This is a genomic window from Bradyrhizobium sp. SZCCHNR3119 (genome assembly GCF_032487775.1).
Taxonomy (GTDB): Bacteria; Pseudomonadota; Alphaproteobacteria; order Rhizobiales; family Xanthobacteraceae; genus Bradyrhizobium.
Window position 1 is genome coordinate 2999697 of sequence record NZ_JAUEUV010000001.1, and the last position, 57671, is coordinate 3057367.

The 57671-nt window shown below is 63.2% G+C and carries 53 protein-coding genes (2 of these 53 cut by a window edge); 31 read left to right on the top strand and 22 right to left on the bottom strand.

The window, feature by feature from the left end:
* Together QX034_RS14005 and QX034_RS14010 are read left to right on the top strand one after the other, a co-directional pair.
* Positions 1-12, top strand: partial view of an acyltransferase gene (locus QX034_RS14005; protein ID WP_315702018.1) — the 3' end only. 1026 nt of this gene lie to the left of the window's left edge; 12 of the gene's 1038 nt are visible here — the last part of the coding sequence; the start codon falls outside the window, past its left edge; its stop codon occupies positions 10-12.
* Positions 13-205: 193 nt separating this feature from the next.
* Positions 206-1321 (top strand): acyltransferase, encoded by a 1116-nt coding sequence (locus QX034_RS14010; RefSeq protein ID WP_315702017.1) that lies wholly within the window; start codon positions 206-208, stop codon positions 1319-1321.
* A 124-nt stretch (positions 1322-1445) separates the two neighbouring features.
* On the opposite strand, the gene QX034_RS14015 is transcribed toward QX034_RS14010, so the two are convergent.
* The gene (locus QX034_RS14015) at positions 1446-2210 is read right to left on the bottom strand and encodes a metallophosphoesterase family protein (RefSeq protein WP_315702016.1); all 765 of its coding nucleotides are present in this window, start codon (positions 2208-2210) and stop codon (positions 1446-1448) included.
* 642 nt (positions 2211-2852) lie between these two features.
* Here QX034_RS14015 and QX034_RS14020 point away from each other — a divergent pair.
* From QX034_RS14020 to QX034_RS14045, 6 genes are all read left to right on the top strand, one after another.
* Positions 2853-3389, top strand: coding sequence for a hypothetical protein (locus tag QX034_RS14020; protein WP_315702015.1), 537 nt, complete (start codon positions 2853-2855; stop codon positions 3387-3389).
* A 64-nt stretch (positions 3390-3453) separates the two neighbouring features.
* Complete coding sequence (locus QX034_RS14025; RefSeq protein WP_315702014.1) at positions 3454-5730, top strand: polysaccharide biosynthesis tyrosine autokinase; 2277 nt, start codon at positions 3454-3456, stop codon at positions 5728-5730.
* Between the two features lie 8 nt (positions 5731-5738).
* Positions 5739-6461: a hypothetical protein gene (locus tag QX034_RS14030; protein WP_315728039.1), complete on the top strand. Its 723-nt coding sequence runs from the start codon at positions 5739-5741 to the stop codon at positions 6459-6461.
* A gap of 904 nt (positions 6462-7365) precedes the next feature.
* Positions 7366-7971 carry a sugar transferase gene (locus QX034_RS14035; protein ID WP_315702012.1) on the top strand — a complete coding sequence of 202 codons (606 nt, stop codon included), beginning with the start codon at positions 7366-7368 and terminating at the stop codon, positions 7969-7971.
* Between the two features lie 216 nt (positions 7972-8187).
* Complete coding sequence (locus tag QX034_RS14040; RefSeq protein WP_315742645.1) at positions 8188-8406, top strand: hypothetical protein; 219 nt, start codon at positions 8188-8190, stop codon at positions 8404-8406.
* 269 nt (positions 8407-8675) lie between these two features.
* A complete protein-coding gene (locus QX034_RS14045) occupies positions 8676-9395 on the top strand; it encodes a transglutaminase-like cysteine peptidase (protein WP_315702010.1) in 720 nt (239 codons plus the stop codon).
* Positions 9396-9712: 317 nt separating this feature from the next.
* Here the strand turns inward: QX034_RS14045 and QX034_RS14050 are convergent, their stop codons facing one another.
* Both QX034_RS14050 and QX034_RS14055 read right to left on the bottom strand, forming a co-directional pair.
* Entirely contained in the window at positions 9713-11104 is a 1392-nt protein-coding gene (locus tag QX034_RS14050) for an O-antigen ligase family protein (RefSeq protein WP_315702009.1), read from the bottom strand.
* 54 nt (positions 11105-11158) lie between these two features.
* Positions 11159-12268, bottom strand: coding sequence for a polysaccharide biosynthesis/export family protein (locus tag QX034_RS14055; RefSeq protein ID WP_315702008.1), 1110 nt, complete (start codon positions 12266-12268; stop codon positions 11159-11161).
* 770 nt (positions 12269-13038) lie between these two features.
* Here QX034_RS14055 and QX034_RS14060 point away from each other — a divergent pair.
* Entirely contained in the window at positions 13039-13410 is a 372-nt protein-coding gene (locus QX034_RS14060) for a hypothetical protein (protein WP_316195488.1), read from the top strand.
* Here the strand turns inward: QX034_RS14060 and QX034_RS14065 are convergent.
* Entirely contained in the window at positions 13322-14575 is a 1254-nt protein-coding gene (locus QX034_RS14065) for a hypothetical protein (protein ID WP_315742648.1), read from the bottom strand. The genes QX034_RS14060 and QX034_RS14065 overlap by 89 nt on opposite strands.
* Before the next feature lie 226 nt (positions 14576-14801).
* On the opposite strand from QX034_RS14065, the gene QX034_RS14070 reads away from it, so the two are divergent.
* The 3 genes from QX034_RS14070 (at position 14802) to QX034_RS14080 (ending at position 16578) form a co-directional block, all read left to right on the top strand.
* Positions 14802-15080, top strand: a complete 279-nt coding sequence (locus tag QX034_RS14070) for a hypothetical protein (protein ID WP_315702005.1) — start codon at positions 14802-14804, stop codon at positions 15078-15080.
* 355 nt (positions 15081-15435) lie between these two features.
* Entirely contained in the window at positions 15436-15642 is a 207-nt protein-coding gene (locus QX034_RS14075) for a hypothetical protein (RefSeq protein ID WP_315702004.1), read from the top strand.
* 111 nt (positions 15643-15753) lie between these two features.
* Complete coding sequence (locus tag QX034_RS14080; RefSeq protein WP_315702003.1) at positions 15754-16578, top strand: NAD-dependent protein deacetylase; 825 nt, start codon at positions 15754-15756, stop codon at positions 16576-16578.
* Between the two features lie 15 nt (positions 16579-16593).
* Here the strand turns inward: QX034_RS14080 and QX034_RS14085 are convergent, their stop codons facing one another.
* Entirely contained in the window at positions 16594-16767 is a 174-nt protein-coding gene (locus QX034_RS14085; protein ID WP_315702002.1) for a hypothetical protein, read from the bottom strand.
* A gap of 103 nt (positions 16768-16870) precedes the next feature.
* Here QX034_RS14085 and QX034_RS14090 point away from each other — a divergent pair, with 103 nt between their 5' ends.
* From QX034_RS14090 to ipdC, 3 genes are all read left to right on the top strand, one after another.
* Entirely contained in the window at positions 16871-17563 is a 693-nt protein-coding gene (locus QX034_RS14090; protein WP_315702001.1) for a DUF2848 domain-containing protein, read from the top strand.
* A 648-nt stretch (positions 17564-18211) separates the two neighbouring features.
* Entirely contained in the window at positions 18212-18316 is a 105-nt protein-coding gene (locus tag QX034_RS34030; protein WP_409977483.1) for a BA14K family protein, read from the top strand.
* Positions 18317-18698: 382 nt separating this feature from the next.
* Positions 18699-20336: an indolepyruvate/phenylpyruvate decarboxylase gene (gene ipdC / locus QX034_RS14095; RefSeq protein WP_315702000.1), complete on the top strand. Its 1638-nt coding sequence runs from the start codon at positions 18699-18701 to the stop codon at positions 20334-20336.
* 59 nt (positions 20337-20395) lie between these two features.
* On the opposite strand, the gene QX034_RS14100 is transcribed toward ipdC, so the two are convergent.
* The 3 genes from QX034_RS14100 to QX034_RS14110 form a co-directional block, all read right to left on the bottom strand.
* Positions 20396-20785 (bottom strand): VOC family protein, encoded by a 390-nt coding sequence (locus QX034_RS14100; RefSeq protein WP_409977473.1) that lies wholly within the window; start codon positions 20783-20785, stop codon positions 20396-20398.
* 35 nt (positions 20786-20820) lie between these two features.
* Positions 20821-21240, bottom strand: a complete 420-nt coding sequence (locus QX034_RS14105) for a hypothetical protein (RefSeq protein WP_315701998.1) — start codon at positions 21238-21240, stop codon at positions 20821-20823.
* A gap of 341 nt (positions 21241-21581) precedes the next feature.
* Positions 21582-22748 (bottom strand): hypothetical protein, encoded by a 1167-nt coding sequence (locus QX034_RS14110; RefSeq protein WP_315701997.1) that lies wholly within the window; start codon positions 22746-22748, stop codon positions 21582-21584.
* A gap of 367 nt (positions 22749-23115) precedes the next feature.
* On the opposite strand from QX034_RS14110, the gene QX034_RS14115 reads away from it, so the two are divergent.
* Positions 23116-23736 carry a LuxR C-terminal-related transcriptional regulator gene (locus tag QX034_RS14115; protein WP_315703122.1) on the top strand — a complete coding sequence of 207 codons (621 nt, stop codon included), beginning with the start codon at positions 23116-23118 and terminating at the stop codon, positions 23734-23736.
* Between the two features lie 103 nt (positions 23737-23839).
* On the opposite strand, the gene QX034_RS14120 is transcribed toward QX034_RS14115, so the two are convergent.
* From QX034_RS14120 to QX034_RS14130, 3 genes are all read right to left on the bottom strand, one after another.
* On the bottom strand, positions 23840-24085 hold the full coding sequence (locus QX034_RS14120) for a hypothetical protein (protein WP_315701996.1): 246 nt from the start codon (positions 24083-24085) through the stop codon (positions 23840-23842).
* A gap of 329 nt (positions 24086-24414) precedes the next feature.
* On the bottom strand, positions 24415-24804 hold the full coding sequence (locus QX034_RS14125) for a response regulator (RefSeq protein ID WP_315701995.1): 390 nt from the start codon (positions 24802-24804) through the stop codon (positions 24415-24417).
* A 443-nt stretch (positions 24805-25247) separates the two neighbouring features.
* Positions 25248-25967: a Crp/Fnr family transcriptional regulator gene (locus QX034_RS14130; RefSeq protein WP_315701994.1), complete on the bottom strand. Its 720-nt coding sequence runs from the start codon at positions 25965-25967 to the stop codon at positions 25248-25250.
* Positions 25968-26774: 807 nt separating this feature from the next.
* Between QX034_RS14130 and QX034_RS14135 the strand changes: the two genes are divergently transcribed.
* The 8 genes from QX034_RS14135 to QX034_RS14170 all read left to right on the top strand — a co-directional run bounded on the left by QX034_RS14135 (position 26775) and on the right by QX034_RS14170 (position 35831).
* Entirely contained in the window at positions 26775-27419 is a 645-nt protein-coding gene (locus QX034_RS14135) for a histidine kinase (RefSeq protein ID WP_315701993.1), read from the top strand.
* Positions 27420-27686: 267 nt separating this feature from the next.
* Entirely contained in the window at positions 27687-29219 is a 1533-nt protein-coding gene (locus tag QX034_RS14140; protein ID WP_315701992.1) for a flagellin, read from the top strand.
* A gap of 477 nt (positions 29220-29696) precedes the next feature.
* Positions 29697-32462 carry a hybrid sensor histidine kinase/response regulator gene (locus QX034_RS14145; RefSeq protein WP_315701266.1) on the top strand — a complete coding sequence of 922 codons (2766 nt, stop codon included), beginning with the start codon at positions 29697-29699 and terminating at the stop codon, positions 32460-32462.
* A gap of 28 nt (positions 32463-32490) precedes the next feature.
* On the top strand, positions 32491-32964 hold the full coding sequence (locus tag QX034_RS14150; protein ID WP_315732664.1) for a chemotaxis protein CheW: 474 nt from the start codon (positions 32491-32493) through the stop codon (positions 32962-32964).
* 40 nt (positions 32965-33004) lie between these two features.
* Positions 33005-33385 (top strand): response regulator, encoded by a 381-nt coding sequence (locus tag QX034_RS14155; RefSeq protein WP_315701990.1) that lies wholly within the window; start codon positions 33005-33007, stop codon positions 33383-33385.
* Positions 33386-33489: 104 nt separating this feature from the next.
* Positions 33490-34365 carry a protein-glutamate O-methyltransferase CheR gene (locus tag QX034_RS14160; RefSeq protein WP_315701989.1) on the top strand — a complete coding sequence of 292 codons (876 nt, stop codon included), beginning with the start codon at positions 33490-33492 and terminating at the stop codon, positions 34363-34365.
* A 17-nt stretch (positions 34366-34382) separates the two neighbouring features.
* The gene (locus tag QX034_RS14165; RefSeq protein WP_315701988.1) at positions 34383-34706 is read left to right on the top strand and encodes a PilZ domain-containing protein; all 324 of its coding nucleotides are present in this window, start codon (positions 34383-34385) and stop codon (positions 34704-34706) included.
* Between the two features lie 489 nt (positions 34707-35195).
* The gene (locus QX034_RS14170; RefSeq protein ID WP_315701987.1) at positions 35196-35831 is read left to right on the top strand and encodes a response regulator transcription factor; all 636 of its coding nucleotides are present in this window, start codon (positions 35196-35198) and stop codon (positions 35829-35831) included.
* A gap of 54 nt (positions 35832-35885) precedes the next feature.
* Here QX034_RS14170 and QX034_RS14175 read toward each other — a convergent pair whose 3' ends face one another.
* The 3 genes from QX034_RS14175 to QX034_RS14185 form a co-directional block, all read right to left on the bottom strand.
* Complete coding sequence (locus tag QX034_RS14175) at positions 35886-39512, bottom strand: PAS domain S-box protein (RefSeq protein WP_316195490.1); 3627 nt, start codon at positions 39510-39512, stop codon at positions 35886-35888.
* Complete coding sequence (locus tag QX034_RS14180) at positions 39493-39906, bottom strand: response regulator (RefSeq protein WP_315765762.1); 414 nt, start codon at positions 39904-39906, stop codon at positions 39493-39495. Before QX034_RS14180 ends, QX034_RS14175 begins: the two co-directional genes overlap by 20 nt.
* 101 nt (positions 39907-40007) lie before the next feature.
* Entirely contained in the window at positions 40008-40778 is a 771-nt protein-coding gene (locus QX034_RS14185; protein ID WP_315701984.1) for a GntR family transcriptional regulator, read from the bottom strand.
* A gap of 106 nt (positions 40779-40884) precedes the next feature.
* On the opposite strand from QX034_RS14185, the gene araD reads away from it, so the two are divergent.
* Together araD and QX034_RS14195 are read left to right on the top strand one after the other, a co-directional pair.
* Positions 40885-42624, top strand: coding sequence for an L-arabinonate dehydratase (gene araD, locus QX034_RS14190; protein WP_315701983.1), 1740 nt, complete (start codon positions 40885-40887; stop codon positions 42622-42624).
* A 216-nt stretch (positions 42625-42840) separates the two neighbouring features.
* Positions 42841-43560, top strand: a complete 720-nt coding sequence (locus tag QX034_RS14195; RefSeq protein WP_315701982.1) for a ribonuclease activity regulator RraA — start codon at positions 42841-42843, stop codon at positions 43558-43560.
* A 190-nt stretch (positions 43561-43750) separates the two neighbouring features.
* Here QX034_RS14195 and QX034_RS14200 read toward each other — a convergent pair whose 3' ends face one another.
* The 6 genes from QX034_RS14200 to QX034_RS14225 form a co-directional block, all read right to left on the bottom strand.
* Positions 43751-44311, bottom strand: coding sequence for a flavin reductase family protein (locus QX034_RS14200; RefSeq protein ID WP_315701981.1), 561 nt, complete (start codon positions 44309-44311; stop codon positions 43751-43753).
* Between the two features lie 44 nt (positions 44312-44355).
* Complete coding sequence (locus QX034_RS14205; RefSeq protein WP_315732666.1) at positions 44356-45072, bottom strand: 2-phosphosulfolactate phosphatase; 717 nt, start codon at positions 45070-45072, stop codon at positions 44356-44358.
* Positions 45072-47171 (bottom strand): S9 family peptidase, encoded by a 2100-nt coding sequence (locus tag QX034_RS14210; protein ID WP_315701979.1) that lies wholly within the window; start codon positions 47169-47171, stop codon positions 45072-45074. Before QX034_RS14210 ends, QX034_RS14205 begins: the two co-directional genes overlap by 1 nt.
* Positions 47172-47180: 9 nt before the next feature.
* Entirely contained in the window at positions 47181-48386 is a 1206-nt protein-coding gene (locus tag QX034_RS14215; RefSeq protein WP_315701978.1) for a pyridoxal-phosphate-dependent aminotransferase family protein, read from the bottom strand.
* Positions 48387-48525: 139 nt separating this feature from the next.
* Complete coding sequence (locus tag QX034_RS14220; RefSeq protein WP_315701977.1) at positions 48526-49251, bottom strand: thermonuclease family protein; 726 nt, start codon at positions 49249-49251, stop codon at positions 48526-48528.
* A 150-nt stretch (positions 49252-49401) separates the two neighbouring features.
* On the bottom strand, positions 49402-51126 hold the full coding sequence (locus tag QX034_RS14225; RefSeq protein WP_316195492.1) for a hypothetical protein: 1725 nt from the start codon (positions 51124-51126) through the stop codon (positions 49402-49404).
* 438 nt (positions 51127-51564) lie between these two features.
* Between QX034_RS14225 and QX034_RS14230 the strand changes: the two genes are divergently transcribed.
* A complete protein-coding gene (locus tag QX034_RS14230; RefSeq protein WP_316189080.1) occupies positions 51565-52428 on the top strand; it encodes a caspase family protein in 864 nt (287 codons plus the stop codon).
* Between the two features lie 85 nt (positions 52429-52513).
* Here the strand turns inward: QX034_RS14230 and QX034_RS14235 are convergent, their stop codons facing one another.
* Positions 52514-53428 carry an efflux RND transporter periplasmic adaptor subunit gene (locus QX034_RS14235; protein WP_316195494.1) on the bottom strand — a complete coding sequence of 305 codons (915 nt, stop codon included), beginning with the start codon at positions 53426-53428 and terminating at the stop codon, positions 52514-52516.
* Between the two features lie 790 nt (positions 53429-54218).
* On the opposite strand from QX034_RS14235, the gene QX034_RS14240 reads away from it, so the two are divergent.
* Together QX034_RS14240 and QX034_RS14245 are read left to right on the top strand one after the other, a co-directional pair.
* The gene (locus QX034_RS14240; protein WP_316195495.1) at positions 54219-54497 is read left to right on the top strand and encodes a hypothetical protein; all 279 of its coding nucleotides are present in this window, start codon (positions 54219-54221) and stop codon (positions 54495-54497) included.
* Positions 54498-54670: 173 nt separating this feature from the next.
* Positions 54671-54904 carry a hypothetical protein gene (locus QX034_RS14245; protein WP_315701973.1) on the top strand — a complete coding sequence of 78 codons (234 nt, stop codon included), beginning with the start codon at positions 54671-54673 and terminating at the stop codon, positions 54902-54904.
* Between the two features lie 223 nt (positions 54905-55127).
* Here QX034_RS14245 and QX034_RS14250 read toward each other — a convergent pair whose 3' ends face one another.
* Positions 55128-55433, bottom strand: a complete 306-nt coding sequence (locus tag QX034_RS14250; protein WP_315765748.1) for a hypothetical protein — start codon at positions 55431-55433, stop codon at positions 55128-55130.
* 663 nt (positions 55434-56096) lie between these two features.
* Between QX034_RS14250 and QX034_RS14255 the strand changes: the two genes are divergently transcribed.
* Together QX034_RS14255 and QX034_RS14260 are read left to right on the top strand one after the other, a co-directional pair.
* Positions 56097-57074: a L,D-transpeptidase gene (locus tag QX034_RS14255; protein ID WP_316195496.1), complete on the top strand. Its 978-nt coding sequence runs from the start codon at positions 56097-56099 to the stop codon at positions 57072-57074.
* 447 nt (positions 57075-57521) lie between these two features.
* A protein-coding gene (locus tag QX034_RS14260; RefSeq protein WP_315701970.1) for a type II toxin-antitoxin system RelE/ParE family toxin crosses the window boundary here: on the top strand, positions 57522-57671 show its 5' portion. 132 nt of this gene lie beyond the right edge of the window; only the first 150 of its 282 coding nucleotides appear in the window; it begins with the start codon at positions 57522-57524; its stop codon lies off the right edge, out of view.

Sequence of the window (57671 nt, forward strand, 5' to 3'; positions counted from 1 at the left end):
CAGATTTCCTGACGATTATTTCGTCGTGACCTGTCCGTGGTCACGCCGGTGCGCGCTGCCTCCCGGGAGTTTGGCGGCGCGCTCCCTCGCCGGATCGAGAAGGCGAAGCGACCTCGAACCGGCATTACCGAGCGCCAAGTCAGAATTCGCTACATCATTTTGTCGCATTCGCGATCCGGAAATATCAAGACACAAACAATGCTAGATGCTAGGTTTCGCACCTAGCGTGATTGTTTCTGACGCCCTGCAATTTGAGGGAGCGACGAACACGCGAGCGTACGAGTTCGGGAAGCGTTGTTTGGCAAGCAAAGAAATCTATACAATCCAATATCTCCGCGCGGTTGCTGCACTTTTCGTGCTTTACTATCATTTGGCGCTCCGTTATGGCGGCCCGATCCCCATTGGCACGTTTCCCCTGGATCTCTTCTTCGTCATCAGCGGGTTCATCACCTGGGTGATCTCGGTCGATCGTCCGATCGGTCCCTCGGCTTTCATGCTCCGCCGCATCGTTCGGCTCGTGCCGAATTATTGGCTGGCGACCTTTGCCACCGCGGTCCTGATCCTGGTCAAGCCCAATTTCACTTACGGGCACGAGCTTGACCTCTCTCGCTTCGTGGGCTCGCTGTTTTTCTGGCCGACCCTCTCGGGTGATCGCATCCTGCCCATCGTTCTGCAGGGCTGGACCCTGATCTACGAGATGATGTTTTACATTCTTGTCGCCGTATCGCTGCTCGTCGCGCAGCGCTATCGCCCTCTCTTCCTTGCTGCGGCGGTCGGCACATTGGCCGTTCTTCACGAGTGGATTCCCGATGCTCATTTTGTCTCGCTGACCAGCCCGAACATCCTGCTCGAATTTCTGGCCGGGGTGCTGCTCGGTGTCGTCTGGAAGAATGTGAGCCTCAGCATCGGCTGGGCACTGCTGTTTCTTGCTGCGGGCCCGATCGGCCTTGCTCTATCCGAATATTATCGCCCGGATGGTCTCTCCCTGCTGGCGCTGGTGGTCCCGCCGGTGCTGGTCGTCGCAGGGGCAGCCTATTACGAGAAGAGCAGGGGGCTGCCCGATATCCGTCTCCTGCGTTTTCTTGGCGATGCCTCATATTCGATCTTTATCTGGCATGTTTTCGTTTCGATCATTTTGGAGGGGCTGCTGCTCCACCTGAAGCTCCCGGTCAATTTGCACTTCGCGCTGGTGGTCTTGGCCACGGTCGGACTGACCTGCCTGATCTATCTCTGGGTGGAGCGGCCCATGACGGATTATGTGCGGGGTCTCGTCGCCCGTAAGCCGCTGCGGCCGCTGCCTGTACAGCGGCAGGCCTGCTGATGCCGCGGATGCTCCGTTCTCGTCCGCTTGCTTGGTATCGTTGATGCAGGCGTCAAGCGCCGTTGGCACGTATCGCAGCTGACGAGGCCTCGGAGAGGTGGGAGCGACTGCGATCGCCCGACCGTCAAGCCTGTCCGGTGTCGATCAGGGACAGCGAGCAGCCCTCGATGACGAGACATGTCAGGCAGCCGGTCGCGAATGCCCCGGTGTCGATATCGATCCGATTGGATTCCACCTGCACGGCCCGTGCGGGCGTATGACCATGAACCACGACCTTCCCGAAATCCTCGGCGGAGGCCAGGAATTCCTGCCGGATCCAGAGCAGGTCGCTTTCCTTCTGATTGGACAGGTCAATGCCCGGCCTGACCCCAGCATGGGCGAAGAAGAAATCGCCACAGTCAAAGCTCGGCCGCAGCTCCCGGAAAAAGCGCAGATGAGAGGGCGACAGCGCGGCGTGGAAAGCCGCCTGCAATTCTGCGATCGCCCGCGGCTGTTGCGCGTTCGGCGCGATCCCGAATGAGACCAGCGTCTGAAGGCCGCCCAGGCGCATCCACTGCTCGAACAGGTTGGGATCCGTCAGGCAACGGATCGCGACCTGCTCGTGATTTCCCTTGAGAAAAATCGACTCGCTCGTTTGTCCGTGCTCGATCAGCCGGTCGATCGTTTCCCGGGAGGAAGGCCCCCGATCGATGTAGTCGCCGAGAAAGACATGGAGCGGGCGATCGACTGGACGCTGCCGCGTGTCGGCGCTTGTTTGCGCCAGCAGGTCCTCGAGGAGGTCGAGCCGGCCGTGGATGTCGCCGATCGCATAGATCCTGGTGCCGTCGGGAAGCGCAGGTGTCCGCCCTGACAGCCGCAAGCGCTCAATACCGGGCAAGGATGACAGCACGCATTCCCCTGATACCGCCACGCGTCGCTGGATCAGGACGATGCCCAGTCCGCGCGCAGTGACGTCATTGATATCGCAACAGGTTAAGGCCGCGCCAATCAGCGGCGCTCTGACCGGAGTGGACCCATACTCACTCCTCCATAGGATCGGAATGGTATAAGCCTAGGAATGGTAAAGGGCCGCAAGTCGCCTAATGTTATTTAGTCGCACCCCCTAAAATTGCAAAGCGTTAACTTGCTAAACTGATAGTAAGTCTTATTTAACGTTTCGCCGCCCGCCTGTCGGAACGCCGAGCTGCGAATCTCAATTCCAAAGCTGCACTGCCGGCAATGAGTTAGCCAGTGGTCCTTTTGCCGCCAAGATTTACGAGCGTACTTCTGGGCGGGATGCGACGGGGTCCAGATGTCAGCGCCGGCACGCGGAGCTGCAGTTTCATACCGGCGAGCCGGAAACCATAGCGCGCGAGCGTGGTTGATGGGCTCTTAAGGGTGATGTATCTTAGAAGATATATTTTTTTACCACTCGCAAGGGGTTGGAGTCGTATCGATGCGTATCGGTTTGATCGTAAAGTCGCTATGCGCACAAATTTTTCTTGCACTCCTTATTACTCCCGTCCTCGCCAAATCTTGCATTGCGCCGCCGGTGTCCGAGTCGGACATCAATCGGTTCAAGTCGAATCCCGAGGATCTGCTGGCGCCCACCGCGGATACCCGCGCCATCGAAACCTCGGTGCGCGATCTCGCCGGGACCGATGCGTCGCTTGCGGCGGAGTTCGTGCGTCTGGCTCTGGCCGCTTCTCCGCGCTTCCGGACTGCAATCGCTGCGGGTCTCGCGCAAGCAGCTGTTGCTTGCGAGACGGCCGATCAGCAAGCCGCGCTCCTGATCCAGCAGGCGGTCGCAGGCTTCGAGGATGGCGAATTCCAGAACGCTTTCGCCGCTGTTGCAGGCGATCTCTCGACTGCAGCGGCGGAGGCCGCGACCACCGCCGCGACCGGCTCGGTCGGCAGTGTCATCGTGACCAATCCCAATCGCGGGACGCCGCTCAGCACGGCGCCCGGCGGCGGTGGGACCACCACGATATTTCAAATTTCTTCTACCGGGGTAGCTACCCGCCCCTCGACCACCAGCAACAGCAGCGGCACAGCCACCGCGGCAAGCCCGGTGAGCGCAACACGCTGATTTCTTCGGTCGTCGCGCCGGCCCAACAGGACCGCGGTCGTCAGGCCGATGTCGAGGATGTGATATGAATATTGCTGGTCCATTTCCGCCATATCGCGCGACAGAGGAACTCGATCGCGCCGCTGCGGTGGCCCCGCTGCTACAGGCGCGCGATTTCCTTCTGAGACAGTGGCGTCTGATCGCACTGGTCACCGCGCTCGCGATTACGGTCGGTGTCGCGAACCTCGCGATCATGCCGTCCAAATATACCGCCAGCACCGACATGATCATCGACACGAAGAAGATCGTGTGGATGCAGTCCGAGATGGCGACGGAAAATCGCGTGGTCGACGACGCTTCGGTGGAAAGCGAAATCGAGACCACCATGTCCGAGAACGTTGCAGGCTCCGTGGCGCGCCGGCTTCATTTGGACGAAGATCCTGAATTCATCGGCACTGGAGCGAGCCTGAGGTCGCGGTTGTTCGCGCTGTTCAAGAGCAAGGCCGCGCCTGCCCAGGAGATTACGCAGGAAGAGCGGATGCAGGGCGTTCTCGCCGTGCTTCGTGGAAACCTGCGTGTCGCTCGTGTCGGACGCAGCTATATCGAGCGGATTTCCTATACGTCGCTTGATCCCGTGAAGGCCGCGACGATCGCGAATGCGTTTGCGGATGCCTATATCGAGGACCAGCTGAACGCAAAATTCGAAGCGACTCACCGCGCCAGCGTCTGGCTGGAAGAGCGGATCGGGGAATTGCGCAAGCAGGCCACCGAAGCCTACAAAGCGGTCCAAGATTTCAAGTCGCAGAACAGCATCATCATCGGCGTCGACGGCAAGCTGGCGAGCGAGGTTGAACTCGATCAACTGGGCGTGTCTCTCGCCAAGGCGCGCGCCGACACCAGCCAGGCCAAAGCCAAGCTCGAGCGCATCGAGCGCGTTCTGGAGCAGCGGCCCGCGGCCAACTCCCCTGACAAGGAAACCTTCGATATTCCTGATCCCATCGTGACCGACGCGCTCAACAATCCGGTCATCACCAAGCTTCGGCAGCAGTTTCTGGACGACCAGAGCAAGGAGTCGGAGTGGAGCACGCGCTACGGTCACGATCACCAGGCGGCGCGAAACCTGCGCGCCGAAATGGCGGCGCTCCAGCGCGCCATCTGGGACGAGATCACGCGGATCGCGGAGAGCTACAAGAGCGAATTGCAGATCGCCAAGGCGCAGGAAGAGTCGATCGACAAGCGCATGACCGAAGTCTTCCAGCAGTCCGCCTCGACCCGTCAGGCCCAGGTCCGGCTGCGCGATCTTGAGACGGCGGCCAACACCTATCGAAACGTCTACGAGACGTTCCTGTCGCGCTTCACGCAATCGGTGCAGCAGCAGTCGTTCCCGTCGACGGAGGCGCGGGTCGTCACCCCGGCGACGCCGCCGCATGGGCGCAGCTCGCCCAAGACCAGCCTGACCCTGGCGCTCGCAGGACTTTGCGGAATCGGTATCGGCGTGATGCTGGCGTTTGCCCGCGAGCAGATGAACCGCCAAATTCACACCCGCGCCCAGATCGAGAGCCTTCTCGGCATAAACTGTCTGGCCGTGCTGCCTGCCCTCGCCGAGCGGAAGGGGCGGCGGCGGCGCCGCGCGGGCAGTGCCGAATCCGGGGTCATCCACCAGATCAGCGAGGTCGCCCCGTTTTCGGCGACAGCCGAAGCGCTGCGCTACATCAAGGTCGCAATCGACCTTCATCCCTCCGGCGGCAAGGTGGTGGGAATCGTTTCGGCTCTCCCCGGTGAGGGCAAGACGACGCTCACGACCGGCTTCGCTGCTTTTCTCGCCAAGAACGGCAGCCGCACGCTGGTCATCGATGCCGACCTGCGCAATCCCTCGATGACCACCAAGCTCGGTCATGCCGATTCCCCGGGCCTGCTCGACATGGTCGCCGACAAGTCGCCATTCAACGAGCTGCTGATCAAGGATTCCAACTTCAAGTTCGATTTCCTGCCGGCGGCTTCGACCCGGATCAAGCCATCCAACAGTTCCGATATCCTGAACTCGTCGGCGGTGAAGCAGGCCCTGAAGACGGCCAAGAGCGAGTACGATTATGTGCTGATCGATCTGCCGCCAATCCTGCCGGTGGTGGACGTCAAGGCGGTCGCGCATCTCTTCGATGCATTCGTACTGGTCGTCGAGTGGGGCTCAACCAAGCGGGATGAAATCCTCAAGGCGGTCGCGGCCTCGCCCATTCTCTCCGAACGACTGCTCGGCACCGTTCTTAACAAGGCCGACGAGAACGTGATGCGTCGCTTCGAGGGCTATTCGGACCGTCACTACGGCTATTACAACAACGACAAGATTCCTGCTCAAATCGTCTAGCCAGGTTCGTGCAACTGAAGCCAACAGCTGCTTCGCAGCACCAAGCCCTGCGCGTCCTGACCATCGTTGTCGGTTGTCTGGGCATGGCGTGGGGAATCGCCGGCTTCGCGCGTAGCGCGGCGGTGGATTATTTCGAGGACGTCGAGGCCCGCCTGCTGCGGTTCGGATCGTACAGCACCCAATCGGTGACCGGGATGCTCGATAGCTCGACCGCGCAGGACCTGAGCGATTGCGATAATCACGCCCAGAGATCGCTGCTGCTGCTGGAATTGCCCCTCGCCGACGCCGCGCTCCGGACAGGCGCAACGCGTGATTTCGACCGTCACGTCGAATCGATCGAGGCGCGCGCCAAACGAGTTCTCGCCTGTGCGCCGCGCGATCCGCTGTTCTGGCTCGTGTTGTTCGGACTTGAGGTCGAGCACGGACGGCGTGACCGTCACGCCTTCGACTTGCTCGCGACCTCCTACGAAATCTCACCCCATGAAGGTTGGCTCGGGCTGCGCCGAATGATGGTGACGATTCCCATCATCCAGACCGTTCCTGAGCCACTACGGGAGCAGGTTCTGACCGAATTCCAGAACCTGATCCGCGACAAGCTCCCCGAGATTCCTGCGCGCCTGTATCTGGGCGTATCGGGCTCCACGCGAGCCCTGCTCCAGGTGCGGATCGACCAGCTCGATGTGAAGAGCAGAGAAGCCTTCGCCGCGATGCTCCAGCAGCTTCAGCGCTGACAGGACAGCTGACGGGTCACTTGCCGCGCTGCCGATGGCAAGCTCCACCCGTGAAGCAATTCGAACCTTCGGCCAGGGATGACGTGGCGACGGATGATGTGGCGACAGCAGCCGGGTGTCATCGTCCTCACCAGTCGCAACGCCCCGCACGCGCCATGCCGTGCGCTGCAGTCCTCAGAATGAAGCCGCCGATTCCGGGCGTGCCGCATTGGAGCGGCCGGCGGATTACAGCGGGCCATGACCGATATCGATGCCCTCGCGCGGCGGACCATCGTCGCTTCCTTCTGCGACCGGTCGGACGGTATCAGCATGCTTTTCGTTGCCGAGCTCGCGCGGCGGACCTGACCTTCGTTCAGAGGGACCCCGCGTGCTCCACAACCAATAACAGGTCCAAAGCTGTACTAGACTACTGATTCCGCTAGTGCATTCGACCCGACTTTCGCAAACGGGGCTAACCGCAACTGATACGAATGTGCAACCCCGGGACCGTACGAGGTGTTCGTCGCGCCTCAGTTGCGAGATATGGTTAAAAGATTCCGAAAGCGAAAACTTTTTGGTCGGCCTTATGACATATTTGAAAGCTGAGAATGCACGGCAACGTGATTTGCGACCGTATCAGGGAGGCAAGATGGGATCCGCTCGATAGCCAAAAGCATCGTACGGTTAGCTGTTTAGCTTAACAGCATTCGGTATTTGGGTCGCATCTCTGCTGATTGTGCGTTGCCAGAGGTTTTGATAAACAATCAGTAAAAGAAGATGAAAAAGAAAATCTAAATTGCGATCCGGAGGATGTGTGTTCGAATCGTACCGGAGTACCGGAATGGATATATTTGCCGATACACGAAATGCTTTTGATATTACTCGTACGAAGACTCGCCGGCCGCAGGGTAAGCAGCCGGTAGGGATGGCCTACAAGAGGGTGCTGGACGTCGTCATTGCCCTGTCCGGCATCGTCCTGCTTGCGCCGCTTCTGCTGCTTTGTTTCGTTCTGACGATCGCCACCTCGCCTGGGCCGGCCCTGTTTCGGCATCGGCGTGTGGGGTTCGGCGGCAAGACGTTCGAATGCTTGAAATTCCGCACCATGGCGGTCGATGCCTCGGAGCGGCTACGCCACCTATTGGCGACTGATCCTCGGGCCGCAGCGGAATGGGCGTCGACACGCAAGTTGCGCAACGACCCGCGGGTCACCGTCTTCGGAGCGATCATGCGCAAGTCGAGCCTCGACGAGCTGCCGCAGCTGTTCAATGTGCTGAAGGGCGAAATGAGCATCGTCGGTCCGCGACCGGTGACCGAGGAAGAGCTCGAGCGCTATGCGAGCTCGATCGGTGCGTATCTCGCCTGTCGGCCCGGAATTACCGGACTATGGCAGGTGAGTGGCCGCAGCTCGACCACTTACGACAAACGCGTCGCCTACGACACGTTCTATGCGCAGAACTGGTCGGTCGCACTCGATGCCAAGATCATCATCGTGACCATTCCCGCCGTTCTGTTTGCCGAAAATGCCTGCTGATCCGATCCGGCCGTGATCTTTGATTGCCGCCGGATCATGTTTGCTGAGCCCCGAGACCACCAATATGCGGTGACGTCGGGGTGCGGGATCAAGCCCCGTCCAGACTCGAAGCTTCCTACTTCCGACGACCGGAGATGCCGGCTTGAAGCCCTCGCTGGCTTCCAGCCTGTGCGCCGTCCTGTGATGCTTTTTGGCCGAATGTCTTGAGCACCGCCAATGACACCCATGATCGATTTCGATCCGATCGGCACGGAGAATGAGGACAAGCCGTTCTTCCCGGATGTTCCGCCCGGCCGACGCGTCGCTGTCGTACTGACCATTCTGCTCATCATCGCGACGATCGGCGCGTGGTTCATATTTCTGGGATGGGGCGTCGTCGAGATCACTCACTCTGCATTTCTGGGTATCAAAACGCTTTGGAGTGAGATCCTCTAGCCGCGCGGTGAGGCTGCGGATCCGAGATCGCTCCAACAGTGCTGGTCTGAGGTCTGCTTCGGCTGCGAACACCAGTCACTCTCGACCAGCCTATATTTTCTACGTATTTCCCCCATTGATATACCGGCCCGATTCGATACAACCTGTTGCTCTCCCATCAAAAAAAGCGTTAACTGCTACAAATAGCGAAGATTTAACCCGCGAAGGACAGAATTTGCCGCAGTAGCGAACCCTCCGAGGCTCGCGTATCTCCGACTAGGTAGTGTGACATGGCGCGACGATCGGCGTTCTTGATCTCTGTGCTTGCCGCGTGCGGGCTCGCCGCAACTGCGGCAAATGCTCGTGATCGATGGGTTGGCGAACCGATTGCGCCGTCTGCGATCGAGCAAGGCGCGCCCACGCTGGCTCCATTCCAGCATGTTCGTTTCTGCCTGCGCTATCCCTCGGAGTGCCGCTCCGATCCGTCCGGCGAAGAGCGTATCGGGTTGAATGCCGAGAAGACGGAGCTTCTCGACCGCGTCAATCGCACCGTGAACGCGGAGATTTCGCCGACCGTCAAGCGCTACGGATCGGACCTGCAAAGCGCTTGGAGCATTGCGCCGGTGTTCGGCGATTGCAACGACTACGCGGTGACCAAGCGACACGACTTGGCACAGAACGGATTGTCGACGAGGGCGTTGCGACTGGCCGTCGTCAAGACTCCTGAAGGTCTCGGTCATCTCGTGCTCGTCGTGGCAACGACCAGCGGCGACATGGTCCTCGACAACCTCACACGAGCAATCCTGCCTTGGCAGCGGACTCGTTACCGATGGTTGAAGATCCAGTCAGCCGACGATCCTCGCTTCTGGTATGCAGTCAAGTCTCCGATGGTGGCGCGTAGCGAACACAAGACGCGTGTGGCGAGGCTCGTGCCGCGCACCCGAAGCTCGCTTCATCCGCAGCGATCTTCTCAAGGGTCGTTCGAATCCGAAGAATACCAGGACCTTTGATGCGAGCAGGCTTCGGTTCACACGCTTGATGAACCTGGCTCGCGGGACCGAAGCCAATTTCCGAACCACGACACGCGCATGCTGAGTCCGTCAGTTCGCATCGTTCTTGCTGCGGCCGACGCGCGTGAGCGGCGAACTCTCCCCATCGGCAGTTACGAGCCAACCGAACTAGTTCTCTGCGCTTGAATCGGATCGCCTGCGATCGGAACGGCGCCGATTTGCGGCAAATCGCGAGCGTGCACGGTGTACGAAAGCGCTCCCGCCGCAGGCGGTGTCGTTGACCGCGGTCAACAGTGCAGTTGGGGGCGTGACCGCCGCTAACGCAGGGCGGGCTCTACAGCTGACGTCGGGCTCTTGATGCGATGCTCTGCGGTCGCTTGTGCAAGCCCGCAGCCAAGCAGGATCCCGAACACGATCGCATAGCCCGGTATCTGGAGTGAAAAGTCGATCATCGCATGCAGATAGGTCAGAACCGCAATTCCGGCCAGGGCGGCGAACGAGCTGCGGCGCCGGTCGACCGAGCGAAGTGCGGCGCGCGCCAGCACGAGCACAGAGGCCAAGGCAGCAAGTACGAACGCCAGCGCCAGAGGAATCCCCATCTCGAAAGCAATCTCGAGAATGGTCGAGTGTGCAAAATCCCAAACGCCCCAACTCTCGAAGTCGGTGGTGCGCAACGAAGGGAAGAGATCGGCGAAGGTGCCGAGGCCTGCGCCCAGAAGCGGCCGCTGGCGAATAACCTCCAAGGATATCTCGTAGACGGCCCATCGTCCCACGTCGAATGCGCCCTGGCTTCCGATCCGGCCTGTGCCGCTCAGCCAGGCGAATGTGACGGTCAGGGCGGCGATGATCGAGCCGGCCACAACCCATGACCGGGCTCTGAACTGGTGTGGCACCATCAGGCCGAGCGCGACAAGAAGGCCGAGGCTGGAGCAAATCAGGCCGCCGCGTGAGCCGGTCAGCAGCAGCGCAAACAAACAGATCAGCGCTGCCGACGCACGGAGGACCAGTTCGAATGCCACGGCTTCATTAGCCGGGGTCAACAGCAGAACCCTGAGGGAGGACCATTGCAGCGATTGCAGCGTCAGGAAGGCTGCACAGGAGCACAGGATCATTCCGGCGCCGATAAACGTTGCAGCGGTGTTGTGGTTGACGAAGGTGGCAGTCAGGCTGCCCCGATAGGCGACCTTTGGCGCCCATAGCAGCAGGTCTGGGGTCAAGGCGAGCGCGGCCAGGCCGTAGATCGCATAGAGCAGAATGGAATAGCGCGCTGCGATGATCAGCTTGTCTGTCTTGCGCCGAGAGGTCCCGACGAAGAAGCCGCAGAGCAAGGACGTCACCGCAAGGAGGAAATGACCGATCGCGATCGGCGGAATCTCCGCCCGGCTGGAGATCCGCGGCGCAACATCCAGCCCGAGCAGGTCCTTGGTCCGCAGCCAGATCGGGTCGTCAAGACCGCTCAGCAGCCCAGGGATCACCTGGATGACTGCAACCAAGACATAGGCGGCAGCGATCAGGGACAACACCAGAAGCACGCGGCGCTGACCGGCGCTCAACGGGGCGGCTGCGACGCCGCAGATCGTGCCGAACGACAGCACGACCGTCCACACCGATACCCAGACGCGGTCGACCGATCCGAAGAACAGCGGTGCGAGGGTCAGCGCGCCAATCGTGACCCAAAGCTGGACGGAACCGATCGCCTTCACCGTCATCCCCAATCAAGCAGCGCCGAGCCGCCCCGACTCAGATCGGCTGCTAGATTGAGGTTACCACTTCGTCTTCACCGCCGTGTTGACGTTGGTCACTGCATTCGCCGTGTTCGACGTCGTGTTTGCCGTGGAGTTGATCAGGGTCAGGAGCTTGTAGTAGTCGACCACCTTCGCGTTGGCGACGTACATCACGTCCTTGCTCCGCACCTGGAAGCCTGCCGCCAGCAACATGCCCGACGGGTCGCGCAGATTGACGTGATAGATCGTCGGAATGCGATCGTAGGTGAACCGGGTGGTATCGATGCCCAGCTTCTGCAGGAGCGAACGGTCCTCGTAGCGATAAACGAAGACTTCGGCGGGATCCGACTGTTGATCGTTCAGACCGCCCGCCTTGCCGATCGCCTGCGACAGCGTGAGGGTCTCGGTGTCGAAGGCAATCTCGGAGTTGAAGCCGAAAACGTTCTGATTGAGGGCGCCGAGTGCCGTGAAGGTCGGAGCCTCGCGGGTAAGGAAGATCACGTCATTCGGACGGATGAAGATGTTCTCGTTGGGATCGTGCACCACGCGGCTCAACAGCACCCGCACGCGCTTCCCGTCGCGCTGCAGCGTAACGTAGCTCTCGATCGCCTCGTATTTCGGGCCGCCGGCCCGCGCAATGACGGCCAGGAGTCGCTCGCCGACGCTGTTCAACGCCAGCACGCCGGGCGTGTTGACGTCGCCGAGAACGCTGACCACGCTGGAATGCTGCTGGTTCAGGCTGACCACGACCTGCGGCTCGATTGCGCGATTGCGCAGCCGCGCAACGATCGCCTGCTGAATTTCGGGCAAGGTCCGCGAGGCGGCCGGAATCTCGCCGGCATAAGGAACGGTGATGTTGCCCTTCTGGTCGACCGCCTGTGCGGGCAGGTCGACGAAGTTGCCGGGACGAGCACCCGCGGCCGTTGCGGGCGTGAACAAGCCGCCGGGCGCGGCTTCGAAGATCGAGATGTTCAAGATGTCGCCGACGCCGGCCACCTGCTCGGGCTTTGGCCGTTTGTCGGGGAAGATGCCTTGGAACGAGATCAGGTTCGGCTGCGACAGAAACCCGATGGTTTCAGCGCTGACGTCGACCAGCGCATAGGGCAGCGCGGTGTTCGACCGGACGCTTGCCGTCGGGTTGCTATTCACTGCGTCGCTGTTCGGACCCGTTCCGGGGAGCAGCGAGCAGCCCGGCAGCAATGCCAACAGCGCCAGGACGATGAGCGAGCGCGAGCCTCCGCACAGGTGCCGCAATCGGTTCGGAGTGCTGTTGCGGGTAGCATCCCCGCTAACGTTGGCCGCTCCACGCGTCGAACGCGGATTGATAAGGATTCTCAAAACCCACCCTCGGATGCGATAAAAATAATTTGTTTTCCCCGCGCCGCGTCCTCACGAACGGAGGAAAACGGCGGTTCCATCCGGCTATGAACCTACTTGGCGACTTACCTAGGTAAAAGATCGTACTGCTCCGCCATCTCTGCTTTTGCAACGTCGTGGTAATTCAGTCACACTCTGGCCTACCAAGGTACCAATCATTGCCTGACCGGCCGCACGGTGTTGCGGCTCGGACTGCCTTGGCGGGCCGAGGAAACTGTTTGTGACAATGGAAGCACAAGGCCGTTGAGCGACGGTTACTTGGAAGTGTTCGGCGGAATTTTGCCACAAAATCGCAATCGCAAGTAGATGCTCCGGGCGATTACGCGTTGACGTTTTTTTTGAGCCGATTAACTTAAGAAGCTGTAATCTGATTGGCCGACGCTACGATTCGTGGTTCGGCTCAGCAGGTTGCTTGGGATGACGAGTGTGGCGGGAGTGTTGCTGATTCGGATCTCTGGGTATCTCTCATATGAGGCGGCATCGCGGCGACGTGCGCCGCATGTGTGAAGTTCGAATCACGGCGAACGGGAGGGACGTTGCTTATGGGGTACGCGGCCCTTGTATTGGCGATCTTGGGACTCGCCGCCGGACTCACGTCCCGACTGAAGATTCTTTTAGTGCACGTCGCGATTGTGTTCCTGCTGTCGATCGGTTTTTCCCTGCAGGCCGGCTTCACCTTCCTTTGGACCGCTGCGATCGTCATGATCGCGCAGACGATCCTGCAAAGCAGCTATCTCGCGGGCTTGGTGATTCGCGCCGTCCTGCGTCCGGCGCAGTTTCCGGCCTTCGATGACGCCTCGGACGCGCCGGCAGGCGAGCGTTCGGTTAAGGCTTTTGACAGGCTGAGTAAAATACCCCGTTCGCAGCGTCCGTTCGCTCAAGGCATTGTGCGGGGTCAGTTATGGCCCCGCTGATGGTGAAGTCGTAGCCGCGGTCCTTCAGAACGAGCGCGTAGCGTCCTGCAGGCAGGACGAAGTCAGGTTTCTCCGGCTGCACCAGCAGCATCTCGGGTTTTCCCGGCACCGGCCTGACCCGATACTCATAAGCGATACTGCGGATATTCCATGCGTCGGTGACGGCGGAGAAGACCGGCTTGCCCTTCGCATCGAACGAGAGCGCCCGCACCACCCGACCGACCACCCGCACATCCATCCGGTCCGGCGCGGTGTCGGCCATGTCTCGCCGATAGACGATGAATTTGGCCCGCCCGTCGGCGAGCGTGGTGTGGCTTGGCTGAGTGACCGGCGTCGATATCGCGATCCGCTTGTCGGGGACTCGCTCGGTGAGCTGTTGCAGCTCGACCAGCTCATCGTTGATCAGGGCGTAGACGCCGTAATCAGTGGGAACGGGAAACGGGGGCTGCGGCACGGCTGGTACTACGGGTGCAGCAGGCGCCAGCGAGGCGGCTGACGGTGCAGCAGGCGCGTTATTGGCCGCTGGCGCCGGAGGCGTGCCGGGTTCGGCGATCGGCCGGACTGGCGCATGGAAGAGAGCCAGGCGGTCGCCCAAGGCTGTCAACTGGTGGCGAAAGGACATCAATAGGACGCCACCTGCCAGCACCAGCAGGCCGGCGATGCCCGCGCGCGCGAGCCGCGCCGACCGTGATGGCCTGCGAACCTCCCGCACCGGAGCGTCCCGGTAGACCGACACCCGTTCCGGGACCAGGATGTCCTGGATCGGCGGATCGATGGGCACCATGGAGGTTTCGGTCAGCTCCACGGTCTCAATGCCCGTCGATGTCGTTGGCAGCAGTTTGTCGCCCTGGCTCTCGGCAGCGGCGGGCAGGCGCAGGAGGTCATCGTCGCGGAGCGAGAACCGCTCGACCCCTTTGATCGCGGTTTCCAGCGCCTCCGCCATCCGCCCGCGCTCGGCATCGGTGGTGTCGGCTGCGTCGATCTTCAGCCGGGCCCGCGCGAACTCGTAGATCGCCAGCCGCATCTGCGCCGGATCATCCTTCACCACGTTGATCATCTTCTGGAGAATCAGGGCGAACTCGATCTCCTGGCCGAACGGCGAGATGGCGCCCTTTTCGTCCTGTTTCGGAGTGTCACTGGTCATGTCGGTGGTCGGCCGATCCATCGGTCCTTCGCCGGAAGTCGCATCATGATTGAAATACCGGACATTGAAATATCTGGCTTGCTGCGCCGGTCATTGTGAGAGCGGTGCTGAAGGCACTGCCCCTGCCGAGGTAGGACGGATCGCAGCAAGGCGTTGTGGTCGAAATCGAGGAGCAGGTTGGCGAACCCTATTGTTCCAGTCTATGGTGCTTTAGCAATCGTTGAAACTCTGGGCGAGGGACTACCCGATGTCGAACGTCACCAGGATCGCCGCTGTCGCCATCGCGGCGTTGGCAGCTCTGTCGAGCCAGGCATCCGCGCGAGGCCTCTATCCGCTCACGGAATGCGGCCCCGATCTCAGCCAGCTGTGTCGGCTCCATGGGTCGTTCGCGGCTACTCCGTTCCACTATAATCTCGCGATCTACCCCGGTTGCATCAAGCGCGTCGCAGTCGAGACGCCACGGGGCGTGCGCTACCGCCGCGCGGTGGTTTGCGGCGCCCCGGACCGGCCGATGATCTGGTGGTGAGGGGCCCGCGTCCGCGCGCCGTTTTCACGTTGATCGGCCGCCCAACCACGTCGTGCTCAGCGCCGTTCGATTGTCCGGCGATTGGCGATGGACGGCCGGGCCGGCGCATTCCTGATTGAACAATTGTTCGCTGATCCCTGATTGACACCTGCGGGTGAATATGACCCGGTGTCGCGCACCAGATTGCCTGATGCATCGCGGCGGGCAGACACCCCGGATTGGACCAGCGCGGGCAGGCTGAGCCTACGACCAAGAGCTCCGCCACTTTCAATTGCATTCTTCACCCATGTTCGCGAGCCGGGCCTCGAGCCTAGCGAATTAGCATTTCGATTTGAACCGTTGACTGGAGCTTCTGATGGAATGGGTCCTTTTCGTTTCGCTGCAATGGATCGTCTATGGCAGTCCAACCCAGCCGACCACGCAGCAGATCCAGACCTTCTCCACCGAGCAGCTCTGCAATAAGGCCGCCGAGGCCCTCAGGCACGAAATCGAGACGCCGATCGCAGCCGGCAGGGTGCAAACGCTCGGCCGCGTCGTATGCCTCCTGCGCAAGGACAAGTAACCGGGCTGAACCAGTCCCGTCGATGGCGGAGGGAAGACATCCCTTGCGGCCGTCGGGACATCTCCTGTTACCGCCCTGGCAATCGTGCGAAAGCCGCCTAGATCATGCGACATGGTCGAACAGCGTGCACTCGAGGATTTCATCGGTCGGCATCCGAACCTGTTCGTGCTGACCGGAGCAGGGTGCAGCACCAATTCCGGCATCCCCGATTATCGTGACCGGCTGGGCAACTGGAAGCGGACGCAGCCCGTCAGCTTCCAGGCCTTCATCGGCGAGCAGTTGACCCGGCAGCGTTATTGGGCGCGGAGCCTGATCGGCTGGCAGCGCTTCGGCTTGGCGCGGCCGAACTCTACTCACCACGCGCTGGCGCGGCTGGAGGCGCAGGGCAGCTGCCGCCTGCTCGTCACCCAGAATGTCGACCGCCTGCATCAGGCCGCAGGCCACCGCGCGGTGATCGACCTGCATGGCCGGCTTGATCGTGTCAGGTGCATGGGCTGCGGTGCGCTGACGTCACGCCAGGATTTCCAAACCACGCTCGCGGGGGCCAATCCGGATTGGCTCGCGCTGGACGCCGCCGCTGCGCCGGACGGCGATGCCGACTTGGAGCGCGCGGATTTTTCCTGCTTCGTTGTGCCGGCGTGCGCGGCCTGCGGCGGCGTGCTCAAGCCGGATGTCGTGTTCTTCGGCGAAAACGTGCCGCGCGATGTCGTCGCCACGGCGCTGGCGCAACTCGATGACGCCGATGCCATGCTGATCGTCGGCTCCTCGCTGATGGTCTATTCCGGCTTTCGCTTCGTGCAGGCTGCGGCCAGGCGCGGCGTTCCGATCGCTGCCGTCAATCTCGGCCGCACCCGCGCCGACGATCTCCTCGCGCTCAAGGTCGAGGCGCCCTGCGAGGACGCCCTTGCCTTTCTCCTCGAAGGCGAGCGTGCCTGAACCGGCTATTCGAACCTAACGGCCGTGGGGCTCGTCGCGATTCTCGATCCGATCGCGGTTGTTGGCGCGCTCGGTTTCCGGCTTGACGATGTCGGCGACCTTGCCCGACTGGTTGCCCGGATTGTAGTGATACTTTCCGGCATCCTTCTCGCCCGGCTGTTTCTGCTTCGGATCCCTGTTGTCGGCCATCGCAACGCTCCTTCTGTCCTTTGCGACAACGGCGGCGCGCGAGCCGGGTTCCCGCGGCCAGGACGGAGAGACCGGGCTTAGAGGCAAGTGGAAAGGCGATGCGATGAGCGGGACGACGATCGAGTTCACGGTTCACCAGGATAAGAGCGCGTCGAAACGGCGCATTGCGGTCGATCGCCTGGTGATCGCCGGCTGGACCGGACGAGATCCTGTCGCGCGCGATAAGCATATAGCGGAGCTCGAGGCACTCGGCATCCCGCGGCCCGCATCCACGCCGATCTACTATGAAGTCGCAGCGAGCCGCCTGACCACGGCTGATACGATCCAGGTGAGCGGTGGCGACTCGAGCGGCGAGGTCGAATTCGTGCTGCTTCGTTCCGGCGGCACGCTCTATGTCGGCGTCGGCTCCGATCACACCGACCGCAAGGTCGAGACCTACAACATCACGGTGTCGAAGCAGATGTGCGACAAGCCTGTCGCGCCGGAGCTGTGGCGTTACGACGAGATTTCAGCGCATTGGGACCGCATCCTGCTGCGCGCATACGCGACCATCGATGGCACGCGGGAGCTCTATCAGGAGGGCCGGCTCGACGCCATGCTGGCGCCGGAGGACCTGATTGCCCGACGCTATGGCGATGCCGGCTTGCCTGAGGGCGCCGCGATGTTCGGCGGCACCTTTGCCGCCAAGGGTGGCATTCGCCCGGCCGAGCGTTTCGACTTCGAGATCATCGATCCGGTGCTCGACCGCACGATCCGGCATGGCTATGCGGTCGCAACCCTCGATATCGCAGGCTGACGCGGCAAACGATAAAGCCCGATCGGTTTGTCCGCGCATGCGTCGGCGGTCGGCATCAATTTCGGATCGGAGCACGCGCAGAGCGGGCATCGGTGCGGCGTCCCGCCTTTCTCGATGCGAATTCCGGCGGGTGGAAGAGATCGTTTTGCCACAAAGAGGTGCCAAAATTTCGGCGACAGGGTAGGAAGGTCCGCCATCCCTTTTCCGGGTGGCAAGTAGAGTACCGCGTGGGGCGTTGATTTGTTTTTCAAGACAAAGGTTTGCGTTGGCATTGCCTGCCAGCTGCTTCTGATCGTGAGCCATGGGGCTGCCCAGACCACTGGCTCGGTCAATAATGGCGCTGCCGGTGGTCCCGGCGCCGCGCTTGGGGAGCCGCCACCGGGAGGATGCATGCCGATCGGAGTCACCGCGGCGGGGAATATGGTGTTTCCCTTTGCGTGCAAGGACCTGATCGCACGTCACAGAGGGACGGAGGAGGCGTCCGCGCCATCAGAATCGAAAGCTCCGCCTGCTTCGAGCGCGGCTGTGGCTGCTTCTCCGGGGAAGGATGCGCTCAAGGCGTCGCAAGCTGCGACGGTCCAGCCGCAACAGACAGGTCCGGAAAACAAGCGCACGGACATGCCGCAACAGAACGACGTGGGATCGCGCATGAGCCGCCGCGACCGGCCCGGCTGCCTTCACTTCCGCAGTTACGATCCCAAAAGCGAGACCTATCTCGACTATAGCGGACGTCGCCAGCCATGCCGGTCATGAGATCGCGCGCGGTGTGCAGGAAGCTTCGACCGGCCAGTTGAGTGACGGCACGGCCGTGCCATGCCTATAGCCCCGGAAGATGGCGTCGCACGCAATCCTGGCACGGATGCCGTTGTCTCTCATGCAACGCTGCATCCTAATCGTCTTTCGCGAGGTGGGCGCGGGGAGCGGTCGGCGGGTTGCCGTCCGCGGGTGCGAGTTGCTCGCTTGCTACTCATGGTCGGATCCTCCGGAGCAACAAGACCTGTTCGACCGTTTGGTTCAGTCGTGCCATGCGGATGCGAGGGCTGGGCGCTTCTGCCGGCCGGTCGCGGCTCTTGCGCGTCGGCCGTGAGCGGCGCATCGTGGAGCACCGTCGCAACGAGCTATCTCAGGACATTCGATGCCTGCTCTTTCCTACGCGCTTCTCTCGGCTCTGAAGGATCACGGTGCCCGCGAGATCTTCGGCATTCCCGGCGATTTTGTTCTGCCGCTGTTCAAGGTGATCGAGGAAAGCAACATCCTGCCGAGCTTCACCTTGAGTCATGAGCCGGCGGTCGGTTTCGCCGCGGACGCATCCGCGCGTTATCATGGTGGTCTCGGCGTCGCCGTCGTGACCTATGGCGCTGGCGCCTTCAATCTGGTGAATTCGATCGCGGGTGCCTACGCCGAGCGATCGCCTGTGGTGGTGATTGCCGGCGCGCCCGGCGCGCGTGAGCGGGTCTCCGGCTTCCTCTTGCATCACCAGGCGCGCACCATCGACACCCAGCTCGCCGTGTTCAAGGAGATCACCTGCGATCAGGCGGTGCTGAACGATCCCGCGACCGCGCCGGCGCAGATCGCGCGGGTCCTGCGGAGTGCTCGGGAAATGTCCTTGCCGGTCTATCTGGAGTTTCCGCGCGACATGGTCGATGCCGAGGTCGAGACGGTGGTGCCGCTGCCGGCCCGGCGGGCCGATCTCGAGGCGCTCCGCGAATGCGTCGAGGAGATCCTTGCACGTGTCGAACGTGCGTCGGCGCCGGTCATCGTGGTCGATGTCGAGATCCGCCGTTATGGCGTCGAAGACAAGATCGCGTCGCTGGCGCGCAAGCTCAACGTTCCCCTGGTGACGACCTTCATGGGGCGTGGTCTGCTCGATCAGGCCGACGACGTCGTCGCCGGCACCTATCTTGGCGCCGCGGGCGATCCAGCGATCACGCGCGTGGTGGAGGAGGCCGATCTCGTCCTGATGCTCGGGGTCATCCTCTCCGACACCAATTTCGCGCTGTCGAACCGGGCGCCGGACCCGCGCCGAACCATCATGGCCTCGAGCCGCGAGGTGCAGATCGGCCATCATGTCTATCGCGACATGCCGCTTGCCGATCTGATCGCCGCGCTGGAGAGCCACGCTACGCCGCAACCTCCGCGCACCGGCCTGCCGCGGCAGCGTTCGGTCTATCCGCGCAACTTGCCCCACGACGATCAGCTGCTCGCGCCGTCCGACGTCGCGACCGCAATCAACGACCTGTTCGACCGCTACGGCAAGATGCCGATGACGTCGGATATCGGCGATTGCCTGTTCACGGCGATGGAGATCGACAACACCGCGCTGGCCGCGCCCGGCTATTATGCCGGCATGGGTTTCGGCGTGCCCGCCGGCCTCGGTGTTGCCGCCACGGGGCTGCGGCCGCTGATCCTGGTTGGCGACGGCGCCTTCCAGATGACCGGCTGGGAGCTTGGCAATTGCCGCCGCTATGGCCTCGACCCCATTGTGGTGCTGTTCAACAATTGCAGCTGGGAAATGCTGCGGGTGTTCCAGCCGGAATCGCGCTTCAACAATCTCGATGATTGGCATTTTGCGGAGGTCGCCAACGCGATCGGCGGGGTTGGCGAGCGTGTGGCGACGCGCGGTGAGCTTGCCGTGGCGCTGGATCGGGCCGTGCAACGGCGCGGCCAGTTTTCTCTGATCGAAGTGATGCTGCCGCGAGGCAAGACGTCGGAGACGCTGGCGCGCTTCGTCGCCGGCTTCAAATCGGCGCGCGAGCGGATGGTCAAGGATTAGCGGCGACGAGAGGCTCGGCCGATCTCATCCACTGGATCGACGTGTGATTGCCGAACGCATCACGCCGTTCGATCCGAAAGTCGCTGCGGCCGTCCGACTCGCACCAGCGTTTGATCCGGATCCGACAACGAGAATTCGTACATACCCCAGGGCTTGTTTTCCGCGCCGTTCGGCTCGACCGTCTCGCCGCGGAATTCGGCCGCCAGCGCGTCGACGTCATCGACATAAAGATAAAGCCCGAAGGGATTGCGGCCCGGGATCAGCCATTCCGGTTCGGCCCGGGTGAGATGCAGCGACGCGCCTTTGCCGTCCGACAACATACGGTACTCGTCGGCCATCCCATCGCGAGGTTGATCGGCCCGGGTGAAACCCAGCCGCCGATAGAACCTCTCGGACGCGTCGAGATCGTTACAGGGAAGGATTGCGCACAGTGAATGAGGAGGGGACATCGCATGTCACGCCGGGCTGGTTGCAATAACGGCGGCTATTGCGCGGCCTTGTCATGCGCCGCGAGCCCGACCGCCTTGTAGTCATAGGTCGGATAGAATTCGGTGCGATAGGCGCCCCAGGCGGTATCTTCCAGGATGCGGTTGACTTCACGCAGCCGGGATGCCGGAAGACGCAACGTCACCACCTGTCCGATTCCCATCATCACATACCAACTCACGACCTCGACGCCCGGAGGCGGGAACGCCTTGTAGAAGCCCTGCTTCTCCAGCTGCGCATTCAGCTCGCTTAAGGGGCGCGACTGGTCGTGCTTGAAGAACACCGTCAGCAGCACGGCATTGTCCGGCGTCGGCGTGGCGGTGCTGGCCGGCGGCGCCTGTGCGATGCTGCTGGAACTGAAAATTGCACCCGATATCAGCACGGCGAGCGCGGTCAGCAAAGCTCTTGTCGGTCTCATCTCATGCCTCCGGATGTCGCAGTCGCAAGCCAGCGGCTCGCGATCATCGATGCGAGGCGCCGGCCTGTAAACCGCAAAGGTTGGCCGACCGGCGCCTCTCCGGCAAATGTGAAGCAACTCACACGCGACCGCTGCGCGCTGCGATATCGATGAGGCGCCCGACGTGGCGACGAGGTAGACCTGATGACGACACGACGACTGGCCTATTGGTGGCTCAGATTCGTGTTTTCCGGGCGGTTCCTGGACACGTTTCTAGGGTGGCGACGGCGCTCGTGATCGCGTTTCGGAGCGGATCGATCGGTGATCGGGTCCGGACTGCACCGGCAAAGCCTCCGTTGCAGTTAGGAGTGTTGACCGATCAACCGCTTGCAGAAGGTGGCTCCGTCCTGAATCGCATCACGTCCCTTGTAGGCGAGATAGGTCAGCCGGCCGCCGAGCGAACGGTAGCTGCGGAGCCGCCGCGATCCCAGCACATGACCGACCTCCTCCGGGAACCGGCTCACCTCGGCTGCAACCATGGTCTCGATCGCCTGCATGATGCTCTGCAGCCGCCTGCCCCAGTCGGAATCCTCGATCCGATCGATCCGCACCTGCATGGCATATTCGGTGTTGTAGATGTCGGTCAGGATCTCCTTGGCCACGACCACGCGGTTGTTCTTCAAGGCCATCCGAAGTGCCAGCCGTTTGCCCTCCAGCTGGTCGAGCGCCATCGATACCGCGATCGCATAGGGGGTCGCGGCGACATCGGCCGCGTTCTTGCTCGGGGCTGCCTTGGTGGCAAGGCGCAATAACTGCCAAGGCTCCTTCAATCGCTTGGCGACCAGCGCGAGCGCGAACGGGACCGCCTCCGGGCTTTTCTTGCGAAAGCCGTCCAGCAGGTTGGTCATCTTCTTGATCTGCGGATCATCGAATTCGACGATCCGCTCGGGCAGCGTGTCGTTGAACCTCGCCAGTTCCTCGCGCGCCTGGAGGACCCGCATCAGCTTCGTCACATCGTTGAACACGGAGGGAGCGGCCGTATAGGCTTTGAGCTTGCTGCGCACCTGCTCGGCTCCATCGGGCCGCGCCAGCACGCCCTCCAAGGATTTCGTCACCTTGGTCTGGAACGCATTGGCGACCTGGCGAAGCTCGCGCTGCTTGTCGTACGCGATCAGATCCTTCATCTGGGCGTTGTAGTCGCGGGCCATGGTCGGCAGCAGGTCGCGGCTGATCCATTCCCAGATCGGCGCCAGCGAGCTGCGCGCGATGCGCCCCGAATTGGCGTGCTCGGGCGAGCCGTCGACCAGGAGCGGCTCGAGCGGCATAAAGAAGTATCGCGACGGGTTCGAGGTCCGATGTTGGGTGGTTCCGTCCTTGCGGAACTCCGCGCGCAGGCGGGCCTGGATGTCGGCTGAGCCCGGCATCTCTACCCCGTTCATCTCCAGGCGCTCGAGTTCGCTGAGCAGACAGCTACGTGTCAGCGGCGATAGCCGCTGCAGAAACTCCCAGATCCGGTCGATCGGTCCCATTGAGGTCTGGATTGGTTCGGAACGGCTGGCAGGCTCGCCTCCGGGGCGAGAATGGCTGATACAATCACAAAATTGTTCGCGCTCGATTAATCCAAGCGCGTAGATGGACCTCGTCCAAGGCTCATCGATCTCCGCGCTCATCGCTCTGAAGGGCTCATCGACCTGGAGGCATTGATACGGACCGCACCGGCGAGCGCGGACGGTCGCAGCTGTTTACGGCATTGCGATCTCGCGGGTGGGAGTGGCTGCGGGCCGCAACCAGGGCGCGAAAATATCCATGAATTTGCAGGGGTTTGCGGGAGGACCCGTAGTAATACGGAGCGGCAAGTTAACGCTCGTTAAGCATGTTTTCGCGCACAGTGCGGACATGTCGCAACCGAGCAAGAGCATCGTCGACGAACGTCCCGTGCCGGCTCTGTCTGAGCAGCCGGCTGATCGCAGCCCTTTGGGCGGGAGCCGGAACTGCTCGGACGACAACGTAACTGCGCTGCCCCATCTGTCGAGCGGCGAGCTGAGCGCCGCTGCGCTTGCACGTCAGCTCAATGGCTCGCTGATGGCGCTCATGCTGTATATGGGCGAGATCAAGCAGCAAAGCGAGAAGATCGCACATACTCGCACCGAGCGGCGCTACCTGCAGACGATCGTGGACAATGCGGTCGAACAGACCGAGCGAGTTTGTGCGTTGGTTCGCCAGATCTCCGGCTCTCCCGCGCCGGCCCTAGCGGGAGCGCCGCAGGTTGCCGATCGCAACTGCGCACCGCCGCATGGCGGCGCGATCTCGTCTCCACGCCAGCAGAAGCCGCTGACGCCGCGCGAACGTGAAGTGCTGAAGCTCATCAGCGAAGGCCATTCCAACAAGCAGGGTGCGCTGCGCATGAGAATCAGCCCGCGAACGTTCGAGAGCCATCGGGCCGAAGCGATGCGCAAGCTCGGCGCACGCAACACTGCCGAACTGGTCCGTGCCGCCTTGCTCTATCCCTTGGACTGAGGCGGGCGTTATTTGGTTCTGACCTTCGTAAACAGGCGCGTTGCAAGATGATACGAACGCCAGAACCGAGGCTAGCGTCCCGCTAGAGGACTCCGGCGCCGCACTAGAAATAGTCCTCCGCGAAGGGGCGAACGCGCGAGGTGGGGCGCAGCGGAGCCTCTGGCTTGGGCGGCATCGGAATGATGGTGATGGTCCAGCGCGGCGGGATGCTGGCTTCGTTCTCCATCACCGATCGCACATGGCCCGTGATGGTCACGCCGCCGGACTTAACAGTCGCCGGTCTGCCGTTGAACTGCGCGATGCGAAAACGCCTGACTTCCTTCTGGTCAGCTGTTTCGAATGTAAACATGGACACATCTCCTATGTGTTCGCGGGAGTGTCGCAAGTCATGATTAGCCGTTTATGAAAATCGAGAGCCGTATAAGTACGGCAGGGTTTTGAACGTCAGGACGAGCGCGCCGACCGTTAGGTTGGAGCCGGTTGTCGCGGCTCCTGCACGCGTCCGGCACGGTGGGCCCCGTCGATGCGGCCCGGCAGCGCCGCATAATTCTGTTTCGCGAACCGTCTCGCGCGTCTCTGCAGAACCGGGGCGAAGCCTCCGAGGTAGCCGAATGTTCCGGTGCTCTTTAGCGAATATGCCTCCCGTCCGATCCGGATGCGCTCCCGCTTCAGCGGGAGCTATTCGGCCGGGCCGAACACGGCTTCCATCTTGGTCTTGAGCGTCGCCGCATTGAACGGCTTGACGATGTAATTGCTCACGCCGGCTTTTTTGGCGGCGATGACGTTCTCGGTCTTGGATTCCGCCGTGATCATGATGAACGGCGTCTTCGATAGCTCGGGGCTGGCGCGAACCTCCCGCAGGAGGTCGTAGCCCGTCATCGGTTCCATGTTCCAGTCGGAGATCACCAGCCCGTATTTCTTGGCCTGCATCTTGGAAAGTGCGGCCGATCCATCGTTGGCATCGTCGACATTCTCGAATCCCAGCTGCTTCAGCAGGTTGCGGATGATACGGATCATCGTGGCGTAGTCATCCACCACCAAGATCGGCATCGACAGATCAAAAGCCATGTGAATCCACTCCGCTCGCTTCGCCAAAGCCGAACACGGGCGAGATACTCAGCACGAAGAGGGTACGTCACCCTTCGGACTCGCGCTCGTCAGCAGACGACAATTATCATTGCCCATTGAACAGCGCGTTAATGCCGTCTCCGACAATTGTTTGGATCTCTCGTGCGGTGAATTCGAAGTTGCGATCAAATCCTCCGCGCATTCGTCGTCGGTACGTCGTCGAAGCTGCGCCAGCTTCAATGATTTTCTATGCGCTTGGCGTTCCGAACTTTACAAATGAAGCGTGACAGGACGCGAGCGTCGGAATCGGAGCGCCACTGCGGACTTTGGAATTGGTCCGCAAAGTAGTTGCTAGGAACTGAAGCGCGTTTCGGAACTGGTCCGCCAGCGTGCCGTAATTATACGGATGTGCAGCGGGAGGGAAGCGAGCCTTCGCTGTGCCTTCAGGACCGGTCACGCCGCCGTACCAGACGGTCGTACTGCATCTTGACTGCCGCGTAACACTCGCAGGCGGTCTTCTTCAGGCCTTCCAGATCGATGATATCGATGTGGCCTCGGCTGTAGTGAATGAAGTTCGCCTGCTGCAATGTGCTCGCGACCAGCGATACGCTGTTGCGACGGGCGCCGATCATATGCGCGAGTGATTCCTGAGTCAGATAGAGCTTGCTGCCGCCGGACAGGTCGTAGGTTTGCACGAGACAGCGCGCCAGGCGAGACTCGACCGTATGCGCCGCGTTGCAGCCCGCGGTCTGCTGACTTTGCACATAGATCGCGAGTGCATGTCTGGCGAGCAGGTTGCGGAAGGTGCGGCTTTGATCCGCCGCGGCGCGGAGGCGGTCGATATCGAGCGCGCTCGCGACGCCCGCAACCGTCACGACGGCGCTGTTGAGTGCAAGGGGCTCGTCGGTGAGCGCCGACACCGAACCGAAGATGCTGTCGCGCCCGATCATCGCGACCTGCACGCGCTCCCCGCGTGAGAGATTGACCACGAGCGAAATCACGCCGCGATGGGGGAAATAGGCGCGTTCGACCGTTTCGCCGACTTCGGCCAGAGTCGAATCCTGGAGCAGATCGACCACCCGCAAATGGGGGCGGATCAATTCGAAATCATCCTCAGTCAGCGCCGACAGAAAGCCATTCGGAGAGCGCGAGCCCGTGTCCAAAATCAGATCTCCTGCTTAGCTGGTACCGCGGCTCCGGACCGCCGACAATGCACGCTGACCGCCCCACAGAATGAATCCTGGACGTTGTTCTGACAAGAGAAAATCGGCCGGAAAAGACCGGTTGGGACCTGGTGGAAAGCCGTTCCGAACTGGCTGGAGCTATTGTGCAGTTGCTCAGAGGCGGTCCGGCAGGGCTCCCCGTCGAGCCTTGATGGGCGTGGTCCGGCGCGATCATCATTCGCGTACGGAGGAGCGACTGCGGTCAACAGCCGGTGCCTCGGCATGAAAGCGATCCGGGGCGGCGCAGCCATGGTGCGGACGTCGAGATTCATGGTCGTAGAGGCTGCATCTTGCCGAGCGAGTCACTTCGTCTGCGGTGTATTTGACAGAGTGAGGCGTCGCGTCCGAGAGTAAACGGGCGTGCTGATTCGTTGCTGGTCGCTGAGCAGGTCACGCCCCGCATGTCGGGCGGCGCAGCCGATCTCGGTAATGAAGCCGGTCCCGCCGCGCCGTGACCGCGTGATGTGAGTGCGACATCTCGCACGCGGATGTGGTCCCCGCCTTCGGGCGTTTGCGAATGAATGACGGCCGCGCGGATTGAGTCTCGTTTGCGTTCGATTTGGAGTTCCTTGGGATCAATCCGCAGCCTGCGCTGCAGGGAATTTCCCGTTGTGTCGTTGGTTCGTCGAGTCCAAGAAGGTCATGCGAACAATGGCGATATCGTCTCAGCAACAGACATCCGATCGGCTTTCGCCCCGTGGCGGTGCGGATGCCGGCGCGCCGACGCCGATGAGTCAGAGCGAAGGCATGGCGCTCGTCGGACAGGTCGCTGGCGGCATTCTTCACGACTTCAACAATGTCCTGACGGTCATTACCGGAACGATCGACATACTCGCGCACGCCGTGGCGGACCGGCCCGAGCTTGCAGCTGTCGCTCGGTTGATCGACGAGGCCGCGAGTCGCGGTGCAAGACTGACGTCGCAGCTCTTGGCTTTCGCTCAGGGCCGGCCGCCTCAACCGTGCCGGGTTGATATCGACGAGCTTCTGACAGACGCCGGCCGGCTGCTTCGCCCCACGCTGGGAACGCAGATCGAGATCACGACGCAGGTGGCGACCGAGACGCCAGCGGCTTTTGCCGATGCAGGCCAGCTTCTGGCGGCGCTGTTGTGTCTCGGCATCGCCGCGGGGAAGAGCATGCCGGAGGGCGGCTCGCTTCGCTTCGAGGCGGGGCGTTCGGAGACGATCGCCGCGGGCCGGCGCGCAAGCAATTGCGTGGTGATATCGCTGAGGGCCGATGCTGCCGGGGTCTCCTCCCGGTTCGTTTCACAAATCGGAATGGTCGATGACTTCGTCAGACGATCGAATGGGGGCCTGACAGTCGAGGAGCCTGCGGGGCCGGAGACGCGGGTCGAGATTTCGTTGCCGCGCGCCGATACCGGTTTGCATGGTTAGCGGCGCGCTAACAAGCAACTCAACAACACTAAGGAATTGATCGTCTCATTCTGCCGCGAAGCTGAGCTTCGGCGCGTCCAACGCGCGTGAACCAAATTGGATCGAACCGATTAGGCGGCAGTTAGGGATAACGACGGCAGCCCCCCTTCTCTTCGGATATGCGGAACTCCGTTTAACGAACGGGTAGGAGTCCGCGGACCAGTCTGGCGCATCGCCGACAGAACTGTGCGGCGGTATTCAACTGTGTTCATCCAGAAGGGAATGACAATGTCAGGTATCGTACTCTCGGCGTCGGTGCGCCAGAATCTGCTCTCGCTGCAGTCGACGGCTCAGCTTCTCGCCACCACCCAGAACAACCTTGCTACCGGTAACAAGGTCAACTCGGCTCTCGACAATCCGACCAACTTCTTCACCGCGCAGGGCCTCAACAACCGGGCCAGCGACATCTCCAATCTGCTCGATGGTATCGGCAACGGCGTGCAGGTGCTGCAGGCCGCCAACACCGGCATCACTTCGCTGCAGAAGCTGGTCGATAGCGCCAAGTCGATCGCCAACCAGGTGCTGCAGACCTCGGTCGGCTACTCCACCAAGTCGACCGTGACCACGGCCGCGCTGACCGGCGCGACTGCCAGCACCCTGCTCGGGGCTTCCACCAGCGCCGTCACCGGCACGAACGTCCTCAACGACAATACGACCCCGGCTGCGATCACCAGCTCCACCAAGCTGTCGGGCACCGCCAGCAGCACCTCGAACGACCTCGCCACCGGCTTCACCACCACCGACACGCTGACCGTGAACGGCACCACCTTCACGTTCATCGCGGGCTCGACCTCGTCCGGCACCTCGATCGGTGTCGGCGACACCGTCGGCAACCTGCTGTCGGCAATCCAGACGTCGACCGGCGTCTCCGCCTCGATCAGCGCAACGGGCGCCATCACCCTGACGCCTCCGGCCTCCGGTCTCACGCTGTCAGGCTCGACCGGCGCTCTGGCGAAGCTCGGCCTCACCCAGGTCGGCGATGGCTTGGCCGGCCAGACGCTCAGTATCGCAGCTACGGGCGGTGGCACACCGACCAGTATCACCTTCGGTATCGGGACGGGCAAGGTCAACTCGTTGAACGACCTCAACACGGCCCTTGCCGCCAACAACCTGCAGGCCTCGGTCGACTCGACGGGCAAGATCTCGATCACCACGACCAACGACGCGGCGTCCTTCACGATCGGCGCGGTCAGCGGCGGTACGGCCTTCACCGGTTTGACCGCGAACGCCCCGGTTGCCGATCCGACCTCGCAGGCCACCCGGGCCAGCCTGGTTGCGCAGTACAACAACGTGCTCGCGCAGATCAACACGACCGCTGCCGACGCCTCCTTCAACGGCATCAACCTGTTGAACGGCGACACGCTGAAGCTGACGTTCAACGAGACCGGCAAGTCGACGCTGTCGATCACCGGCGTGAACTTCAACAGCACCGGCCTTGGCTTGAGCAACCTGACTTCGGGCACCGACTTCCTCGACAACTCGTCGGCGAACAAGGTTCTCAACGTCCTCAACAACGCCAGCTCGTCGTTGCGGTCGGAGGCCTCAACGCTCGGTTCGAACCTGTCGATCGTGCAGGTCCGTCAGGACTTCAACAAGAACCTGATCAACGTGCTGCAGACCGGCTCGTCCAACCTGACGCTGGCCGACACCAACCAGGAAGCGGCCAACAGCCAGGCGCTGTCGACCCGCCAGTCGATCGCGGTGTCCGCGCTCTCGCTCGCCAACCAGTCGCAGGCGAGCGTGCTGCAGCTGCTGCGCTAAGCAGCGCTGTCAGGCTGATGCAAAACCAGGCGGCGGGGGCAACCCCGCCGCCTTCGGCCTGATGAGACGGCCATCGTCCGGCTGATCCCTCTGCGGCCAATTCTCCCTCGAACCCTTGATCCGGATTCCTGAGACCTGACTCTTGGGCCGTAGTGAAGTCGGTATCGCGCTTCTGAGAGGGCCGGTGGAGCGAGGCGCACCGAACGCGACGTTCAGGACCGATCGGTCCGGCGCGTTGGTCACAACGACTACCGACGGAGCGAGCCTCCGTAGTTGAACGGATCACGAAATTAACGGGACAGAGAAAGCGAAAGCCTAACGCTTGCAAGCAGGGAAGCCCGTTGAGCTCAGCCAAGCGGCAGCCGCGACGGCTCACCCATCCCGGCCTGATGAGAGCGCGGGGCATGCTGCCGGACATGCCAACAGAATAGCGATTGCTCGGTAGCCGCAACGCCATTTCTTGGAAGGCACAGTCTGATGGATGATCTGTTGCGTGAGTTTTTGACGGAGACCAGCGAAAGCCTGGACACTGTCGACAATCAGCTGGTGCGGTTCGAGCAGGAGCCGAACAACGCCAAGATCCTGGATAACATTTTCCGTTTGGTGCACACGATCAAGGGGACCTGCGGCTTCCTCGGCCTGCCGCGGCTGGAAGCGCTGGCGCACGCCGCCGAGACCTTGATGGGCAAGTTCCGCGACGGCATGCCGGTGACCGGCGAGGCCGTGACCTTGATCCTGACCACGATCGACCGGATCAAGGACATTCTGGGACAGCTCGAGGCGACCGAGGCCGAGCCCGAAGGCGCCGATCGCGACCTCATCGATGAGCTCGAGGCGATGGTCGAGCGCGGCATGGCGGCCATGGCGGCGGGCGGAGCGCCGGCCGAGGCGGCGGCACCTGCAGCGGTGGAGCCGGCGGTTGCGAAGGGCACGCTGATCGATCAGACCTTGGAGCGGCCGCTGCGTCCAGGCGAAGTCTCGCTCGACGAATTGGAGCGCGCCTTCCGCGAGACCGCGATCGAAGTGCCGGCCGCGCATGAGCAGGCGAAGCCCGTCGCCCCAGCACCCGCCGCCAAGACCGACGCAAAGACCGAGGCCGCCAAGGCCGAGCCGAAGAAAGACGCCAAGCCCTCGCGGCTCAGCAAGGCCGCCGCCGAAACCGAGGTTCAGGAGAGCGACAAGGTCGCCAACCAGTCGATCCGCGTCAATGTCGACACGCTCGAACATCTGATGACGATGGTCTCCGAGCTGGTCCTGACCCGCAACCAATTGCTCGAGATCGCCCGTCGCAACGAGGACACCGAGTTCAAGGTGCCGCTGCAGCGGCTGTCCAACGTCACCGCCGAGCTGCAGGAAGGCGTCATGAAGACGCGCATGCAGCCGATCGGCAATGCCTGGCAGAAGCTGCCGCGCATCGTCCGCGATCTCGCCACCGAGCTCGGCAAGCAGATCGAGCTCGAGATGCACGGCGCCGACACCGAGCTCGACCGCCAGGTGCTCGACCTGATCAAGGATCCGCTCACCCACATGGTGCGCAACTCCGCCGACCATGGCCTGGAGACCACCGCCGAGCGTGCCGCCGCGGGCAAGCCGGAGCAGGGCACGATCCGCCTCTCCGCCTATCATGAAGGCGGCCACATCATCATCTGCATCGCCGACAATGGCCGCGGGCTCAACACCGAGCGGATCAAGGCCAAGGCGCTCGGCAACGGCCTCGTCAGCGAGGCCGAGCTCGAGAAGATGACGGAAGCCCAGATCCACAAATTCATCTTCGAGCCGGGCTTCTCGACCGCCGCCGCCATCACCTCGGTGTCGGGCCGCGGCGTCGGCATGGACGTGGTGCGCACCAATATCGACCAGATCGGCGGCACCATCGACATCAAGTCGGTGGCCGGCGAAGGCACCTCGGTCACCATCAAGATCCCGCTGACGCTCGCCATCGTCTCGGCGCTGATCGTCGAGGCCGGCGGCGACCGCTTCGCGATCCCGCAATTGGCGGTGGTCGAACTGGTGCGGGCGCGCGCCAATTCCGAGCACCGCATCGAGCGCATCAAGGACACCGCGGTCTTGCGCCTGCGCAACAAGCTGCTGCCCTTGATGCACCTGAAGAAGCTGTTGCGGATCGACGACGGCTCGTCCTCGGATCCGGAGAACGGCTTCATCGTGGTGACCCAGGTCGGCAGCCAGACCTTCGGCATCGTGGTCGACGGCGTGTTCCACACCGAGGAGATCGTGGTCAAGCCGATGTCGACCAAGCTGCGCCACATCGACATGTTCTCCGGCAACACCATCCTCGGCGACGGCGCCGTGATCATGATCATCGATCCGAACGGCATTGCGAAAGCGCTCGGCGCCGCCGGCTCGGCCTCGCAAGGCGTCGCCGACGAGCATGCGCTGCATCACGCCACCACCGGCGAGCAGCTCACCTCGCTGTTGGTGTTCCGCGCCGGCACGGCGCAGCCCAAGGCGGTGCCGCTGGCGCTGGTCACGCGCCTGGAAGAGATCGCGGCCGACAAGATCGAGATCAGTAACGGCCGCTACATGGTGCAGTACCGCGATCAGCTGATGCCGCTGGTGCAGATGGAGGGCGTCTCGGTCCAGACCTCGGGCTCGCAGCCGATCCTGGTGTTCGCCGACGAGACCCGCGCCATGGGCCTCGTGGTCGACGAGATCATCGACATCGTCGAGGAGCGCCTCCACATCCAGGTCTCCGGCTCCCGCGACGGCATTCTCGGCTCCGCCGTGATCAAGGGCCAGGCCACCGAAGTGATCGACGTCGGCCACTTCCTGCCGATGGCGTTCGCCGACTGGTTCATCCGCAAGGAGATGGCGACCGAGGCGCAGACGCAGTCGGTGCTCTTGGTCGACGACTCGCCGTTCTTCCGCAACATGCTGGCGCCGGTGCTGAAGTCGGCGGGCTACAAGGTGCGCACCGCAAGCTCGGCGATCGAGGGGCTGGCGGCGCTGCGCTCGGGCCAGAGCTACAACATCGTCGTCACCGACATCGAGATGCCGGAGATGAACGGCTTCGAGTTCGCCGAGACCATCCGCGCCGATCAGCACCTGCACCATCTGCCTGTGATCGCGGTGTCCTCGCTGGTGTCGCCGGCGGCGATCGAGCGCGGCCGCCAGGCCGGGTTCTACGACTACATCGCCAAGTTCGACCGTCCGGGGCTGATCGCGGCGCTGAAGGAACAGGTCGAAGAGCAGGCCCGCGCCGAAGCCGCCAAGCAGGCCGCCTAACCGCAGCCGTTTCAGGAGTAGCGTTAAGATGAGCATCAAGACCGAAACCAGCGACGGCGCGGTTGCCGAATATGTCACCGCCGTGATCGGCGGCCAGCTGTTCGGATTGCCGATCTCGCGGGTGCAGGACGTGTTCATGCCGGAACGGCTGACGCGGGTGCCGCTGTCCTCGGTGGAGATCGCGGGCGTCCTGAACCTGCGCGGCCGCATCGTCACCGTGATCGACATGCGCGCGCGGCTCGGCCTTGCCAAGGCCGACGACGGCAAGCCGCCGATGGCGGTCGGCGTCGACCTGCGCGGCGAGTCCTATGGCCTCCTGATCGACCAGATCGGCGAGGTGCTGCGGCTGCCCGAGGATGGCCGCGAGGAGAACCCGGTCAATCTCGATCCGCGCATGGCCAAGCTCGCCGGCGGCGTCCACCGCCTCGACGGCCAGCTCATGGTCATCCTCGATGTCGATCGCGTGCTCGATATGCTGCCGAAGGCGGCGCTCGCCGCCTGATCGATTCGCCAGTCATTGTCCCAGCGGGGAGTAGAAAGTGATGAGAACGTGCTTGGTTGTCGATGACTCCAGCGTCGTGCGCAAGATCGCCCGGCGCATTCTGGAAGAGATGGGGTTCGAGGTCGTCGAGGCCGAAGACGGCGAGCAGGCACTGGAGCTCTGCAAGAGCCGCCTGCCCGACGCCGTCCTGCTCGACTGGAACATGCCGGTGATGGATGGCTACGACTTCCTGGGCAAATTGCGGCTCCTGCCGGGAGGCGAGCAGCCCAAAGTGGTGTTCTGCACCACCGAGAATGACATCGATCATATCTCGCGCGCGCTGAATGCCGGCGCCAATGAGTACATCATGAAGCCGTTCGATAAGGACATCGTCTCCGCCAAGTTCGAGGAGGTCGGCCTGTTTCAGGCCATGTCCAGCTAGCGGTTCGATTGCAATGTTCGCACGCCGTCTGGGAGGCAGGTTGCGAACATCAGATCCGCTCCAGCCATCCGCGTGATTCCCGATTTGCCCAGAAGAGGCCACCCGTGAACCAGCCCGATTATGATTTCCTGCGCAAGTTGCTCCGGGACAAATCCGGTCTCGATCTATCTGCCGACAAGCAGTACCTGATCGAGAGCCGTCTGCTTCCTCTGGCGCGCAAAGCCGGACTGCCCGGCATCGCCGAGCTAGTCCACAAACTGAAGGACGGACCGAGCAGCCTGATCAATCAGGTGGTCGAGGCCATGACCACCAACGAGACCTTCTTCTTTCGCGACAAGGTGCCGTTCGATCATTTCCGCGAAGTGATCGTGCCCGAGCTCCTGCGTGCGCGTACCAGCCGCAAGTCTCTGCGGATCTGGTGCGCGGCGGGGTCGACCGGTCAGGAGCCGTATTCGCTGGCAATGTGCCTGAAGGAGATGGGAGCCGCCGTCAGCGGCTGGCGGATCGAGATCCTCTCCACCGACCTTTCCCAGGAGGTGCTGGAGAAGTCCAGGGCCGGTCTCTACAGTCAGTTCGAGGTGCAGCGCGGCCTGCCGATCCAGCTTCTGGTCAAATATTTCAAGCAGGTCAGCGAGCTCTGGCAGATCAATCCCGAGATCCGCGCCATGGTCCAGCACCGCCAGTTCAACTTGTTGAACGATTTCTCCCAGCTCGGCACGTTCGACGTGATCTTCTGCCGCAACGTTCTGATCTATTTCGACCAGGATACCAAGATCAACATCTTCGGCCGGCTGGCCAAATCGATGGAGCCGGACGGATTCCTGGTGCTGGGCGCGGCGGAAACCGTGGTCGGGCTGACGGACGTCTTCAAACCGCTCGCGGAACGGCGCGGGCTGTATCGGCCGAACCTCGCTGCGTCCGCCAAGAGCGCGGCCGGATTGGGCGGGCTGCAGAAAATGGCCAGCTTCGCAGGACACTGAAAGGTCAGGACACGACGATGTCTGACGAAAACAAAGGTACGGAGCGCGTCACCTTCAGCCGGGGTTATGACGTCTGCATCATGGGTATCGACGGCACGTGGCGGCGCGACTGCCAGCTGAATGCCATATCCGACAACGATGCTGTGCTGACGGTCGAAGGCTCGATCCAGGGGCTCAATCTCAAGGAATTCTTCCTGCTCCTATCGTCGACCGGGCTTGCCTACCGCCGCTGCGAACTCGTGCGCGTAAACGGCGCGGAGATGGACATCCAGTTCATCAAGGGCAAGAACAAGAAGAAGCGCTCGAGCGCGTCCGCCGCCCAGGACGCGATGAGCGGCTGAGCGCGGCGTTTCCTATCTTGCGATTTGCGGGCCGTGGTCGCGAACCGCGCGTCCCGATTGGGCCGCGGAGATTTGCTTCGGCACGATCGCCGTGTCGCTCATCTTTGTGCGGGATCACTCGGCATCGAGCTGCAGACTCTCTCCAAGCCGGCGATCTCGCAGCGCCATGCATTCAGCCAGCCGATCGCGGCAAGGCTGCACTCGGCCGGTCGCGCCGACGACACGGATGCTGGCGCGAACGCGTCGGATCAGGGGTCTGCACGTCGGAGGTTGCGGAATTGGAACTTCGGTTCTCGCAAGGCAGCATCACGACACCCGGCACCGCCGGTTCCGATATTCCCCTCTCCCTGGGGCATTCGTCGGCCGCCCGCTACTACTTGTGGGCTATGGTTCTGAGCCGTACGAATACGGATGCACAAAACGCCATTGGAGTATGGTATCATAAAATGTGTTTCTATGATTTCTGCTCTCTATGCCGAGTGATCGCACATGGCTGAACAAACAACTTCCAGGGGTGAGATTTTTGTCGTCGATGACGACCCTGCCGTGCGTGATACCCTGTCGATGGTCTTGTCGGCCGGCGGCTATGACGTGATCTGCTTTGCGGACGGCGCTGCGTTGTTGGCGGTTGCCAGAACCAGGACGCCGGCCTGCATCCTGCTCGATGTGCATATCCCGGGAAAATCCGGGCTCGATATTCTCAAGGAACTCCATGGCGAGGATTATCCGGCGCCGATCTTCATGATCTCCGGGCAGGGCGACATCGCCATGGCGGTGAATGCCATCAAGAACGGCGCGCTCGACTTCATCGAGAAGCCGTTCCGCGGCAGTGAAATTGTCGAGCGGCTGAACGAGGCGATCGGCGCCTTTGCCCGCCGGCAAAAGGAGAATGCGAATCCAAAGATCGGCTCGCTGCATTTCCCCGGGCGGGAGCCGCTGACCCGGCGCGAGCGCGAAGTGCTGGAACAGTTTACCGCCGGCGCCTCGAACAAGGAAGCCGGCCGCACGCTCGGTATCAGCCCGCGGACGATCGAGGATCACCGCGCCAACATCATGAAGAAGCTCGGCGCGCGGAATGCGGCGGACCTGATCCGCATCGTCATGACGGCCTCGCGCGCCTCCTGAGCCGGAGCCAAGCCTCCGGCACGCCAACGTGCGTCGGCTCTCCCAGGTCGGCTCCTACGTCTCGACTCTCGCCTCTGCAGCCAGCGCCTTGCGAATCATCCTGGCAAGTTCCGACTTGCGATAAGGCTTGGCGAGCAGCAGGATCCCGGAGTCCAACCGGCCGTGATGCACCACGGCATTCTCGGTGTAGCCGGAGGTGAACAGCACCTTCTGGCCCGGCCGGAGCTGCTGAATCTCGGACGCCAGCTGACGTCCGTTCATGGAGCCGGGCATGATGATGTCGGTGAACAGCAGATCGAACGGCTCGCCGGAGCGCGCGATCGACAGCGCTTCGGTCGCATTCGCAGCCTCCAGGGTGGCGTAACCGAGCGAATGCAGTTGCGCGAGCACGTAGCCGCGCACCAGGCGGTCATCCTCGACCACGAGGATCGTTTCGTTGCCACCCTCGATCGGCAGCGAGGTTGCCTTCGCAGCAGCGGCGACACCACTGCGGCCGGGCGGCAGATACATCCTGATCGTGGTGCCGTGGCCTTCCTCGCTGTAGATCCTGATATGCCCGGCGGATTGCTTGACGAAACCGTAGACCATCGAAAGTCCGAGGCCGGTTCCCTTGCCCGGGCCCTTGGAGGTGAAGAACGGGTTGAACACCTTGTCGAGGATGGCCGAGGGAATTCCGGTGCCGCTGTCGCTGACGGCGATCATCGCATAGCGGCCCGGCCGGACGTCGTCGTACAGGCTGGCATAGGTCTCGTCGAGGTCGGCCCAGCCGGTCTCCAGGATCAGCTTGCCGCCGTTGGGCATCGCGTCGCGGGCGTTGAGCGCCAGGTTGATGATGGCGGTCGCGAGCTGGTTGGGGTCGACATGGGCGACGCAGCTCTCGTCCTGGAACACCGATTCGATTTCGATCTGCTCGCCCAAGGTCGGCCGGAGCAGCTTGGCGGTATCGATCACCAGCGTGTTGATGTCGATCTCGCGCGGTTGCAACGGCTGCCGTCGCGCAAAGGCCAGCAATTGCTGGGTCAGGGCGGCGCCCCGTCCCGCCGCCTCGTCGATCATCTTGGTGATCGCGGCGAGCTGCGGCTCCTTGGCGACGGCGCCGGCGAGGATCTCGATCGTGCCGGTGATGACAGTCAGGATGTTGTTGAAGTCGTGGGCGATGCCGCCGGTGAGCTGGCCGATCGCCTCCATCTTCTCCGATTGGCGGATGCGCTCTTCCGCGGCGATCTTGTCGGTGAGGTCGCGGAAGAATCCGTTGAACACGAACCCGCTGCGGGTCTTCAGGGCCGTGACGCTCAATTCGGCCTTGAATTCCCGGCCGTCGCGCCGGCGCACCATGATCTCTCGGCGGCGGCCGCCGACGAGCCCGTCGCTGCCGCCGGTCAGCAGCACCCGCCCGAGTGCCGCTCGGAGTTCATCGCGGTCCTGATCGACGGAGATCAGGTCGAAGACGTCCTTGCCCAGGATCTCCGCGCGCGGCCAGCCGAAGATCTTCTCGGCCTGTGAATTCCAGTTGAGAACACTGCCTCTGTCGTCGATCTGGACGAAGGCGTCGAGCGCGGTCTCGACGATATTGCGGGCCAGTTGCTCGCTCTCGCGCAGGGTCTCCTGCGCAAGCCGGCTTTCGGTCATGTCGCGGCCGATGAAGAAATGCCGCTGCACCGGTTCGGACCAGCTCGCCGTCCAGGACAGCGTCACGACCCGGCCGTCCTTGTGCATGTAGCGGGAGTCAGAGCCTCGCGCGCGTTGGCCCCGGCGCGAGGCGCGCATCTCACCGCGCGCCTTCTTGAGATCGTCGGGATGAAGAAAATCGGCGGCGCTCCGACCGATCATCTCCGCCGGAGTATAGCCCAGGATGGTTTCCGCGCTCGGGCTCACCTGGACCAGCATGCCCTTGCGGTCGGTAATCAGGATGAGGTCCTGCGAGCTCTCGAAGATGCGGCGCCGTTCTTCGGTCTGCTGGCGCAGTGCCTGTTCGGTCCTGCGGCTCTCGGTGATGTCGCGGGCGATCATCGACGCGCCGGTGATCTGCCCGGACGGTGATTTGATCGGCGCGATGCTGAGCGAAACCTGGATCGGCGAGCCGTCTTTGCGGAGCCGAATCGTCTCGTATTGCTGGATGCGCTCGCCGCGGCCGACCCGCGCCAGAATGTCCCGGCCCTCGCAGATCCGGTCGGCAGGCAGGATCAAGTCGATGTTGCGTCCGACGGCTTGCTGGGCCGAGTAGCCGAACACCTGCTCGGCAGCCGGGTTCCAGCCGGTGATGGTGCCGTCGAGCGATTCGGTGAGGATCGCATCGCTGGAGGATTCGACAGCCGCGCTGTAGAGGCGCTCGCGCTCCGCGAAATGGTCGCGGGCGGCCTCGGTCAGGTAATGCTCCTGCACCTCGCGCTCGAGTTCGGCGGTCTTGGCCCGGACCTCCTCCATGACGCGGGCGAAGGCGCGCGCCAGCACGCCGGTTTCGCCGCCGGCCTCGACGGGAATGGTCACGGCCTCGCCACGGCCGATGCCCTCGATCGCCGCGGTCAGCTGATTGATGGGCCGCGTCAGCGAGCGCGCGACGAGGAACGCCAGCGCGGCCGCGCAGAGCATGGCGATGAGACCGACGCCGAGAGCGGTTTTGCGAATGGCAACGGCCGGACCCATGAAGGTGGTGTTTGGAATGGTTTCGATGACGGCCACCCATTCCTGGCCTGCGAGCAAGGCGGGCGCGAAGGCGATCCCGTCCGGTCTGCCGTGCGCGTCATGGATAATGCGCGCAAACGTCTCTGTCGTGCCGGTTGCGGCAGCGAGCGAGGGAAAGTCATCCTGCCATTTCGTGGAGTTGCCGCGCTTGGAGGCAAACTCGCGGTCCGAATCCGGATGGAAGAGATAGTCGCCGCGCGCGTTGACCACATAGAGCTGCGCTCCCGGGCGGGCGGCCGCCCGCAGATGCGCAAAGATCGGACGCATGTCGACGTCGATCATGAGAACGCCGAACGGCTTGCCATCCGGCGCGAAGACGGGCGTTCCGACGCAGAGCATCGGAACGCCGGTCTTCGGGTCGGTCGTGTTGCCGTCCAAGATCACCGGCGAGATGTGGATCTGCCCGGGCGCGAGGCGCAGCGTCTCATTAATGTAAGGACGGTCGCCGCGTTCGATCAGCTCGCCCTCCGGAACGATCCGGACGCTGTGGTTCGGCCCGAGACGGTCGACACGGATGAGTTCACGCCGGTTGTTCTCCAGGCCGACCAGGCGGAACATGGCGTAGGTGGGCTCGGCCTGCAGTTCGGAAAAAAAGCGTAGCGCCACCCGTTCGCGCCAGGACTGGGCCGAGAGCCCTTCGCGCGGATCGAGGCCGCCAGCCATCATGGTGCGGATCAGCGTCGCTATGCTCGGGTCGGCGCGATAGCTCGCAAGATCGTTGCGCGCGCCGCCGACATAGGATTCCAGCTCGGTGGCCATCAGCCGTGCATGTGCTTCGACGCGATCCAGCGCGCGCGGCAACAATCCCTGCTCCAGGCTGCGATAGCCCAACCAGCCAACGGCGAACACGGCAATCGCTACCAGGAGGATCATCGCGACGGCGAGCCGGGTCGTCAGGGCCATCCGCTGCCAAGCCGCAACGACGCCTGGACGGTGCGTCCCTGGCGTCGACGGCTGGTCCCGCGAGCTGCTCTGGGCGTCAGGAATTCGGAAGAGCATCGTGACCCGGCTTGCAATTGCCAGCGGGGCTGGCGGAGGCGAGGCCGTCGGCAATCAGTGCCAGTAGCGTCGCCGGCTTGAACTGTTTTGGCAGAGCGGATACGGCAGCGAGCTTCATGACCATGGTACGATAATCCGCCTCCGGGAGCGAGTCCGCTGTGTGCCGCCGGCCGGAGGTCATGATGATCGGGACATCGGGGCGTCGTTTCACGATTCGTCGCACCATTTGATGCCCGTCCATGAACCTATCCACGAACGTGTCGAGCGCCAGCAGATCGAAGTCCTCAGTTCGAAATCCGGACAATGCCTTTTGGCCGTCTTCGCCAACCCGTAACGGCATGCCCCGCCTGCTCCGGCGCCCGCCGGATCGTCGGCGGAATGACCAGGTCGTCATCTACGACCAGTATCTTTGCCACGGCCCCTCATCCCGATTCGGCTGGTACACCAACGGGCAGTTGCAAAAGCTTTGCCCAAATCGTGGCGAGCTGCAAGCATTTAGCCGTCCGCGGGACCGCCTTGCGAGCGACTCGCAGCGGGGGGGGATCCCGCGAGGTAATTGGGGTGAAGGTCGCGGATCCTGGCGAGGTCGCTCAGCGTGCCGGAGAGATGGACCCTCAGATGCATCTGCGCCTCGTCTGGTCTGCCTTCGCCGATCGATCGGGCGATCAGGCGGTGGTGGCGCAGGATGTCCTGCGCCTTGCCGGACGACGGCAGATGCAGCCGCCGCAATCGGTCGATATGGCCGCTGCGGCTGCGCACCAGCACCCAAAGCTCGCGCTTGTCGGCTGCGGCATAGAGTGCGGCGTGGAATTCGTTATCCGCGGCCATGAAGGATTCGAGGTCGCCGTTCTTGGCAAAGCCCCGCTGCCGCGCGATCAGGTCGTACAGGTGAGCCACGAGGTCGGCATCCGGCGAGAGCGCGAGCAGCCGCACGATCTCGAGCTCCAGCGCCTGCCTGAGAAAGTGCGCCTGCTCGGCCGAGCGGACGTCGATCCGGCTCACCAGCGTCGCATGCTGCGGAAACACGTCCACCAGGCCTTCCTCGGCCAGCCGCATCAGGGCGTCGCGGATCGGGGTCGAACTCAAGCCGAACTCCGCGGCAAGTTCCGCGCGCGACAGCGGCGTGCCCGGCGGCAGGGTCAAACTCGTGATCAGGTCGCGCAACCGCTCGAACACTTGCGGCGCCGCCCGGCGGCTGCGGTCGAGCCGGTTGTTGCTCGATCTTGATGGGATGGCAGGGCGTGGTGCCGCCGATGGAGGGGCCATGGTCCGATGCTTCGCCGCGGTGCTTGCCATAGATGTACTAATGCATTAGTGCATCTATGGCTCGGCCGTCAAGAAGCAGCCGGGATGACAGGGGAGGACGTCCATCATGAGCGGCTCACGCAAGCGTCCCGAGGAACTGCGCAGCGCGCGCTGGTTCGCACCCGACGACCTTCGATCCTTCGGCCACCGCTCGCGCGTGATGCAGATGGGTTATGCGCAGGAGGAGTGGAAAGGCCGTCCGCTGATCGCGATCATCAACACCTGGTCCGATGCGCAGCCCTGCCACATGCATTTCAAGTCGCGGGTCGACGACGTCAAGCGCGGAGTATTGATGGCGGGCGGCCTGCCGATTGAGCTGCCGGCGCTATCGCTCTCGGAATCGCTGCTGAAGCCGACCACCATGCTCTATCGCAACATGCTGGCGATGGATGTCGAGGAGCTGCTGCGCAGCCATCCGATCGACGGTGTCGTGCTGATGGGCGGCTGCGACAAGACCACGCCGGCGCTCCTGCTCGGCGCCACCAGCATGAACCTGCCCGCGATCTATCTGCCGGCCGGGCCGATGTTGCGCGGCAATTGGAAGGGCAGGACGCTCGGATCGGGCTCGGATGCCTGGAAATATTGGGACGAGCGGCGGGCAGGGAAATTGTCCGAAAGAGACTGGGACACGATGGAGGCGGGCATCGCGCGCAGCCACGGCACCTGCATGACCATGGGCACCGCCTCCACCATGACCGCGATCGCGGAGGCGATCGGCATGACCCTGCCGGGCGCGTCCTCGATTCCGGCCGCGGATGCCGAGCACATCCGTATGAGTTCGGCGTGCGGCCGCCGCATCGTCGAGATGGTGTGGGAGGATCTGACGCCTGCGAAGATCCAGACCCGTGCGGCGTTCGAGAACGCGATCGCGGTGGCGATGGCGATGGGCTGCTCGACCAATGCCATCATCCATGTCATCGCGCAGGCGCGCCGCGCCGGCGCCGACATCGGGCTCGACGATTTCGAGACGGCAAGCCGCAAGGTGCCGGTGCTCGCCAATGTCCGGCCGAGCGGCGACGCCTATCTGATGGAAGATTTCTACTATGCGGGTGGCTTGCGCGCATTGATGAGCCGCATCGTCGAGCACCTTCATCTCGATTGCTTGACCGTGAACGGGCAGACGCTCGGCGAGAACATCGCCGATGCCGAAGTCTATAATGACGACGTCATCCGTCCGGCCTCGAATCCGATCTACCGCGAAGGTGCGCTCGCGGTGCTCAAGGGCAACCTCGCGCCCGATGGCTGCGTCATCAAGCCGTCAGCCTGCGATCCGCGCTTCCTCAAGCATACCGGGCCGGCGCTGGTGTTCGACGATTATCCGTCGATGAAGAAGGCGATCGACGATCCCGATCTCGATGTCACGCCTGACCATGTGCTGATCCTGCGCAATGCGGGGCCGCAAGGCGGTCCCGGCATGCCTGAATGGGGCATGCTGCCGATCCCGACCAAGCTGGTGAAGCAGTGCGTGCGCGACATGGTGCGTCTGTCGGACGCGCGCATGAGCGGCACCAGCTACGGCGCCTGCATCCTGCATGTCGCGCCGGAGGCCTATGTCGGTGGGCCGCTTGCCTTGGTGAGGAACGGGGATTTAATCAACCTCGACGTTGCCGCGCGCACCATCGATCTCGATGTGTCCGAGGAAGAACTTGCGCGTCGGCGGGCCGAATGGACCCCGCCGGCGCCGCGCTTCGAACGTGGCTATGGCTGGATGTTCGCCCGCCACATCAAGCAGGCCAATGACGGCTGCGATTTCGACTTCCTCGAGACCGGCTTCGGCCCGCCCGTGGGCGAGCCGGCGATTTATTAGTTCGTTGCGCGGCGAGGCAGTGTTCTCGCCCCAACCGCGGTGCGCTCCCTCCCCCCTTGTGGGGGAGGGCTGGGGAGGGGGTAGCCCCAGGCGACACCACCGATGTGGCCCCCCACCCATAGCCGAAGCTCTGCTTCGGCGTCTCCTAACGAAGCCGGCCGCGAACACGGCCGGTTGCCCTCCCCGCAAGGGGGAGGGGAGTGTAGCGAGCAGGACATGACCAAACTCAGCGACGTCACCCGCAACAAGCTCAAGACCGTTTCCACCGCCACCGTCGCGACCGCGCTGTTCAAGCGCGGCCTGCGCATCCAATGCGTCCAGAACGTTCATCCCCTGAACCCGGAGCAGCCCACTATGGTCGGTGAGGCCTTCACGCTGCGCTACATCCCGGCGCGCGAGGACCTCAACACCATCGAGGTGTTTCGCGACCGCAGCCATCCGCAGCGGAAGGCCGTGGAGGATTGCCCGCCCGGCGCGGTGCTGGTGATGGACAGCCGCAAGGATCCGCGGGCGGCCTCGGCGGGTGCGATCCTGGTGAGCCGGCTCAAGCAGCGCGGCGTCGCCGGCGTCGTCACCGACGGCGGTTTTCGCGATGCGGCCGATATCGCCAAGCTCGGCATTCCCGCCTTCCATCAGCGGCCGAGCGCGCCGACCAATCTCACCCTGCATCATGCGATCGAGATCAACGGGCCGATCGCCTGCGGCGATGCGCCGGTGTTCCCCGGCGACGTGATCCTGGGCGATGCCGATGGCGTCATCGTCATTCCGGCCCATCTCGCCGACGAGATCGCTGATGAGACCTTCGAGATGACCGCGTTCGAAGATTTCGTCGCGGAGGAGGTGGCGAAGGGCCGCTCGATTCTCGGGCTTTATCCTGCCACGGATACGCAAACGCCGACTGACTTTGCAGCCTGGCGGAAGAGGAACGGGCGATAGCCATTCACTCCGTCGTCGTCCCGGGCAAGCGCGTCAGCGCGCCGACCCGGGACCCATAACCCCAGGGCGTAGTTCTTACGCAGAACGCCGTTCCTTCGTGCTCCCTATCGGCTACGGTGGTTATGGGTCCCGGGTCTTCGCCCGAGACGACAGCGGTGCTGGTGCTGGCTTGATCGCGCCTCAGCAGAGCTCACAACATCTCCGGCCGAAACAGCTTCCTGAACTTCCGGGTCTCCTCACCCGAGATCATGAACTCACCGTCGCCGCGATAGTGGATCGTCTTCGGCGTCTTCGGCCTGGTCGCGACGTGTGCCTTCACCACTTCGAACACGAAGACGTTGTACTTCGTGACCCAGCTCGTATCGGCCAGCCGGCATTCGAAATTAGCGTAGCATTCCGCAATTAGCGGCGCTGCGACCATCTCGGCGGGTGCGGCCGTGAGGCCGAACGCGGTGAACTTGTCGATGTCGCGGCCGGACGAATTACCGATGCGGACGACCTTGTCGGCGAGATCGACCGTGGGCAAGTTGATCACGCATTGCCGGCTCTTCCGTATCAGCTCGAAGCTATGATTGGCCGATGAGATGCAGCAGCCGATCAGGGCCGGCTGAAACTCCATCATCATGTGCCAGGCCATGGTCATGATGTTGGTCTGGCCCTTATGGGCGGAACTGACCAGCACGACCGGGCCGGGCTCGAGGAAGCGCCGGACATTGCGAACCGGGAAATCGGCTTTGCGATAGGTCGGCATGCGATCTGCTTCCGCGCCTCGATGCTCCGCGGGCGATGAAACTGTCAGGCTGCAAGGTGTGAAAGGTCTCTCCGCGCCACCAGCCGGCCGTCTTCCTTCGAAATGCGCACAGCGAAGTCGTAGCGGTCAATGTCGATGGCGATATCCAGATCTTCGGGATGCAGATGCGGCTTGGCTGGATCGCGAAAATCTGGGATCTGAGGGCCCGCCAGAATGACGTTGCGCGTGCCAGCAATGCAGCCCGGTCTGCCCTGCAGCAGATTGCGCAGGTGGATGGCGCAGAGTTCGTCTTCGTCGGTCCGGATCTCGCCGTTCATACCCATTGCCACCAGCGAGACCCGAGCAGGCGCATGTCTTGTGACGGCTTGCGCGGTTGCCTTCGCCGTCACCAGCGATCCTGCATACAGCTGCGTCGCCTGCTTGGCCGCGACGATGCCTCGGGTGCCGGCGCTAGTGCGCTGGATGACGGTGATCCCGTCGAGCAGCGCCTGTGAGGCGTCGAACGGTGAATTGCCGAGATCGAAGCCGTTGGGCTTATGGCCGCCGACTTCGCCCATGCAGATCTGGCCGACGCCGGCGGCGCGTAACCTGAGCGCTTCCTCGACGGTGTCGACCATGATGATCTTCGTAGCGCCTCGCGCGAGCGCCACGGCGGCCGTGGTGAACGCGCGGAACACATCGATGATAACGACCGCGCCTTGCGCGCGTTCCGCGCCGGTAATCAGGCTATCGAGGCGGATGTCCATGGTCTCTCCGCCCATCAGGCGTTCTTGTCCGCCAGCCCCACCGCCCACAACGCAAACGCATAGACGATCGCGACCTCGTCGAGCCGGTTGAAGCGCCCCGAGGCGCCGCCATGGCCGGCGCCCATATTGGTTCGCAACAGCACCGGGCCGCCGGAGGTCATGGTGGCGCGCAGCCGCGCGATCCATTTGGCCGGCTCCCAATAGGTGACGCGGGGATCGGTCAGTCCGGCCATTGCGAGAATGGCGGGATAGGGCTTTGCCGCCACGTTGTCGTAGGGCGAGTAGGACAGGATGGCACGGAAGTCCTTCTCGCTCTCGATCGGATTGCCCCATTCCGGCCATTCCGGCGGGGTGAGCGGCAGCGTGTCGTCGAGCATGGTGTTGAGCACGTCGACGAACGGCACTTCGGCGACGATGCCGGCGAACAATGCGCCGGCGCGGTTGGCGACCGCGCCCATCAGCATGCCGCCGGCGCTGCCGCCATGGCCGACGATGCGCTTCTCGCTGGTGTAGTTGGCCGCGATCAGCGCGCGGGCGCAGGATATGAAATCCTCGAAGCTGTTGGGCTTCTTCTCGCGCTTGCCGTCGAGATACCAGCCCCAGCCCTTGTCGGTGCCGCCGCGGATATGCGCGATCGCATAGACGAAGCCGCGATCGACCAGCGACAGCCGGTTGACGTTGAACGAGGCCGGGATCGCGTGACCGTAGGAGCCGTAGCCATAGAGCAGCAGCGGCGCCTTGCCGTCCTGCACGAAGTCGCGCCGGCGCAGGAGCGAGATCGGCACCTCGGCGCCGTCATGCGCTTTGGCCATGATGCGGGTCGTGACGTAGTCGGCCGGGTTGTGGCCGGATGGAATCTCCTGCCGCTTGCGCAAGGTCCTGGTGCGCGTGACCATGTCGTAGTCGTAGACCTCCGACGGCGTCGTCATCGACGAGTAGGAGAAGCGCAGCGTCGTCGTGTCGAACTCGTAGGAGCCCATCGCATCGAGCGAGTAGGCGGCCTCGTCGAACGCGATCGCGTGCTCCTCGCCGCTGGTGAGGTCGCGGATCACGATCGACGGCAGCGCGTTGGCGCGCTCCAGCCGCACCAGATGACCCGCATAGAGATCGTGGTCGAGCACATAGACGCCGGCGCGGTGTGGGATGAGGTCGCGCCAATTGGCGCGCTCGGGCGAAGCCAGCGGTGCCGTCACGATCTTGAAGTCGATTGCGTCGTCGGCATTGGTCAGGATGAGCAGTTCGTCGCCGCGATCGGCGATCGAATATTGCACGCCGCTCTGGCGCGCTGCGACCAGCCGCGGCGGCGCGTCGGGATTGGCGAGATCGATCAGCCGCTGCTCGGAGGTCTCGTGATCGCCGCCGGCAATCACGCAGAACCGGCCGGAGGTCGATTCGTGCACATGGGTGAACCAGCCGGTGTCGTGCTCCTCATAGACCAGCACGTCGTCGGCCTGCGCCGTGCCGAGCCGGTGGCGCCACACCTGCATGGGACGGTGATTGTCGTCGAGCTTGACGTAGAAGAAGCTCTTGCAGTCGAGCGTCCAGACCACGCCGCCGTCGGTCTCCTCGACGAGGTCGTCATGGTCCTTGCAGCTCTCCCAGTCGCGCACCCGGATCGAAAAATATTCCGAGCCGTTGATATCGGCGCTCCAGGCCACGAGCTTGTGGTCATACGAATGACGGCTGCCGCCGAACTTGAAGTAGTCGTGGCCCTTGGCCAGCTCGTCGCCGTCGAGCGCGATCTGCTCGGCGCCGCCGTTGCGCGGCATGCGGCCGAACATCTCATGCTGGCCGCCCTCGCGGAATTTGCGGAAATAGGCGTAAGGGCCGTCCGGCGAGGGCACCGAGGAATCGTCCTCCTTGATACGCCCGCGCATCTCCGCGACCAATTTCTTCTGCAGCGGCGCGGTGTGGCCGAGCACGCTGTCCGCATAGGTGTTCTCCGCCTCGAGATAGCGGCGGATGTCGGCATCGAGCTGCGACGGATCGTGCAGCACCTCCTGCCAGTTCGCATCCTTCAGCCAGGCGTAGTCGTCCGCCACGGTGATGCCGTGGCGGGTGAAGGAATGCGGGCGGCGCGGCGCCACCGGCGCCTGTTCGGAGGTCTTGCTCATCTGTTCCCTTTACAACGGGCTTTCGCCGGTGGGGCTGACATTCGCGCCGAGCCATTGGATGGCGGCATCGAGGCCGCCTCTGCCATGCGGGATCTTCAACGCTATCAGCGCCATTTCGATCACGCCGAGCGTGCCCAACACCATCGGCGCGTTGACGTGGCCCATATGGGCGATTCGGAAGGCCTGGCCCTGCAGGTCGCCGATGCCGACGCCGAGCACGACGCCGCACTGCTCCTTGCAGTAGCGCTTCAAGATCTCCGGGTCATAGCCGCCGCCTACCAGCACGGTGGTCACCGTGTTGGAACGTTCCGACGGCTCGGCAATGTTGAAGCCCAGCACCTGGCCTTCGCTCCACACATTGACGGCGCGCCGTACGGCCTCGCCGAGCAGGCGGTGGCGCCGGAACGCATGTTCGAGTCCTTCGGCGAACAGCATGTCGATGGCTTGGCGCAGCGCGAACAACAGATGCACCGGCGCGGTGCCGCCATATTTGCGGTAGTGCTCGGCGCCTTCGCGCTCGCTCCAGTCCCAATAGGGCGTGCGCAGATTGGCCTTCTTATGCACCTCGAGCGCGCGCGCATTGGCGGCGACGAAGCCGAGGCCGGGCGGCGTCATCAGGCCCTTCTGCGAGCCGGACATCGCGACGTCGATGCCCCAGCCATCCATCTGGAACGGCATGCAGCCCAGCGAAGCCACCGTATCGACCATATACAGCGCCGGATGGCCGGCCGCCTTGATCGCCTTGCCGATCGCCTCGATGTCGTTGACCACGCCCGAGGCGGTGTCGACCTGCGCGACCACGATCGCCTTGATGCTGTGGTCCTTGTCGGCGCGCAGCCGCTGCTCCACCTCGGCCGGGCGCACCGCGCGACGCCAGTCGCCCTTGAGCACCTCGACCTCGGCGCCCATCGCGCGCGCCGCATGGCCCCAGCCGACCGCAAAGCGTCCGCTTTCGAGCACCAAGAGCTTGTCGCCGCGTGACAGCACGTTGGAGAGCACGGCTTCCCAGGCGCCATGACCGTTGGCGATGTAGATGTAGGTCTTGCCCTTGGTCGCGAACAGCTTGCCGAGATCGGCCATCAGGCTGTCGGTCAGATTGACCATCTGCTCCGAATAGATGTCGAGCGCCGGCCGGTGCATGGCCTGCAGCACCTCGTCGGGCATCGTGGTGGGTCCGGGGATGGCCAGAAATTCCCGGCCCGCGCGAACGGTCATTGCGATTGTCCTTGCAAGTTTCAGGTGACGGGGCCCGCATAACCCGGATCGGGCCGCGCTGGTTTTACGCGTCGCGGTCGCTCAAGAAAAGCCGGAGTTGACGAGGGGCTGGCATTCGCGCGCCGCGTCGCCGCCGAGGTCAGCGCCGCGTCTCACGGCATCCTGCGGCTTCCGCCTCTTCCACCGAGCAGAACCAGCGGGTGCCCTTGGCGATCCGCATTTTGATCTGCGCATACCAGCGGCTCGACGGCGTGTGATAAATGCATTCGCCGGCGCCGTTGACATTGCCCTTGATGGTGCAATCGGGCGAGGGCGCGACCGGTCCGGAGGCGGAGGCGAGCAGCACGGCGCTGGCATTGTCCGGCGGCTTGGTGGCGCCGAGAATGGCGGTCTTCTTGTTGCGCACGCGCCAATCCCAGGGCGCGATGAACGCGCCTTGCCACATGCCGGCCTTGGCTTCGCGCGCCGCATGCTCGTCGGGTTCGTAGTCCTTGGACACGTGCGTATAGGCCAGCGCCCAGCCGTTGGCGACCAGCCATTTCTGGATGTCCTCGCCGTCGACCTCGCAGCGCGCGATCTGGCGCCCGCGGCGGTCGACCTGGCGAGGATGGCAGGTCCAGCTCTTGCCGTCGACGTGCTTGATCAGCTCGTCGCGCGCGGCGATCCCGCAGGTCCAGCGTTCGCTCTTGTTGCTGATGCAGAGCTGGTCGGTCGATGGCGCGTCGATGCCGCCGAGCCGGATGCGCGCATTGCCGATCTGGACCAGATCGGCCTGGCGGATCTTGGGTATGCCGCTGATGTCGGCGGCGGAGGCCAGCGAGGGCAGCAGAACGAGCAATAGCGTAGGAGCAATCTTCATCAACATGAACCGGGCCGTGCATCCGAAATGGTGACGCGGACTGCGATTGTGCTGCGGTTCCAGCCCTCGCGCCAGTTCCTTGTGAGGACTCTCCCTCAACTTCGCGCGATGCCAGCCCCCGGCTTCAGCGCAGCGTAAAGGGTTCTTTAAGCGCGATCACCGTGCCATCGCCCGCCGCGCCAAAGCGAGGCCCATCAGCACGAAGGCCGAGGTCACCTCGGGGCCGCCGACCAGGATACGGGTCGGCGTCTTCATCTTGTTCCATTCATAGGCCCGGTAGGGATGGCGACGGCCGCCTTCGCCGAACCGGGTGACGATGCAATGCAGGGCGGGCACGAAGCTCGCGGTCGCGCCGCCGAGATGGCCGAGCGCAATCAGCGCCAGCGCCGCGTCGAACACGTTCATCTCGCGGCCGATCAGGTCGTCCTCGACATAGGCGAGCACGCGCGCGCGGATCAGGCCGAAGGCGCCGTCCGGATCGATCGCTTGTCGCGCCGGCGCGGGCAGCGCCATGAAGGCGGCGTAGCAGCGGCCGAAATAGGCGCAATAGAGCTCCGGCAGATAGTAGATGTGCGAGCGCGGATCGGCGAAGTCGCCGCTGACCACGAGGCGGAGCTGGAAGGCGACGATCCGCTTGACCGTCTCGAGCCGCTCGAGCGTCTCCAGGATCTTCCAGCGCGCCAGATTGCGGAACGAGACTTCGAGCACATCGAGATTGAGGGTAGGGTCGAGATCGTTGCCGAACGGCCGCTCGCCGGCGAGGCTGTCGATCCAGGTGGCGATGCCGCCGTCATAATCGATATCGTCGTTGATCGGCACTGTGACGCGCGGCTCGTTGCTGCCCGCGCGCACCTGATAGCCGGCGTAGAAATCGACCAGCGGCTGCTCGAGCATCGGATCGTCGGCGCCGGCCTGCGTCGCTGCCGAAATCGAGCACGCCGTGGTGTCGCAATCCGGCACATAGATGCCGAAGCCGAGATCCTGCTTGATCTGGGCGAAGAAGCGCGAGAAGCGCGGATGCGGCGCCGGCGCGAGCGCGGTGACGACGTCGTAGCTCGTGCCATCGGCGCCGCGCACCTGTTCGCGGCTGGTCTTCAGGCAGAACTCCACCATCGCCGCGATGGCGCCGCGCGCAGAGGCGATCTGCGCGGCGGATGGCAATCCGGTCTCGACGAAGGCGAGCAGGGCCTCGGTGAAGAACGCATCGTAATAGGCCGAGCGATGCCGGATCTGCACCGGCGCCCACATCGGTTCGGCGATGCCGCGCCATGACGGATTGACGATGCCTGCGGCCGGCGAGCGCGCGATGAAGACGCGGGCGAGGTTGAAGAGCAGCGTCGAGTTCTTGTAGCCGCGCGAGTTGAGGCCGGTCAGCGCCATCAGGAATTCGCGGCCCTTGAGGTCGGGGTCGCCGATCAGGTTGAAGGCGGCATAGGTCGGGATGAAGCCGTTGCGGGCAAAGGAGCCGAGCAGATCGGCGCCGCAGGCGCGGATCACGCGCTCGATTTCACCGGCGGCGGGCAGCTTGCAGGCTTCGCTTGCGGCCGGCGGCTGCGGATGGCGCAGCTCGAAACTGTCGATCAGGGCGGCGACCGGCAGGCCGACCGTCTCCCAATCCGGCTGTTCATCGTCCCGGGCCTGAACCAAAGCCTGGCGCAGCGCGTTGAGCTGGCTGGAATCCTTCAGCTCGGCCAGGCCGGTGCGTCGCAGCAGCGTGCGCAGCGCCGGATTGCCGATGGCCGTGCGGTAGAAATTGGCGATGTGCGGATCGCCGCTGCGCGGATGGTTCAGCACCGGGTCGCAGACGTCATAGAGCGACGGGCCGTCCTTGCGGGCCGTCAGGGCGCGATAGGCGGCACCGGCGAAGGCGTGCAGGTTCATCGGGCTGTCTTCTTGGGATGGCCGTCCGGCGGACACCGCCATCCGCGTAACCGCTGCGTCAGCCGTGCGCTCTTGGCGCAAGCCTGGCATGGCGTCCGAGGAAAGACAAATGTGACCGACATCACAGTTGGAACGCGAGGTTTAACGGCAATATGACACCCTCGAAATCTAACGGAGTCGGCTCAAGAGAACGCCAGGATGGTTAAATTCCTATGAATTTTCAAATGCTTGTAAAATCAACGGGAATTGCAGGTTGCCCGGCCGGGCCGATCGAGCTAAGGCTGTGCGCGTTGCGGCGCCGCAAATTGCGGACAATCCGACGACACATCGTCCCGCAACTCCTCAAAGCTCCGCAGCCTGGGCGCGACCAATGCGTGCGCACCATTGGTACTGACGGATTTTTGCCTCCGGGCAACCGGCTCTGACAGGATTGACGTGATGACAGCAAGGCAGACTTCCTTCTCTCGCCGTTCGGTCGCGATCGCCGCCGTCCTCTTCGGCACGGTGTCGCTGGCGATCGGCGCGCATGCTGCCTTGAACAAGCGTCCGCTCGAAGCTGCCAATGCGGCGACGACCGAGCGTGTGGAGCCCGCCAACAACGGCATGCGGCTCGCGCTGGTCATCGGCAACGGCCATTATCCGGATGCCAATGCGCCGTTGACGCAGCCGATCAACGATGCGCGTGCGCTCACCCTCGCCCTGCGCCGCGACGGTTTCGATGTCGACGTGATCGAGGATGCCAGCAAGGACGATCTGGGCCGTGCCGTCGAGCGGCTGAAGGCGAAGATCAAGCCGGACGCGGTGGTGATGCTGTTCTTCGGCGGCTATGCCATCCAGGCGGGCCGCGAGAGCTACATGATCCCGGTCGATGCCAAGATCTGGAACGAGCGCGACGTGCGCCGCGACGGCGTCAGCATCGAGGCCTTGCTCGACACGATGGCGCAGCAGGGTGCGCGCGCCAAGCTGGCGGTGATCGATGCCTCCCGCCGCAATCCCTATGAGCGGCGCTTCCGCGCCTACTCGCACGGTCTTGCTCCGATCAACGCGCCGGCCAATGCGCTGGTGCTGTCCTCGGCGACGCCGGGCAAGGTGGTCGACGACTCCAAGGGGCAGAACAGCGTGCTCGTCACCGAGTTGCTCGCCAATCTCGACGGCAAGTCCGCGGCCGCGGAAGCCGTGTTCAACAAGACCCGCGTTGCGGTCTCCCGCGCCTCGGAAGGCGAGCAGGTGCCTTCGGTCTCCTCCTCGCTGCAGGAAGAGGTCCGCTTCGGATCCGAGACGAACGCCAACGCCGGCACCTGATTAGTCGATCTGCGACGCTCGCATCCTGCCGCGGCACCTCGCTTGCTAATACTAACGTCCGCTTCCGCGTGACCATCGACCGGGGCTATTTCGCCGCTGCCTCCGCACCCGCCATGATCGGCCTCACCGGATCGCCTTCGCGCAACAGCGCGCCGGCGCGCGCCACCACCACGTCGCCTTCGTTGAGCCCGCTGCGGATCTCGACCTGGCCGCCGGCCATCAGCCCGACCTCGACCACTTTGGTCTCCACGCGCTGCTGCTTCACCACCTGCACCACGGTGCCTGCGGGATCGTAGAGCACCGCGGTCAGCGGCACCGCGATGCCGCAGCTCTGTCCGATCTTGATCACGGCACGGCCGAACGAATTGATCAGCAGCCTTTGGTCGCTGTTGATGCCGATGAAGGCCTGGCCGAGCTGGCTGTTGGGCTCGATGGTCGGTGCCACGCGGCGGATGCTGCCGTCGAAGTCGCCGGCGCCGACGATGTGGAGCCTGGCGCTCTGGTTGGCCGCGACCTTGCCGATCTCGGCGCTCGGCACCAGGCCGACCAGGTCATATTCGTTGCGGGCGATGATCGTGAACAACGCCTCGCCGCGGCCTGAAGCGAAGGCGCCGATCGTCGCGCTGGAGGTGGCGATGGTGCCGGCCACGGGCGCCTGGATCATGGTCGAGCCGCCGTCGGGCGCGGTGAGCCGGGCGAGATTCTGCCCTGCCTTGACCGTATCGCCGGGGTCCACCAGCACCTCGGCGACCTTCAGGCCCGGCCGGTCCGGCCGCACCGCGGCCTCGTCGCGGGCCAGCACCAGGCCGGAGACCTCGACCGTATCGTCGAAGCAGGATTTCGCGGCTTTCAGCACGGTGACGGCTGCGCCCTTCGGCGCATCTCGCTCCTCAGCGGCGGCGGCTGCTTGGACCAGACTGAAGAGGCTGGCGGCCGCAAGCGCGGAAAACTTGAGCGCCGAAAATCTGCGCGAGGCGGCGGCAAACGCGGAATGTCCCATACGAGCCTGGTCCTGTCGGCGAGGAGCGTCGACCGATAGCAGACGCGCGCGCCATCGGCCACCCGACCCGATCCGTCGCTATTGGTCGCAGCAAGAGGCCATGACGTTCACGCAGGCGTCATTGCGAGCGTCGCGACCTCTCCGCCGTCCGGATCGCTCGATCCGCCGCGCCCGGCAGCAACCCGCCCGCGTCCGATGTGATCGCGCTTGCGTCGAAGCCCGCGCCCGCCGTGCGACCTTCGACCGCTTCAAATCCAAACATATCCGCGGCACATTCCGTCGCCGTCGGGGCTCTCCTCGGATCACGGCAAAGTCGTTGCGCCACAATAAGTTCTACTGATTCCGGAGCCCCGATATGCTCGAACCTGTGAGATATCCAGGCCAGCCGTCATGACTATCGGCTTCTTCCTTTTTGATGGCCGATGAGGCCAAGGTTGCGGACCTGATGCGGCAGGCGCTCAACCAAGAGAGCGCGCCATGCGCTTCGCACAAGGTTCTTTGGAGGCGGGAAACGATATGTTCGCGTGGCTGGCCGGCGCCGCCAAGGCTCCCGCCGGACGATCGAAGCATGTGAATGGGTCCTCATCGGAGAACGGAGTTCAATGAACGGTCAGCGGATCGAGCAAAGCAGCAATTGTACCGGAGATCGACGCAGAAATCGCAAGAACACCAGTTCCGTCATGCTCGGTATCATCGAAGGCATGGTGCTGACACGCAGAAGAGCGCAATCGCCAAGCCTCATGTCTTGAACGGATAGACCGGTTCACAGTCGATCCCGAGGACTGAGAACATGGATATGTTCAAGATCAGGATCGCCCGTATCGAGATGATCTCTCCGAACGAACGGGGCGAGGACGTCAGCTTGACGTTTCAATTCGATGGCCGTCAGACCACGTTTACCTCACCGATATTTCTTAGTTCGCGCGAATTCGACGACACCGAAATCGTCGAGGTAGCTCGAAGCAAGTTATACGATGTTCTCTGGCAGCTTTGCAGTCAGTGCAAGAATTGGCGGCTGACGGACGAAGAACGCCGTGCACTCGCAAGGATCAGCCAGCGGCCTGCCTAGAATCTTGTGCGTGCAGGCAGCGCTCCCCTCCAGGAGCCTTGCTGACGACTGGCACTCGTTCTATTCGTTCGCTTGAACGATGCATGAAGATTGCGTGCTCAGGGCGTTCGTGGCGACTTTGTTCCATGGACAGGATCGTCGGAAATGGTACTGCAATCTCACAGAAGGCCTCAATGTCCGTTGCAGATGATATTCTCGACTTGTTGAGGCGGAAGCGCCGGCTAAAGCTGACCGCAAGCGACATCGCTGAAATGCTGTATTGGGAGGATCGGACCTACTACGAGCATCGCGTGCGGGCCGATTGTCTGAGCTTGTACGACCAAGGCAAGCTCCTTCGTGACGGCAAGGGCAGTCTTGCCGATCCCTACATGTATAGCATGACTCCACGCGAGCGGAGGTGGCCATAGCCGTCCGACGATGCATCAGATAATGGTGCAAGCCATTTTCATTTTTTGATGGCCGAGGCGAAGCTTGGCTGCAAGGCAGCGGCCTTTCGACCGGGCGCCGCGGCAATTGCCTTGATCTTTTCCTCTCTGCTTCGTGGCTTCCCGATGGCCTCTGTCGACCGTTTGCCACGTAGGCTGTCTTCGGGATTGAGATGACCGAAGCTGAATGCAAAATCGGCCGAAGTCAGAAAAGATCATCAGCCGATGAAAGGCGAGGCGAGCGCAGATCGTATCTGGATCTGAGCGTCGCGATGAGATCGAGCGTGCGGCTGCGATAGAAATCATCCAACTCGGAAACCGGCCGGCTGATGCTCGCGCTCCACCCATAGGCGTCGTCAAATATGAACAGCGTCATTCCTGCAGGCCACGGACCGTGAAGGATGCTCGCGCGTTCGACGATCATGTCCGCGAGCTCATACGCCGTCTTGAAGGGTTTTGCGTTCATTGCCGACCTTGCGCCATTGCTACCGTGGCCTGCTGCATTCGCCATCCGTCGAGCTGATCGAACTCATCGGAAAGCAGGATCCGGACCTCGCGGCATGCATATTCTCACCCCCGCGCGGGCCTGTTCCGGGAGCTCTCCCGCTTTCTTCAGGGCCGCCGCTGCCGTGGGGCAACCGAATTTGACCGAGCCCGATTGATCGCTTCGACTGACCAGGGGCGGCCGTTTCGTCGTGTTAGCCATGTCAGGCGGCCGCTGCGATAACCGAAAGCAGAAGGGCCGGCGGGACAACCACTGGCGGCACGATCCATTCGATCAAGCGAAACCGAGACAATAGACGCTCCCCTTCCTTGGCGGGAGCGCACGCCACGCTCAGTCACTGATGGATGCCCGTTGGAATCCGCTGATGCCAAAGCCTACGCTTCCGCGGTGGGAATAGCGAGCGGCAAAGCGTGGAACAATTTCGAAAGCCAAGCTGGAGCGCAGGCCGGCCGGTTCCCTGACGACGCCTTGCGAGAAACAGATAGCTAACAGAGCGCTGAACGTGACGGCCGGCACGCGCGACAGATCAGGACCGGACAGGGCAGCTGGCCCGGCCCGCGCGCGTCTGCTATCGGTCGCGGGACACCCGGTGGGACGACGTTACGAACTTTCCGGTCGTGATGACGTTGATGCCGCGATGGCGGCTTGGTTCTTCTTCGGGTGTCTCTGATGGTGCGGCTTTGGATTGCGGTTCTCTTCGCTGTGTTGGCCGCCGTGCCGGCCGGCGCCGCCACCTTGAAGCCGGATGACGTCAATACCGCCGAATTGCGCAAGCGCGGCCCGGGCGAAGAGAAGATGGATCCGGTCGCGATCCGCGCGCAGGTCATCCTCGACCGCACCCATGTCTCGCCGCGCGAGATCGACGGCAGGTTCGGCGACAACGCCAAGAAGGCGCTCGCCGCCTTTGCCGCGTCGAAAGGGCTCGACAGCGGCGCCAAGCTGACGCCGGAGCTGTGGGCCGCGCTGATGCAGCAGGACCAGGCGCCGGCCATCGTGAGCTATCAGATCACCAAGCAGGATCTGAAGGGGCCGTTCGTCCGTTCGCTGCCGAAGAAGATGGAGCGGATGAAGCGCCTGCCCTCGCTCGGCTACACCTCGCCGCGCGAAGATCTGGCCGAAAAATTTCACATGAGCCAGGATCTGCTGGCCGCGCTCAACCCGGGCAAATCCTTCGACAAAGCGGGCGAGGAGATCTTCGTCGCCAATGTGCTGAAGCCGGACGAGAAGGTGCCGCAGGTGACCAAGCTCGCGGTCGACAAGAATGCAGGCGCGGTGCAGGCCTATGATGCGGACAGTCACCTGTTCGGGTTCTTCCCCGCGACCGTCGGCAGCGAGGACAAGCCGACCCCGGTCGGCAACTACAAGGTGACCTCGGCCGATCCCAACCCGACCTATCGATACAATCCGAACTACAAGTTCAAGGGCGTGAAGGCGCGCAAGCCCTTCACCATCGAGCCCGGGCCGAACAATCCGGTCGGCTCCTATTGGATCGGGCTCTCCGTCGGCCAGGGCTACGGCATCCACGGCACCGCCGATCCCTCCAAGGTCGGCAAGACCGAATCCCACGGCTGCATCCGCCTGACCAATTGGGACGCCCAATTCCTCGGCGCCCACGTGAAGAAGGGCGCCGCAGTCGAGCTCCGTTGAGCGGCGGCCGCTCGCATCGCTCCCCGTCATTCGCAGAGCTATCGCATATGGCCGGAAATAGCTTCGGGCAGTCTTCTTTGCGGCCATCCATCGAGACGCCCGCCTGCGGCGGGCTCCTCACGATGAGGGCATTTTCCGCGGCGAAATCGTAGACCCTCATGGTGAGGGCGCGGCACGCCCGAGCAGGCCGAGCGATAGCGAGGCCGTCGCGAACGGCGCAAATGCTGCCGCGCGTCTCCAGACGATGCTACGCATCGTCGGGAGAACCATGAGGCCCCGCCCCTGCTTGACGCCATATGCGATAGCCCTGCGTCATTCCGGGGCGGTCGCACTCGTCCCGCAGCCGCTCGAAGAGCGGAGGCGCCAAGCGCCGTGCCCACCGTCGTCGGAGATGCTCCCTAGGACGTTCACTTGACGACATGTATCATCAAATGATACATTGACGATATGATCAGAAGCTTCCGGGACAAAGTCACTGAAGCCGTCTTCAACGGCGAGAGTCCAAAGGGCTTTCCATCCGATCTGGTCAAGGTGGCGCGCCGAAAGCTCCGCTACCTCAATGCTGCGGCCGATCTCGCCGATTTGAGATCGCCTCCC

Bases quoted from the DNA above. Each gene is read 5' to 3' on its own strand.
- QX034_RS14010 (WP_315702017.1), top strand. From the start codon at position 206: ATGCTAGGTTTCGCACCTAGCGTGATTGTTTCTGACGCCCTGCAATTT.
- QX034_RS14025 (WP_315702014.1), top strand. From the start codon at position 3,454: ATGAATATTGCTGGTCCATTTCCGCCATATCGCGCGACAGAGGAACTC.
- QX034_RS14035 (WP_315702012.1), top strand. From the start codon at position 7,366: ATGGCCTACAAGAGGGTGCTGGACGTCGTCATTGCCCTGTCCGGCATC.
- QX034_RS14040 (WP_315742645.1), top strand. From the start codon at position 8,188: ATGACACCCATGATCGATTTCGATCCGATCGGCACGGAGAATGAGGAC.
- QX034_RS14045 (WP_315702010.1), top strand. From the start codon at position 8,676: ATGGCGCGACGATCGGCGTTCTTGATCTCTGTGCTTGCCGCGTGCGGG.
- QX034_RS14050 (WP_315702009.1), bottom strand. From the start codon at position 11,104: ATGACGGTGAAGGCGATCGGTTCCGTCCAGCTTTGGGTCACGATTGGC.
- QX034_RS14060 (WP_316195488.1), top strand. From the start codon at position 13,039: ATGGGGTACGCGGCCCTTGTATTGGCGATCTTGGGACTCGCCGCCGGA.
- QX034_RS14065 (WP_315742648.1), bottom strand. From the start codon at position 14,575: ATGGATCGGCCGACCACCGACATGACCAGTGACACTCCGAAACAGGAC.
- QX034_RS14070 (WP_315702005.1), top strand. From the start codon at position 14,802: ATGTCGAACGTCACCAGGATCGCCGCTGTCGCCATCGCGGCGTTGGCA.
- QX034_RS14075 (WP_315702004.1), top strand. From the start codon at position 15,436: ATGGAATGGGTCCTTTTCGTTTCGCTGCAATGGATCGTCTATGGCAGT.
- QX034_RS14080 (WP_315702003.1), top strand. From the start codon at position 15,754: ATGGTCGAACAGCGTGCACTCGAGGATTTCATCGGTCGGCATCCGAAC.
- QX034_RS14085 (WP_315702002.1), bottom strand. From the start codon at position 16,767: ATGGCCGACAACAGGGATCCGAAGCAGAAACAGCCGGGCGAGAAGGAT.
- QX034_RS14090 (WP_315702001.1), top strand. From the start codon at position 16,871: ATGAGCGGGACGACGATCGAGTTCACGGTTCACCAGGATAAGAGCGCG.
- QX034_RS34030 (WP_409977483.1), top strand. From the start codon at position 18,212: ATGAGCCGCCGCGACCGGCCCGGCTGCCTTCACTTCCGCAGTTACGAT.
- ipdC (WP_315702000.1), top strand. From the start codon at position 18,699: ATGCCTGCTCTTTCCTACGCGCTTCTCTCGGCTCTGAAGGATCACGGT.
- QX034_RS14100 (WP_409977473.1), bottom strand. From the start codon at position 20,785: ATGTCCCCTCCTCATTCACTGTGCGCAATCCTTCCCTGTAACGATCTC.
- QX034_RS14105 (WP_315701998.1), bottom strand. From the start codon at position 21,240: ATGAGACCGACAAGAGCTTTGCTGACCGCGCTCGCCGTGCTGATATCG.
- QX034_RS14110 (WP_315701997.1), bottom strand. From the start codon at position 22,748: ATGGGACCGATCGACCGGATCTGGGAGTTTCTGCAGCGGCTATCGCCG.
- QX034_RS14115 (WP_315703122.1), top strand. From the start codon at position 23,116: ATGTCGCAACCGAGCAAGAGCATCGTCGACGAACGTCCCGTGCCGGCT.
- QX034_RS14120 (WP_315701996.1), bottom strand. From the start codon at position 24,085: ATGTTTACATTCGAAACAGCTGACCAGAAGGAAGTCAGGCGTTTTCGC.
- QX034_RS14125 (WP_315701995.1), bottom strand. From the start codon at position 24,804: ATGGCTTTTGATCTGTCGATGCCGATCTTGGTGGTGGATGACTACGCC.
- QX034_RS14135 (WP_315701993.1), top strand. From the start codon at position 26,775: ATGGCGCTCGTCGGACAGGTCGCTGGCGGCATTCTTCACGACTTCAAC.
- QX034_RS14140 (WP_315701992.1), top strand. From the start codon at position 27,687: ATGTCAGGTATCGTACTCTCGGCGTCGGTGCGCCAGAATCTGCTCTCG.
- QX034_RS14145 (WP_315701266.1), top strand. From the start codon at position 29,697: ATGGATGATCTGTTGCGTGAGTTTTTGACGGAGACCAGCGAAAGCCTG.
- QX034_RS14150 (WP_315732664.1), top strand. From the start codon at position 32,491: ATGAGCATCAAGACCGAAACCAGCGACGGCGCGGTTGCCGAATATGTC.
- QX034_RS14155 (WP_315701990.1), top strand. From the start codon at position 33,005: ATGAGAACGTGCTTGGTTGTCGATGACTCCAGCGTCGTGCGCAAGATC.
- QX034_RS14165 (WP_315701988.1), top strand. From the start codon at position 34,383: ATGTCTGACGAAAACAAAGGTACGGAGCGCGTCACCTTCAGCCGGGGT.
- QX034_RS14170 (WP_315701987.1), top strand. From the start codon at position 35,196: ATGGCTGAACAAACAACTTCCAGGGGTGAGATTTTTGTCGTCGATGAC.
- QX034_RS14175 (WP_316195490.1), bottom strand. From the start codon at position 39,512: ATGCTCTTCCGAATTCCTGACGCCCAGAGCAGCTCGCGGGACCAGCCG.
- QX034_RS14180 (WP_315765762.1), bottom strand. From the start codon at position 39,906: ATGACGACCTGGTCATTCCGCCGACGATCCGGCGGGCGCCGGAGCAGG.
- QX034_RS14185 (WP_315701984.1), bottom strand. From the start codon at position 40,778: ATGGCCCCTCCATCGGCGGCACCACGCCCTGCCATCCCATCAAGATCG.
- araD (WP_315701983.1), top strand. From the start codon at position 40,885: ATGAGCGGCTCACGCAAGCGTCCCGAGGAACTGCGCAGCGCGCGCTGG.
- QX034_RS14195 (WP_315701982.1), top strand. From the start codon at position 42,841: ATGACCAAACTCAGCGACGTCACCCGCAACAAGCTCAAGACCGTTTCC.
- QX034_RS14200 (WP_315701981.1), bottom strand. From the start codon at position 44,311: ATGCCGACCTATCGCAAAGCCGATTTCCCGGTTCGCAATGTCCGGCGC.
- QX034_RS14205 (WP_315732666.1), bottom strand. From the start codon at position 45,072: ATGGGCGGAGAGACCATGGACATCCGCCTCGATAGCCTGATTACCGGC.
- QX034_RS14210 (WP_315701979.1), bottom strand. From the start codon at position 47,171: ATGAGCAAGACCTCCGAACAGGCGCCGGTGGCGCCGCGCCGCCCGCAT.
- QX034_RS14215 (WP_315701978.1), bottom strand. From the start codon at position 48,386: ATGACCGTTCGCGCGGGCCGGGAATTTCTGGCCATCCCCGGACCCACC.
- QX034_RS14220 (WP_315701977.1), bottom strand. From the start codon at position 49,251: ATGTTGATGAAGATTGCTCCTACGCTATTGCTCGTTCTGCTGCCCTCG.
- QX034_RS14225 (WP_316195492.1), bottom strand. From the start codon at position 51,126: ATGAACCTGCACGCCTTCGCCGGTGCCGCCTATCGCGCCCTGACGGCC.
- QX034_RS14230 (WP_316189080.1), top strand. From the start codon at position 51,565: ATGACAGCAAGGCAGACTTCCTTCTCTCGCCGTTCGGTCGCGATCGCC.
- QX034_RS14235 (WP_316195494.1), bottom strand. From the start codon at position 53,428: ATGGGACATTCCGCGTTTGCCGCCGCCTCGCGCAGATTTTCGGCGCTC.
- QX034_RS14240 (WP_316195495.1), top strand. From the start codon at position 54,219: ATGGATATGTTCAAGATCAGGATCGCCCGTATCGAGATGATCTCTCCG.
- QX034_RS14245 (WP_315701973.1), top strand. From the start codon at position 54,671: ATGTCCGTTGCAGATGATATTCTCGACTTGTTGAGGCGGAAGCGCCGG.
- QX034_RS14250 (WP_315765748.1), bottom strand. From the start codon at position 55,433: ATGGCGAATGCAGCAGGCCACGGTAGCAATGGCGCAAGGTCGGCAATG.
- QX034_RS14255 (WP_316195496.1), top strand. From the start codon at position 56,097: ATGGTGCGGCTTTGGATTGCGGTTCTCTTCGCTGTGTTGGCCGCCGTG.